Origin of the sequence: Enterobacter cloacae complex sp. I3, assembly GCF_014896175.1 — a bacterium.
In the GTDB taxonomy this organism is placed as follows: Bacteria; Pseudomonadota; Gammaproteobacteria; order Enterobacterales; family Enterobacteriaceae; genus Enterobacter; species Enterobacter bugandensis.
The window spans coordinates 57,149-104,415 of the sequence record NZ_JADBQZ010000021.1 but is presented as its reverse complement, the minus strand read 5'-3'; the positions used below and the strand labels follow the sequence as shown (position 1 = coordinate 104,415).

50 protein-coding genes and 1 tRNA gene (1 of these 51 cut by a window edge) are annotated in these 47,267 nt (G+C 56.5%); 24 read left to right on the top strand and 27 right to left on the bottom strand.

Features of this window, described 5'->3' with window-relative positions:
• Positions 1-361 precede the first annotated feature (361 nt).
• Positions 362-889 (top strand): helix-turn-helix domain-containing protein, encoded by a 528-nt coding sequence (locus IM271_RS17185; protein ID WP_045260784.1) that lies wholly within the window; start codon positions 362-364, stop codon positions 887-889.
• A 61-nt stretch (positions 890-950) separates the two neighbouring features.
• Here IM271_RS17185 and IM271_RS17180 read toward each other — a convergent pair whose 3' ends face one another.
• Positions 951-3,968, bottom strand: coding sequence for an autotransporter outer membrane beta-barrel domain-containing protein (locus tag IM271_RS17180; RefSeq protein ID WP_193052925.1), 3,018 nt, complete (start codon positions 3,966-3,968; stop codon positions 951-953).
• Between the two features lie 114 nt (positions 3,969-4,082).
• A complete protein-coding gene (locus IM271_RS17175) occupies positions 4,083-4,397 on the bottom strand; it encodes a lipoprotein (protein WP_028014394.1) in 315 nt (104 codons plus the stop codon).
• 175 nt (positions 4,398-4,572) lie between these two features.
• On the opposite strand from IM271_RS17175, the gene IM271_RS17170 reads away from it, so the two are divergent.
• The 3 genes from IM271_RS17170 (at position 4,573) to IM271_RS17160 (ending at position 7,720) form a co-directional block, all read left to right on the top strand.
• Complete coding sequence (locus IM271_RS17170) at positions 4,573-5,205, top strand: response regulator transcription factor (protein WP_049000687.1); 633 nt, start codon at positions 4,573-4,575, stop codon at positions 5,203-5,205.
• Positions 5,202-6,989 (top strand): hybrid sensor histidine kinase/response regulator, encoded by a 1,788-nt coding sequence (locus IM271_RS17165; protein ID WP_063155154.1) that lies wholly within the window; start codon positions 5,202-5,204, stop codon positions 6,987-6,989. Before IM271_RS17170 ends, IM271_RS17165 begins: the two co-directional genes overlap by 4 nt.
• A gap of 404 nt (positions 6,990-7,393) precedes the next feature.
• Complete coding sequence (locus IM271_RS17160; protein WP_045630641.1) at positions 7,394-7,720, top strand: hypothetical protein; 327 nt, start codon at positions 7,394-7,396, stop codon at positions 7,718-7,720.
• Here the strand turns inward: IM271_RS17160 and IM271_RS17155 are convergent.
• From IM271_RS17155 to IM271_RS17145, 3 genes are all read right to left on the bottom strand, one after another.
• Positions 7,698-8,516, bottom strand: a complete 819-nt coding sequence (locus IM271_RS17155; protein ID WP_193052924.1) for a DUF4225 domain-containing protein — start codon at positions 8,514-8,516, stop codon at positions 7,698-7,700. The two genes, IM271_RS17160 and IM271_RS17155, sit on opposite strands and share 23 nt — an antisense overlap.
• A 520-nt stretch (positions 8,517-9,036) precedes the next feature.
• A tRNA-Phe gene (locus IM271_RS17150) sits at positions 9,037-9,112 on the bottom strand.
• Between the two features lie 95 nt (positions 9,113-9,207).
• Entirely contained in the window at positions 9,208-9,921 is a 714-nt protein-coding gene (locus IM271_RS17145; RefSeq protein ID WP_063155152.1) for a DUF554 domain-containing protein, read from the bottom strand.
• 181 nt (positions 9,922-10,102) lie between these two features.
• On the opposite strand from IM271_RS17145, the gene IM271_RS17140 reads away from it, so the two are divergent.
• Positions 10,103-12,241: an ornithine decarboxylase gene (locus IM271_RS17140; protein WP_193052923.1), complete on the top strand. Its 2,139-nt coding sequence runs from the start codon at positions 10,103-10,105 to the stop codon at positions 12,239-12,241.
• A 44-nt stretch (positions 12,242-12,285) separates the two neighbouring features.
• On the opposite strand, the gene IM271_RS17135 is transcribed toward IM271_RS17140, so the two are convergent.
• Genes IM271_RS17135 through IM271_RS20360 form a run of 3 tightly spaced genes read right to left on the bottom strand, consistent with a single transcriptional unit; the run spans position 12,286 to position 14,645 of the window.
• Positions 12,286-12,978 carry a response regulator gene (locus IM271_RS17135; RefSeq protein ID WP_193052922.1) on the bottom strand — a complete coding sequence of 231 codons (693 nt, stop codon included), beginning with the start codon at positions 12,976-12,978 and terminating at the stop codon, positions 12,286-12,288.
• Positions 12,968-14,539: a sensor histidine kinase gene (locus IM271_RS17130; protein WP_248236876.1), complete on the bottom strand. Its 1,572-nt coding sequence runs from the start codon at positions 14,537-14,539 to the stop codon at positions 12,968-12,970. Before IM271_RS17130 ends, IM271_RS17135 begins: the two co-directional genes overlap by 11 nt.
• Positions 14,460-14,645 carry a hypothetical protein gene (locus tag IM271_RS20360; RefSeq protein ID WP_248236883.1) on the bottom strand — a complete coding sequence of 62 codons (186 nt, stop codon included), beginning with the start codon at positions 14,643-14,645 and terminating at the stop codon, positions 14,460-14,462. Before IM271_RS20360 ends, IM271_RS17130 begins: the two co-directional genes overlap by 80 nt.
• A 293-nt stretch (positions 14,646-14,938) precedes the next feature.
• Here IM271_RS20360 and IM271_RS17125 point away from each other — a divergent pair, with 293 nt between their 5' ends.
• The 8 genes from IM271_RS17125 to citG are packed head-to-tail and all read left to right on the top strand — an operon-like array spanning position 14,939 to position 22,247.
• A complete protein-coding gene (locus IM271_RS17125) occupies positions 14,939-16,300 on the top strand; it encodes a 2-hydroxycarboxylate transporter family protein (protein WP_045630637.1) in 1,362 nt (453 codons plus the stop codon).
• A 17-nt stretch (positions 16,301-16,317) separates the two neighbouring features.
• Positions 16,318-17,181, top strand: a complete 864-nt coding sequence (locus IM271_RS17120; RefSeq protein WP_193052920.1) for a fumarylacetoacetate hydrolase family protein — start codon at positions 16,318-16,320, stop codon at positions 17,179-17,181.
• 10 nt (positions 17,182-17,191) lie between these two features.
• A complete protein-coding gene (gene citC, locus IM271_RS17115) occupies positions 17,192-18,214 on the top strand; it encodes a [citrate (pro-3S)-lyase] ligase (RefSeq protein WP_028014385.1) in 1,023 nt (340 codons plus the stop codon).
• A 16-nt stretch (positions 18,215-18,230) separates the two neighbouring features.
• Positions 18,231-18,524, top strand: a complete 294-nt coding sequence (gene citD / locus IM271_RS17110) for a citrate lyase acyl carrier protein (protein WP_193052919.1) — start codon at positions 18,231-18,233, stop codon at positions 18,522-18,524.
• Positions 18,521-19,396: a citrate (pro-3S)-lyase subunit beta gene (citE, locus tag IM271_RS17105; RefSeq protein ID WP_028014383.1), complete on the top strand. Its 876-nt coding sequence runs from the start codon at positions 18,521-18,523 to the stop codon at positions 19,394-19,396. The genes citD and citE overlap by 4 nt, the downstream gene beginning before the upstream one ends.
• 10 nt (positions 19,397-19,406) lie before the next feature.
• Positions 19,407-20,930 carry a citrate lyase subunit alpha gene (citF, locus tag IM271_RS17100; protein ID WP_126344914.1) on the top strand — a complete coding sequence of 508 codons (1,524 nt, stop codon included), beginning with the start codon at positions 19,407-19,409 and terminating at the stop codon, positions 20,928-20,930.
• On the top strand, positions 20,927-21,466 hold the full coding sequence (citX, locus tag IM271_RS17095) for a citrate lyase holo-[acyl-carrier protein] synthase (RefSeq protein ID WP_063155147.1): 540 nt from the start codon (positions 20,927-20,929) through the stop codon (positions 21,464-21,466). Before citF ends, citX begins: the two co-directional genes overlap by 4 nt.
• Positions 21,444-22,247 carry a triphosphoribosyl-dephospho-CoA synthase CitG gene (gene citG / locus IM271_RS17090; protein WP_063155146.1) on the top strand — a complete coding sequence of 268 codons (804 nt, stop codon included), beginning with the start codon at positions 21,444-21,446 and terminating at the stop codon, positions 22,245-22,247. Before citX ends, citG begins: the two co-directional genes overlap by 23 nt.
• A gap of 79 nt (positions 22,248-22,326) precedes the next feature.
• On the opposite strand, the gene IM271_RS17085 is transcribed toward citG, so the two are convergent.
• The 4 genes from IM271_RS17085 to mutY form a co-directional block, all read right to left on the bottom strand.
• Positions 22,327-23,583 carry a nucleoside permease gene (locus tag IM271_RS17085; protein WP_041908317.1) on the bottom strand — a complete coding sequence of 419 codons (1,257 nt, stop codon included), beginning with the start codon at positions 23,581-23,583 and terminating at the stop codon, positions 22,327-22,329.
• Between the two features lie 268 nt (positions 23,584-23,851).
• Complete coding sequence (mltC, locus tag IM271_RS17080; RefSeq protein WP_045260773.1) at positions 23,852-24,928, bottom strand: membrane-bound lytic murein transglycosylase MltC; 1,077 nt, start codon at positions 24,926-24,928, stop codon at positions 23,852-23,854.
• Between the two features lie 56 nt (positions 24,929-24,984).
• On the bottom strand, positions 24,985-25,257 hold the full coding sequence (locus IM271_RS17075; RefSeq protein ID WP_023309138.1) for an oxidative damage protection protein: 273 nt from the start codon (positions 25,255-25,257) through the stop codon (positions 24,985-24,987).
• Positions 25,258-25,283: 26 nt separating this feature from the next.
• Positions 25,284-26,336, bottom strand: coding sequence for an A/G-specific adenine glycosylase (gene mutY, locus IM271_RS17070; RefSeq protein ID WP_169804859.1), 1,053 nt, complete (start codon positions 26,334-26,336; stop codon positions 25,284-25,286).
• 144 nt (positions 26,337-26,480) lie between these two features.
• Between mutY and trmB the strand changes: the two genes are divergently transcribed.
• From trmB to IM271_RS17055, 3 genes are read left to right on the top strand one after another with little or no spacing between them, the layout of a single operon-like run.
• Positions 26,481-27,200, top strand: coding sequence for a tRNA (guanosine(46)-N7)-methyltransferase TrmB (gene trmB, locus IM271_RS17065; protein ID WP_028014376.1), 720 nt, complete (start codon positions 26,481-26,483; stop codon positions 27,198-27,200).
• Positions 27,200-27,526 carry a YggL family protein gene (locus tag IM271_RS17060; RefSeq protein WP_028014375.1) on the top strand — a complete coding sequence of 109 codons (327 nt, stop codon included), beginning with the start codon at positions 27,200-27,202 and terminating at the stop codon, positions 27,524-27,526. Before trmB ends, IM271_RS17060 begins: the two co-directional genes overlap by 1 nt.
• A gap of 57 nt (positions 27,527-27,583) precedes the next feature.
• Positions 27,584-28,300: a DUF2884 domain-containing protein gene (locus IM271_RS17055; RefSeq protein ID WP_041908321.1), complete on the top strand. Its 717-nt coding sequence runs from the start codon at positions 27,584-27,586 to the stop codon at positions 28,298-28,300.
• An 82-nt stretch (positions 28,301-28,382) separates the two neighbouring features.
• On the opposite strand, the gene IM271_RS17050 is transcribed toward IM271_RS17055, so the two are convergent.
• The 6 genes from IM271_RS17050 to IM271_RS17025 form a co-directional block, all read right to left on the bottom strand.
• The gene (locus IM271_RS17050; RefSeq protein WP_047367545.1) at positions 28,383-28,721 is read right to left on the bottom strand and encodes an endonuclease domain-containing protein; all 339 of its coding nucleotides are present in this window, start codon (positions 28,719-28,721) and stop codon (positions 28,383-28,385) included.
• 63 nt (positions 28,722-28,784) lie between these two features.
• Positions 28,785-29,927 (bottom strand): radical SAM family heme chaperone HemW, encoded by a 1,143-nt coding sequence (gene hemW / locus IM271_RS17045; protein ID WP_193052918.1) that lies wholly within the window; start codon positions 29,925-29,927, stop codon positions 28,785-28,787.
• Positions 29,920-30,513 (bottom strand): XTP/dITP diphosphatase, encoded by a 594-nt coding sequence (locus tag IM271_RS17040; RefSeq protein WP_010435473.1) that lies wholly within the window; start codon positions 30,511-30,513, stop codon positions 29,920-29,922. Before IM271_RS17040 ends, hemW begins: the two co-directional genes overlap by 8 nt.
• A gap of 3 nt (positions 30,514-30,516) precedes the next feature.
• Positions 30,517-30,813 carry a DUF167 family protein YggU gene (gene yggU, locus IM271_RS17035; RefSeq protein ID WP_014885193.1) on the bottom strand — a complete coding sequence of 99 codons (297 nt, stop codon included), beginning with the start codon at positions 30,811-30,813 and terminating at the stop codon, positions 30,517-30,519.
• Positions 30,810-31,376 carry a YggT family protein gene (locus tag IM271_RS17030; protein ID WP_045260768.1) on the bottom strand — a complete coding sequence of 189 codons (567 nt, stop codon included), beginning with the start codon at positions 31,374-31,376 and terminating at the stop codon, positions 30,810-30,812. Before IM271_RS17030 ends, yggU begins: the two co-directional genes overlap by 4 nt.
• 21 nt (positions 31,377-31,397) lie before the next feature.
• The gene (locus IM271_RS17025; RefSeq protein ID WP_028014370.1) at positions 31,398-32,099 is read right to left on the bottom strand and encodes a YggS family pyridoxal phosphate-dependent enzyme; all 702 of its coding nucleotides are present in this window, start codon (positions 32,097-32,099) and stop codon (positions 31,398-31,400) included.
• A gap of 17 nt (positions 32,100-32,116) precedes the next feature.
• Between IM271_RS17025 and IM271_RS17020 the strand changes: the two genes are divergently transcribed.
• Positions 32,117-33,097: a type IV pilus twitching motility protein PilT gene (locus IM271_RS17020; RefSeq protein WP_041908325.1), complete on the top strand. Its 981-nt coding sequence runs from the start codon at positions 32,117-32,119 to the stop codon at positions 33,095-33,097.
• Positions 33,098-33,106: 9 nt separating this feature from the next.
• Here IM271_RS17020 and ruvX read toward each other — a convergent pair whose 3' ends face one another.
• The 8 genes from ruvX to metK form a co-directional block, all read right to left on the bottom strand.
• The gene (gene ruvX, locus IM271_RS17015; protein WP_021242076.1) at positions 33,107-33,523 is read right to left on the bottom strand and encodes a Holliday junction resolvase RuvX; all 417 of its coding nucleotides are present in this window, start codon (positions 33,521-33,523) and stop codon (positions 33,107-33,109) included.
• Entirely contained in the window at positions 33,523-34,083 is a 561-nt protein-coding gene (locus IM271_RS17010; protein ID WP_028014368.1) for a YqgE/AlgH family protein, read from the bottom strand. Before IM271_RS17010 ends, ruvX begins: the two co-directional genes overlap by 1 nt.
• Positions 34,084-34,157: 74 nt before the next feature.
• Complete coding sequence (gshB, locus tag IM271_RS17005; RefSeq protein WP_041908326.1) at positions 34,158-35,105, bottom strand: glutathione synthase; 948 nt, start codon at positions 35,103-35,105, stop codon at positions 34,158-34,160.
• Between the two features lie 19 nt (positions 35,106-35,124).
• The gene (rsmE, locus tag IM271_RS17000) at positions 35,125-35,856 is read right to left on the bottom strand and encodes a 16S rRNA (uracil(1498)-N(3))-methyltransferase (RefSeq protein WP_041908327.1); all 732 of its coding nucleotides are present in this window, start codon (positions 35,854-35,856) and stop codon (positions 35,125-35,127) included.
• A 51-nt stretch (positions 35,857-35,907) separates the two neighbouring features.
• The gene (gene endA / locus IM271_RS16995; RefSeq protein ID WP_193052917.1) at positions 35,908-36,615 is read right to left on the bottom strand and encodes a deoxyribonuclease I; all 708 of its coding nucleotides are present in this window, start codon (positions 36,613-36,615) and stop codon (positions 35,908-35,910) included.
• A gap of 94 nt (positions 36,616-36,709) precedes the next feature.
• Positions 36,710-37,207 (bottom strand): SprT family zinc-dependent metalloprotease, encoded by a 498-nt coding sequence (locus IM271_RS16990; protein WP_028014364.1) that lies wholly within the window; start codon positions 37,205-37,207, stop codon positions 36,710-36,712.
• A 58-nt stretch (positions 37,208-37,265) separates the two neighbouring features.
• Positions 37,266-38,663: a galactose/proton symporter gene (galP, locus tag IM271_RS16985; RefSeq protein WP_041908328.1), complete on the bottom strand. Its 1,398-nt coding sequence runs from the start codon at positions 38,661-38,663 to the stop codon at positions 37,266-37,268.
• A 359-nt stretch (positions 38,664-39,022) separates the two neighbouring features.
• Complete coding sequence (metK, locus tag IM271_RS16980; protein WP_041908329.1) at positions 39,023-40,177, bottom strand: methionine adenosyltransferase; 1,155 nt, start codon at positions 40,175-40,177, stop codon at positions 39,023-39,025.
• A gap of 138 nt (positions 40,178-40,315) precedes the next feature.
• Here metK and IM271_RS16975 point away from each other — a divergent pair, with 138 nt between their 5' ends.
• The 4 genes from IM271_RS16975 to speB all read left to right on the top strand — a co-directional run bounded on the left by IM271_RS16975 (position 40,316) and on the right by speB (position 44,088).
• On the top strand, positions 40,316-40,486 hold the full coding sequence (locus IM271_RS16975) for a hypothetical protein (protein ID WP_050590110.1): 171 nt from the start codon (positions 40,316-40,318) through the stop codon (positions 40,484-40,486).
• A 354-nt stretch (positions 40,487-40,840) separates the two neighbouring features.
• Entirely contained in the window at positions 40,841-40,972 is a 132-nt protein-coding gene (yqgB, locus tag IM271_RS16960; protein WP_127312443.1) for an acid stress response protein YqgB, read from the top strand.
• An 8-nt stretch (positions 40,973-40,980) separates the two neighbouring features.
• Positions 40,981-42,957, top strand: coding sequence for a biosynthetic arginine decarboxylase (gene speA / locus IM271_RS16955; protein ID WP_045629995.1), 1,977 nt, complete (start codon positions 40,981-40,983; stop codon positions 42,955-42,957).
• A 210-nt stretch (positions 42,958-43,167) separates the two neighbouring features.
• Positions 43,168-44,088, top strand: a complete 921-nt coding sequence (speB, locus tag IM271_RS16950) for an agmatinase (RefSeq protein ID WP_017382921.1) — start codon at positions 43,168-43,170, stop codon at positions 44,086-44,088.
• 3 nt (positions 44,089-44,091) lie between these two features.
• On the opposite strand, the gene IM271_RS16945 is transcribed toward speB, so the two are convergent.
• A complete protein-coding gene (locus IM271_RS16945; RefSeq protein ID WP_193052916.1) occupies positions 44,092-45,303 on the bottom strand; it encodes an MFS transporter in 1,212 nt (403 codons plus the stop codon).
• Positions 45,304-45,717: 414 nt separating this feature from the next.
• Between IM271_RS16945 and IM271_RS16940 the strand changes: the two genes are divergently transcribed.
• The 3 genes in view from IM271_RS16940 to IM271_RS16930 are tightly spaced (at most 10 nt apart) and all read left to right on the top strand, a layout consistent with a single transcriptional unit that may run on beyond the window.
• Entirely contained in the window at positions 45,718-46,041 is a 324-nt protein-coding gene (locus IM271_RS16940) for a non-heme iron oxygenase ferredoxin subunit (RefSeq protein WP_003860044.1), read from the top strand.
• Positions 46,038-46,346, top strand: coding sequence for a recombinase-like helix-turn-helix domain-containing protein (locus tag IM271_RS16935; RefSeq protein WP_028014353.1), 309 nt, complete (start codon positions 46,038-46,040; stop codon positions 46,344-46,346). Before IM271_RS16940 ends, IM271_RS16935 begins: the two co-directional genes overlap by 4 nt.
• 10 nt (positions 46,347-46,356) lie before the next feature.
• Positions 46,357-47,267, top strand: partial view of an aromatic ring-hydroxylating dioxygenase subunit alpha gene (locus IM271_RS16930; RefSeq protein WP_028014352.1) — the 5' portion only. It continues 112 nt past the right edge of the window; the window shows 911 of its 1,023 coding nt (coding positions 1-911); it begins with the start codon at positions 46,357-46,359; the stop codon falls past the right edge of the window.

The window sequence follows — 47,267 nt, the reverse complement described above, 5'->3', positions numbered from 1 at the left end:
CTTTTTGAGTTTGTTTATATTCCTGGCGAGGTTTTATTGTAGCAATTAAAGTACTTTCTGGTGCATGTTTGGGAAGTTTCATGACAAAAAGTCTTAATGTTCAGCGAAGTGACTTTTCTGCGATTGTTTTTTATTTATAATTAACGCCAGCCATTGAATGAAAGTCTACAGGAAGTCTTACTCATCAATGTCTGTATTGAGGGATGTTCAACGCCAGAATACATATTGTCGTTAATATTACAGCGCTATAAAACGAAGGCGGCCTTCTTTCTGAAGGTGCGTTCTTGCTTTAATCTAAAAGGGATGGTTAGTGGCAACTTCAATAGTGTTAGTGACCCAGGATCGCTATCTTGTCAGGGGGATGAGGCTATTTTTCCCGGATATTATCCTGCTCGACTCGATTGACAGAAACATATTTGATAACGGTGCAGATGAATATTCTGTGTTGATTGATAGCCGTTCTCCGCTCCGTTTATATGATTACCTGATACGCCATCCGGCCAGAACAAAAAAAACGATCTGCTGCGTTATGCTGGATATGCGACATCGCGAGGAGAATCTACTCAGTATGAAGTTGTTTATGAACACGTCGCTTACGGCGCCGGATATGGCATCGTTATTTAACCTGGTGCTCAATATGAAGGGCAGGCGTCTGACCACCAAATGGCTGCTTAACTTACGGCTTGGCACGCACGAAGCGATCATGCTGCGGTTGTTGAGGGCAGGGATGTCGATGGAAGCGATTGCCGATGAACTGAACACGTCGGTGAAGAGCCTCTATCGCAAACGGACGGCGCTGTCGGAACGCCTGGGGGCGGAGAACTTCAACGAGGCGTGTTTGTTTATCTTTAAAAACAAACTGCTGGATGCGGTTGGGAACGATCCCTGAATTCCTGAGAGCCTAAAAGCAAAAACCCGCCACAAGGGCGGGTTCTTTTACTGGAAATAATTCAGAACGACCAGCGCAGATTAGCGTTAACCGAGTTGACGCGGGTATCCGCACCATATTGCCCCTGATAACCCACATCCAGCGTCGCAGCACGCGACAGCTGTACGCTCACGCCGATATCACCCACCATCACGTCCTCATCCACGGCCTGCCCCTGAGTAATGAACGCGTCGCTGCCCGCAAACGCCATGCGCGAAGAGGTATTCTTATCGCCATAGGCGTGCTGCCAGCCTAACGAACCGTAGAGGTTCACGTTCTTCGGCAGCTCGGTCACACCGCGCACCCCGAGAGTGGAGTAGAAGGTGTTCATCGTTTCGTTACTTACGCTCAGCGCGGCGGCACCGCCGTCTTCCCTGAAGCTGTCGGTATGCAGTCGAATGTACGATAAATTGACGAACGGCTCGATATTCATATCAGGCTGGCCGAAGCGGTAACCCGCTTCGGTGAACGCCAGCAGCGAGTTGGCGTCGTAATCCGACTTCAGCCGATCCGAGAAGCCGCTGAAATCAACGCTGCGCTCGCCTTCGATCTTGTGCCAGGTGTAACCCAGCGCGCCGCGAAGGGAGAACGCATCCTGTTGACCCGCCGCATACAGGCCAAGGTGGTAGTTATCGGTATCCGTTGAGGAACGACGGCTGTCGACGTCGTAATCACCGCGGCTGTAGCCGAAGTAGCCACCGACACGCACGTTATGATCCGCCAGCTTGCGATCTGCCCCCAGCAGGAAGCCGGTGGTGTTGCCGTCCAGCTTGCCCACGTTACCGTCGCCGTCGTTTCGGCTCCAGGAGCTGAAGGTCTGGCCCCAGACGCCATTGTTTTGTGGCTCCGGCTGCTGGACCAGCGACATCGCTAACGGTGGTATCGGCAGGCTGTCGTTATCAAACGCGCGCTGCATACGCTGGTTTAAAACATTAAACACCTGCGTGCTGCCGGCGATCAGGTTGGACTGCATTGACGGATAAACTTCACCGGACAGCTGGTTGAACGCCTCGCGCGCTTCCGGCGCGCTGAGTACCAGCAGCGAGTTATATAGCGCCAGCGACGGGCCGCTTTGCGTCAGGGTGGAGAGCGCGCCAGCGGTATTCCACTGGTTGCTGCTTTTGGCGACGGTCTGGAAAATCCCCGGCTTGCCGCTGCCCGGATTCTCACCGCCAGGGTTTTCTCCCCCCGGGTTCTCACCGCCAGGGTTTCCTCCTCCTGGGTTTCCTCCTCCTGGATTTTCACCTCCCGGGTTTTCGCCTCCCGGATTCTCGCCGCCGGTCTCTTTCTGCGCGATAGTCAGATCGACGGCGTTGGTGCTCTGGTTGAGCGCCACGTCCAGGAAGGCGGATTTAGACACTGCCCCTGCGAACTGACCGTCAATTCCCCCGTCGGAGGTTAAAATGCGGTAGCTTTGGCCCGTTTTGTAGCTGGTTTGCGGATCCAGCGCAGTGACCTGTACCTGAGCCCGATCGCTGATGGTCGTTTTGCCTGCGACCAGCAGCTGGTCGCTGCGGCCATCACCGGCGATATCGACGTCATAGAAAGAGTCACCCACAAAATTCAGATAACGTTTCAGCGTCAGCGTGCCGATATCACCATCCCCTGGCGAGATATGCCCGCCGGAAAGGATCTCGGTCTGGCCCAGCGTGCCGTTCCCTCCCAGCGTTCCGCCGGCCTTGATTGACGCGGCGCTGCTGTAGCCCAGCCCGTCGCTAACGTCGGATCCCGCCGTCGCGTTGAGGATCAGCGTACCGCCGTTCTCGGCGCTAAGAGTCTGAATATCAAAAATATCGTCTTCTGGCTGGGTGTTGATGTTGCTGGCGATAATGACTTTGCCACCGCGCGCGGTCACGTTCGCCTGAAGGGCTGAAAGATCGCCATTCAGCGTTGTCTGCCCGGAAGTATTGATCACTTCACCTTCGCCACTCATCTTGTTGCTGAAGACGTAATTTTCATCGGTATGGTTGAAGTAGACATAGCTGCCGAACAGCCCGCCGCGCAGGCTGATTGCCGTATTCGCATCGAGAGTACCCGCGCCGCCCGCTGTGCCAAGCGTTGGCTCAGTTAAACCCGTTCCGGTGTCCATATTGCCGCGGCTGCCGATAATGAGCGCACCCCGGTTCGAGCCGGAACCCGAGGTCCCCACGATCAGCGTATTGCTGCCAGCGGAAAATGAACCGCCGTCAATCACCGACAGCACGCCATTGCCATAATCGCCCACGCTCACGCTGCTGCCGCTGGTAAAGCGCGAGTCTTTGCCCGCAATAACCAGCTCGGCGGTTTTACCTGCCCCGGAGACGCCCGCCACCTGCACGCCGCCAACGTTGACCGCACCGCCGTTCAGCACGTCCAGGTCGCCATAAAGCGTCAACGTACGGCCAACGTTCCACTGTGAGCCGTTCCCCGTGACGGTGGCTTTCGGGCTTAGCGTGTCGGTTTCACCCGGCCCGGTACCGTTGCCGATGCGCGCATCGTAGGCGGTGCTGAGCGCCGCGCCGTCTTCAATCGCCAGCGTGGAGCGTGCCCCCAGATCGGTACCTACGCTGAGAAAATTACTGGTCACGCGAGAGCCGGCGCCAGTGGCGATAAGGTGGCTGTCGTAGCCGCGGGTGGTGCCGACAACAATTTCTTTTGCGCTGGCCAGCGCGCCTTCTTCGACTCGCAGGGTGCCGAGGCCAAGATTCAGGTCGCCGCGCAGAACGTACTGATCGTTCACCGCGTTAAGCTCAGCGTTTGGCCCACGGACCGTGACCACGCTTTCATAAATTTGGCCGTCGAACAGCCGACCGATGTTGATGTTATAGGCGGTGATTTTGCCATTATCAATCAGCAGGTTTCCGGGTTGATTACGTCCAACGTAAACATCTCCGGTGTAACCCAGCGTTTCGGTTATACGCGCCTCGCCATCAAAAATGGCATCGGCTGCGCGCGCGAAATCGGCAGGTGAAAGCAGTAACAGTGGCGCGGAAAATAGAGCGAGGTAAAGTCTGGAAAGCGGCGTCTTAACCGCTAAAGCATGCGATGTAGAGTTATTCACGGGCTATCTCCGTACTCATTAGCGTGATGTCTGGAAAATCGTTTTTATGAAAACTCAGATACGTCAGAAAATATAAAAGGCGTTATTGATGTACGCCTTTTCATTTGCCGTTAATTATTTATGCGTGACAACAGGGGTACAGGTTGGTGCGCTGAGCGTCGGGGCGGATCCTAAAATCCCCGGCATCATCATTGATGAGCAATCGAAAATACGCCCTTTTTCCGTCGTAGCGCGATAAGACAGTTTTTGCCCTCCCAGTGCGTCCGGCTGGGCGCCATTAACATTGGTCACGGTTATTTCATCCGATGAGCCCAGCCCCAGCATTTTCGCGGTCTCCGCCTGCAGGAGTGGAATAGCCTGATCGGTTTTTAGCGTGGAACAACCGGCGAGCATCAACGTAACGCTTAAAAAGATGAGTGGTTTTTTCATAAATTATCCTTGATATCCAATCAGTTAATTTCACTGATTGTATTTATGTTTTCAATTACCCAAATCAGCGAATAATATATTTCCCTTTCCTAATCGAAAAAACCCTCCTAAAGTAGGGTGGGTAGATAATAATTCATCTGTACACTCAGATATGCGAAGGTAAAAGGAGGATCCTTTGGGGCAGAATTATGCGTTGGTCGTTGATGACCATCCATTGGTAGCAAGCGGCATCGCTAATTTTCTGATTTCACATTGCCAGTTTAAGCAGGCGAGCGTGGTGACGAATGAGGAAGATTGCTACCGTCAAATTAGGGATAATGGCCCGCCGCGCTTGCTGGTAATCGATTTTTGGCTTTCGTCCGGAACGGCACTGAAATTACTCAAAGAAATAAAACAACATTACCCACAGGTACGGTTCCTGGTGGTCAGCGGGGATGACAATAATGACATCTGGCAGAAAGTTCACGCCGCCGGGGGACACGGATTTGTATTGAAAAGCGAACCGCCTGAAATGTTCTCACGGGCCGTTTGTGCACTCCTTGATAATCTGACCTGGTTTCCTGAGAGAAACGATTTTCCCGTTGAATCGAATAATGAGAAGTTAAGTAAATTTAACTTAACGCCGCGACAAATAGACGTTTTAAATATGATTATGCGCGGCCTGCCAAATAAACGAATCGCCGCGCAGCTTTCAATTTCTGAGCCCACGGTCAAAGAACACATCAGCAATATATTGAAAAAGATAGGCGTTAACAGCCGGGTCGAAGCCATCACGCTTCTGCATGGCAAGCGGGAATCATCAGAATGAGGTTTTTCCAGAGCTTACAGAAGGATGGTATCTCATCTCCCGCGCAGATCCGTTTGCTAAACAACACTTTTTTGCGGCTGGTGTTCAGCTTTAGCGCGGTGCCATTTGTCGGTATTCCTTTTGCCATCTGGATCTATTTGCTGGGCGATGAACTTGGCCCAACCATTATCTGGATAATTATTTACCTGCTATGTGCCGTGGCAATCCGCATATTGCACCGACGCTACCAGCGCGAAGTGAAAGAGCATGATGAAGAGGACGTCCTGCGCCGCTGGCTTCCGCGCATAAATAAGATCGCTTTTATTCACGGGCTGGGGATTTCATCTCTCTATTTGATTACTCCGCAGACGCAGAACTTTGACTTTTTCCTGCTCCTTAATATCAGTATTGCCGCCATCGTCGCCGCCAATGCGACGCATCTGACGCCGGTCATCAGCACCTTTACGTGTTTTTTCTTCGCCTCCTGGGGAGTATTGAATATCGGCATCATCTGGCGGCTGGACGAGCTGATATTCATTGTGCTGATGCTGAACCTGCTGTACGGCTTCGCCATTTACCGCCATGCGTTAACGTCGCACGCGTACTTTATTCAGCAAGCGCTGCTTGAGGAAAAAAGCTCACGCCTGGCAGAACAGTTTCGCCAGGCCAAAGAGGAAGCGGAGCAGGCGCTGCTGGATAAAAATCAGTTCCTGACGACAGCCAGCCACGACCTGCGTCAGCCGGTACACGCCATGGGCTTTCTGATCGAAGCGATTATCCACCGAAACCGGGACGACAGCCTGACGCCCCAGCTGCTCGACCTGCAGCAGAGCGTTCGCTCGGTGCATTTGATGTTCAATTCTCTGCTTGACCTCAGCAAGATTGAATCCGGGAAAGTGCTCACTGCCCCTACCAAAGTGGACATCGGCGCTCTGCTCGACTCGGTGATCACGCTGTTTCGCGAAGAGGCTAATAGCCGTGCACTTAGGCTGTCCACCCGTCGACCCAAACGCCGCATCCACGTGATGGGCGACCCGCTGCTGGTGCGACAATCGCTGATTAACCTGATTCAAAACGCCCTTCGCTACACGCAGCAGGGCGGCGTGCTGGTTGCCATCCGACCGCGCGGTGACGAGTGCCTGGTGGAAGTGTGGGACACGGGTGTCGGTATCGCTGATGACGAGAAAGGTAAAATCTTCTCCCCTTACTACCGCCCCGAACTGGCCTGGAAGATCGACAGCGCCGGACACGGGCTGGGCCTCGCGGTGGTTGCCCGCTGTGCCAGGCTGATGAAGGTGAAGTACGGGATGCAATCCATAGAAGGTAAAGGCTCACGCTTCTGGATGCGCTTCACTCAATATGCTGGCGAAGAGATCGCGACGGACATCCCGCCCGCCGATAACAACGCCTCTGCGCCGGTACGCTATGCGCCGCTGCGCGGTTCTTGCCTGGTCGTCGATGACGACCCGCTGGTGACGTCAGCCTGGGAGAGCCTGATGAGCGTTTGGGGAATCAAGGTGCGCTGCGCGGCCTCCGCTGAAGAAGCGTTCGCCATCATCGACGATGGCTTCACCCCGTTCGCCGTGCTGTGCGACCAGCGCCTGCGATCCGGCGAAAGCGGCTTCGACATCCTGAAAGCGCTTTTTGAACGTCTGCCGGACATGAGCGGCGCGATGGTCAGCGGCGAATTTAATTCGCCGGTTCTGCTGGAGGCGGAGCAGGAAGGGTATCTGGTGCTGCGCAAACCTCTGGAGCCGGCTAAACTGCATGCGCTGCTGACGCAGTGGTCAGGGTGTCGTGGATAGGGGAATAGATAACAGCAGCAGCGTTGCGCTTCACTGTTGGGCCAGATAGTACGCGGTGTCCTGCTGTGATGCCAGTGTGTCGGTATGGTTGAGCCGCTGAGGGAGGATTTCGCGGGCCTGATTAATGATTTCATCGTGCATGATTCAGCCTCCTGTGGTGATCTGCATGTTGCTTCTACCGGGCAGGGCGGAAGATGTTGGAAACGGCCCCGAAGGAGTCATTAGAGTTGCTACCAGCGAAGTTCCGCAGTGGGCAATAATGTCAGTTTTCGAGCGTATACTCTAAGATATCTTCAACTCGTTGATATATATAAATTTGATGAATATCGCCAGGTAGCGATTTATCCGCCAAATTAAGTTAAACTTCGTCACAGGTTTCAGTGAGTTATGGGACGGATAACAGAATGACCAGCGAAGAGGCACTTTTAAAATCAGGTTTTAGCAAACGAGATATTCAAAAGCTAAAAAACAATATTGAAAATTACGGTGGTTCGTTTGATAGCGTAACTCATGATCTGGCCAATCGTTTTAAGGCTATGAAGTGGATAACTATTATTGCCTTCATCATACTGGCTTTAACTCTTTTACTTGCATCCAAGGATACAAGCCTGACACTTGCACTCACGTTATTGATTGTACTACCTTTCATCTGGTATATAACGCCAGCAAAACTTGGCTACAAATCCTGGCGTTATCGTAAAATGCTGACTAATTCTGGGACGGGTCGCTGACGGACAACAGATCAAAAATAATCTTAGCTTTCACGCCATAACCCGCTATTTTCATTGTAAGCTGCGGGCGGCTCAGTGTGCTCACCTTTCGGTAATAGTCAGCAGGGAGATAACGAAACAGTCGCCAGGTACCAGGTCGCCGTAACAAGCCAAAAATGGTGTACGCATTAGCGGCCAGTGAAATTGATTTGTAGACACCTAACCCATTCTCACGACTAAAGCCCATAAACTCAGCTGTAGACATCGCGGCATTCGCGACCAGCCCTTCACTGGTAGTGTTGTTAGTTGCGTAGCGAGCCACTTCTTTACTGATGCTGTTTGCCCCGTCAGTAACCAGAATCGCACCAGCAAGAACCCCGAGAGGGGTCATAGTGCCTATGAGGGTAAATCCTGCGGCTATTTCAGCACCGGCCAGGACAACACTAACAGCCGAGATCACATACCCAACAATTTTGTTATTCTCTCGGATAAACTCGACTTTAGCGTAAAGCTTCGCTGCCTTCGTTCTTAATAAACGCGCTTGTTCCAGCAGGTTACTGTTTTCTTCTCTGAGAATCTTAACGCATTCCATGCATTCTTCATCTGATTTAGCCTGACGAGCTAACGTAAATTGTTCTTCTATGAGGTCCCGAATTTCCTGAACAAACTTCATTCGAGTCAAACTATCGCTGAGATGAAAAGCCGACAGAGTGTTGGCTGTATTTACCAGTTTCCTGGCTTCCATATTCACCATCGTTTCCGCCCAGGCTTTATTTCTTCCACCTGAGCGCATCATGTTAAGTAATGCTGCATCCATTGTAGTTCCTCTCAATTGCTTTACCGGCCTCTGCTTAGACTGATAAACGCCCCCCTGACAGCCATGCGTGCCAACGCACACACAAAATAGTAGCAATGTGGTTACGGTGTCTGAAGTAGAAGTCGCTTTTTACAGCTTCGTTCCTCGGCCTACTTTACTGCGGTTAGCCTGGGACTGTTCCAGCAGTGTACGGAACGCCGACAGGTCACTTTTCAGGATGTCCCGGATGGATTTACCACCAATCAATCTAATAAAACAGTTAGCCGATGGGGTGTAATCACGGATACGTGATGCCGCTCTGTCGGGCTCTGTCCAGTTGATATGTGCATTTGTAATGCTCAAATAGATCGGTGAAGGTCAGGTTTTTCTGCTTCTGTGTGGCGGTAAAGGCGATAAACACGCCAGTTGTACCACCGGGAAGCGGGGTCGGAGGAGAGATAAGGAGGGTAACTACTGGTAAACCTACAAGTTGCTGACTCAGAAAGCAAAAACCCCCGCCGAAGCGAGGGTTATAAATAAGTGGTGCCCGGACTCGGAATCGAACCAAGGACACGGGGATTTTCAATCCCCTGCTCTACCGACTGAGCTATCCGGGCAACGGGGCGCATTAAACCCGATCTGCCCGTTGCCGTCAACGAAAAATGTTGTTTTCGTTACAGACTGCGCAATCTCTCGCCATTTCGCCGCACTCTTAAGCGAAAAAGTGCGTCCAGAGCGCAGAGAGCGGCATAGCGAGCAGTAATGCGGGCAGCATATTCACCACGGCAAACATTTTGATCCCGCAAATACGTAGGCCCGTCGCCAGCAGCAGCAGGCCGCCGACGGCGGTGAAGTCCGCCATCATCGCTGGCGTGGTCAGCGGGAGAATCAAGGTGGCGCAGGTGGCAAGCGCCAGCTGGATTAGCAGCATCGGCACGCAAATCGCCGCAACGGCAACGCCGAGCGTGGTGGCGAAAATGGTGGCGGTGAAGAAATCGAGAAACGCTTTTGCAACCAATATGCTTGGGTCGCCCGTCATCCCTTCCTGCATCGAGCCGAAAATCCCGGTGCCGCTTGCGCAAAACAGAATAATGATGGCGACGTAGTTCTGAATAAACGACTCGTGCGTGCCGTGTTTCGCCTTGCCCGGTCGGGCAATCAGGTTTTTGGCTTTGCCCACCGCGCTATTGATGCCTTTTTCCAGATAGCAAAACTCGCCAATCAGTGCTCCGAGCAGTGTAGCCAGCACCATGACGGGCAGGTTGGCGCATTTGATCACTAAAAGTATGCCGATACCTAAGGATGCCAGGCCGAATATAGAGGGCATGGATGAACGGATACGCTCCGGCAGCCGCTGACTCAACACTGCGCCCAGTACGCCGCCCAGCAATACGGCTCCGGCGTTGATAAATGGCCCGATAACCACGCTTAACTCCTGTTATTTAATCATTGATATTGCATTATTATGGCACGTCAGGGCTGCGTGAGCCTTAGCTTTGGGTGGTTTCGTGCATACTGATTCCTTCTTGCGCGTGAAAATAAAAAGTGACATGATTGCGCGAATTTTCTCCTCCCTGTCTCACCGCTCGGTGAGGGTATTTGCGCTTATGAAAACCATGAAAATTGCCGTCAGCCATGAACTGGTATCCAAAGTTTCTACGCACCGTGAAAAGGTGACGCTGGATAACACCGATTTCACCGATGTGGCGGCAGTCGTCATTACCGTTGTTGAAAGCTACAGCGGCATTCTCGCGTTGCTGAAGCGTACGGGCTTTCAGCTACCGGTGTTTATGTTCTCGCAAGAGCCTGGAGAGGTGCCTGATGGCGTCACGGCGATTATCTCGGGTAAAGCTCAGGAGTTTCTGGAACTGGAGAGCGCCGCCTGCCGTTACGAAGAGGAATTGCTGCCGCCTTTTTTCGATACCCTGAGCCAGTATGTAGAGATGGGCAACAGCACCTTCGCCTGTCCGGGCCACCAGCACGGGGCTTTTTTCAAAAAACACCCGGCAGGGCGACAGTTCTATGATTTCTTTGGTGAGAACGTGTTTCGCGCCGACATGTGCAACGCGGACGTTAAGCTGGGCGATCTGCTGATCCACGAAGGCTCCGCCAAGCACGCGCAAAAGTTCGCGGCGAAAGTATTCAACGCGGACAAAACCTACTTTGTGCTGAACGGCACGTCGGCGGCCAACAAGGTGGTGACCAACGCGCTCCTGACCCGCGGCGACCTGGTGCTGTTCGACCGCAACAACCATAAATCTAATCACCACGGCGCACTGATCCAGGCGGGCGCTACGCCGGTGTATCTTGAGGCGGCGCGCAATCCGTTTGGCTTTATCGGCGGGATCGACGAGCACTGCTTTGATGACGCGTATCTGCGGGATCTGATCCGCGAGGCGGCACCGGAAAAGGCCGACGAGGCCCGCCCGTTCCGCCTGGCGATCATTCAACTGGGCACCTACGACGGGACGATCTACAACGCCCGCCAGGTGATCGACAAGATCGGCCATCTGTGTGACTACATCCTTTTTGACTCCGCGTGGGTGGGCTACGAGCAGTTTATTCCGATGATGGCGGAAACGTCTCCGCTCTTGCTGGAGCTTAACGAGAACGATCCGGGTATTTTCGTGACCCAGTCGGTGCACAAGCAGCAGGCCGGGTTCTCGCAAACGTCGCAGATCCATAAAAAGGATAAACACATCCGCGGTCAGGCGCGCTTCTGTCCGCACAAGCGGCTGAACAACGCGTTTATGCTGCACGCCTCCACCAGCCCGTTTTATCCGCTGTTTGCGGCACTGGACGTGAACGCCAAAATTCACGAGGGCGAGAGCGGGCGCAGGCTGTGGGCGGAGTGCGTCGAGCTGGGCATTGAGGCGCGCAAGGCCATCATCGCCAACTGCCATATGATCAAACCGTTTATCCCGCCGGTGGTGGCGGGGCGGCCATGGCAGGATCACCCCACGCAGGTCATTGCGAGCGAGCGTCGCTTCTTTAGCTTCGAGCCGGGGGCCAAATGGCACGGATTTGAGGGCTATGCGAGCGAGCAGTATTTCGTCGACCCGTGCAAGCTGCTGCTGACCACGCCGGGCATTGATGCAGAAACAGGTCACTACACAGATTTCGGCATTCCGGCGACCATTCTCGCCCACTACCTGCGCGAAAACGGCATCGTGCCGGAGAAGTGCGACCTCAACTCGATCCTGTTCCTGCTGACGCCTGCCGAAAGCAGCGAGAAGCTGGCGCAGCTGGTGGCGATGCTGGGGCAGTTTGAGCAGCATATTGAAGACGACACGCCGCTCGCCGACGTGCTGCCGACCATCTACCAAAAATACCCGGTGCGTTACCGCGACTACACGATCCGTCAACTGTGCCAGGAGATGCACGATCTCTACGTCAGCTTTAACGTGAAGGATCTACAGAAGGCGATGTTCCGCCAGGAGAGCCTGCCCGCCGTAGTGATGAACCCGCAGGATGCCAACCAGGAGTATATTCGCGGGAACGTGGAGCTGGTGCGTATTCGTGACGCTGAAGGGCGCATTGCCGCCGAAGGCGCGCTGCCGTACCCGCCAGGCGTGCTGTGCGTGGTGCCGGGAGAAGTCTGGGGCGGGGCGGTACAGCGTTACTTCCTGGCGCTGGAAGAGGGCATTAATATGCTGCCGGGCTTCTCGCCGGAGTTGCAGGGCGTTTACAGCGAGAAGGATGCGGACGGGATTAAGCGGCTGTATGGGTACGTATTGAATGTCTGAACGTAGGCCCGGTGGCGCAAGCTTACCGGGCCTGGAATACTTCGTCAGGCTTCTGCGCGGCGGTACATCCTTCTCGGATGCCCAATCTTCCCGTACAGCATCTCCACCGTCAGAAAACCCACCTCCACGCAATGTTCCAGATAGCGTCGGGTGGTGGTTTTACTCAGTCCCGTCTCGCTCACCACCTCATCCACCGTAAAGCAGTGCGCCGCCTTGCTGTTAAACAGCGTTTGCACCCGCGCCAGCGTGTTCTCCTCTATTCCCTTACTGCCGTTGTCCAGACGATAGTTTTTCGCCTGTAACTGATAGAGTGAATCCACGTTCTGCTGGTCGACAATCTTCCAGACCCGCTGTTGTTCTGCAAACTGCACAAACCGCTCCAGCGACTGGCTGAGCCGCTTCCAGGAGACGGGTTTGAGGATGTAGTCGAACGCGCCGTTGCGGATGGCCTGGCTGCAGGTGTCCATATCGCTGGCGGCAGTAATAAAAATTACCGAGCAGTTGGCGCGGGCCAACATGGGGTTATTGATCAGCGAGATCCCTTTGCCGTCCGGCAGATAGTTATCCAGCAGCACCAGCTGCGGCTGTTTGTTTGCAAGCTCTGCCTGGGCCGCAGCCAGCGACGAGGCAATGCCTACCAGCCTCAGACGCGGATGCTTGCTTATCAGCTCCGCGTGCAGTTGCGCCAGTTCGTTCTCGTCTTCAACAATCAGTACGTCGATAAGTTCATGTTGCATAGTCGGTGTCTTCCAGTTGCCGGGCGGTTCCCGTGGCCGGGATAAACAGGGAGAAAATGGCGCCGCGGGGGATATTTTCGGCAACTTCTATCGCGCCGCCAGCCTGTGTGACATAGCTTTCGATCAGATACAGACCAATCCCATGATCGCCGCGCGTTTTGGTGGTGATGCCGCGTTCAAAGATCCGCTCACGGATCGCCGGCGTGATGCCAACGCCCTGGTCGGCCACTTCAATGATCAGCTCCTGTTCGCTGAGCTTTATCAGCACCTCCACCGGCGCGTGGGGAAGCGGCGACCGCTGCGTCGCTTCGATGGCGTTATCCAGCAGGTTACCAATAATCGAAATCAGCTCTTGCTCTCCCAGCGGCAGGAACGGTTTGTCCAGCCGACAGGCCGGGTCGAAGCACAGCTCGACGCCTTTCTCCCGCGCGCGGGCGGCTTTCCCCAGCAGCAGGCCGCACAGGGTCGGTGAGCTGAAGCGCGAAGAGATAAAGTCCAGCAGCTCCTGAGCGTGTTCAGACTGCGCCTGAATGTAGCCAATCGCCTCCTCATAGCGGCCCATGTGAAGCAGGCCGGAGAGGGTGGTCATCCGGTTCAGCTGCTCATGACGCATTATGCGGAGGTTATCGACGTAGCGTTTGACCTGGCTAAGCTGGGCGCTCAGCGAGTCGATCTCGTTGCGATCGCGGAAGGTGATCACCCAGCCCTGCAGCGACCCCTCAAGCATGATGTGTACCCGGCTGGCAATCACCGTGAGATCGTTAAAGCGGCAAATCTCGTCATGGGTATCTTTCGCCAGCATCGTCTGCGTGTCGAAGAACGGGACCGGATCGATCACCTGGCTTATCAGCTGCCCGCGCAGTTCCCGGGCCGGCTGGCTCAGGCCCAGCAGTTTGCGCGCCGCCTGGTTGATCACCTCTATGCGCCGTTCGTTATCAATGGCGATCACGCCTTCGTAGATGGACTCCATCATCGCCTTTTGCTGGCGCACCAGCAGGCCGATCTCTCGTGGCTCCAGGGAGAAGATCTGCTTCTTAATACTACGGGTAAAGAACCAGGAGAAGACAAAGAGGGCGATCAGCAGCAGCACGGCGGCAATCAGGATATTGACCACTTTACTGACGGTAATGGTGTCCAGGTAGCTGGTGAGATAGCCAACTGAAACAATGCCGACCACCTGCCCGGCGTCGTTGAAAATGGGCGCTTTACTGCGCAGTGAAATGCCCAACCCGCCTTTACGTATGGTTGTCGTGCTTTTCCCCTGCAATACGGCTTCATTGTCGCCGCCGACCAGCGTCGTGCCCACCCTGTCGGCAAAGACGGAGTGAAAAAGATGCCGTCCCGTATTATCGCCAATGACAATAAAGCTGGCGTCGCTGTGCGCGGCCATTTTCTGCATGAAATCATGAATGGCGTTGATATCTTTTTGTTCAACTTCAGTACGCAATGACGGAATAAGCGCAATCTCTTCCGCCTGTATTTTAGCGCGCGCACTCATTTCCTGATAAAGCTGTTTTCCGACATCGGCATAATAATATCCGCCCAGCAGCAAAAAAAGCACTGAGAAAAAGGCAACGAGCGAAATAAACAGCTTGATCTGGAAAGACACTTTCATAACTATCACGCAAAGTAGCGGCAAAGATCGTCAATATATCATCTTTTTTCATGCGGATGTCCGCTTTGCGGGAAACTTGTGATCCCTTGCACAGCAAGGGCTGTAAATGATTTATCCAGAAGGCTTAAGATCTTCATGCTGCTAAGTTAAATGTTATTTGGTCGTTCAATTCAGAAAAGAAACCATAAAAACCACGATAATAAATAAGGCATAAATCACATTAAATAAAAGAAACCATAAAAACCATAGCTGCCATTAAAACTTCGCTTTTAATATGCCATTCCTCACATAAAGTAGGCCTTTGTGACTCTAAGCTGAACGCACAAAATAACTAAGGGGCTTATTATGAGCACAACTGACGATTCTTTCTCTGTTACCCACGACCCGATTGAAATTCAGCGGCCATCCCTCAAGGAGCGGTGGTGGCATATTATGGATACCTGGAAAATCGGGATTATTCCTCTGCCGCTGTTCGTTCTGGCGGGTGCGCTGATCGCGATTGATTGCCTGGGCGGAAAACTGCCGAGCGATATCGTGGTGATGGTGGCGACGCTGGCCTTCTTCGGCTTTGCCTGCGGTGAGTTCGGCAAACGCCTGCCGATTGTCGGCAAGCTTGGTGCAGCGGCGATTTGCGCCACCTTTATCCCTTCCGCGCTGGTCTACTACGGTTTGCTGCCGGACGTGGTGGTGGAATCCACGACCAAATTCTACAAATCCACCAACATTCTCTACCTCTATATCTGCTGCATTATCGTCGGCAGCATCATGAGCATGAACCGCACGGTGCTGATTCAGGGCTTCCTGCGCATCTTCTTCCCGATGCTGTGCGGTGAAATCGTCGGCATGATTGTTGGCATGGGCGTGGGGCTGGCGCTGGGCCTGGAGCCGTTCCAGATCTTCTTCTTTATCATTCTGCCGATCATGGCGGGCGGCGTCGGGGAAGGGGCGATTCCGCTTTCCATCGGCTATGCCACCCTGCTGCATATGGACCAGGGCGTAGCGCTCGGCCGCGTGCTGCCGATGGTCATGCTCGGCGGGCTGACGGCAATCATCATCTCCGGCTGCCTGAACCAGCTCGGTAAACGTTACCCGCACCTGACCGGTGAAGGCCAGCTGATGCCTAACCGCGCCAATGCCGATGCCACCGTCTCTCAGCCTGCGTTCTCCGGCAAGGCGGACGTGACGACTATCGCCTCCGGCGCGCTGCTGGCGGTGCTGCTCTATATGCTCGGGATGCTCGGCCACAAGCTGATTGGCCTGCCTGCTCCGGTCGGCATGCTGTTTATGGCGGTGCTGGTGAAGCTCTGCAACGGCGCCTCTCCGCGCCTGTTGGAGGGCTCGCAGGTGGTGTACAAATTCTTCCAGACCTCCGTGACCTACCCGATCCTCTTCGCCGTTGGCGTGGCCATTACCCCGTGGCATGAACTGGTGGCCGCCTTCACGCTGACCAACCTGCTGGTGATTATCAGCACCGTCTCCGCGCTGGTGGCGACCGGGTTCTTCGTCGGTAAAAAGATCGGTATGCACCCGATTGATGTCGCCATCGTCTCCTGCTGTCAGAGCGGACAGGGCGGTACCGGCGACGTGGCGATACTGACCGCAGGCAACCGCATGAGCCTGATGCCGTTCGCCCAGATTGCTACCCGTATCGGCGGGGCGATTAACGTCTCTGTCTCACTGCTGATTCTGGGCAACTTCCTCGTCTAAGTATTCAGGAAAAAACAATGAAACTCGCAAGCTTTTTATACCAGGGAAAACGCAGCTACGGCATCGTTCAGGCCGAGGGCGTGATTGATTTAGGCCGCCGTCTGGGCGACCGCTATGGCGACCTTAAAGCGCTGCTGCAGGGCAACGGGCTGGCGTTGGCCACCCGTTACCTGAACGACGCGGTGGATGTACCGCTGAACGCCATCACTTTCTTGCCGGTGATCGTGCAGCCGGAAAAAATCCTCTGCGTGGGCATGAACTACGCCGACAAACGCAAGGAGTTTGACCAGCACAACCCGGCTCCGACGCTGTTTGTCCGCTTCCCGGACTCACAGACCGGCCACAACGAGCCGGTGCTGAAGCCGCGCCACTCCAGCGAATTCGACTACGAAGGCGAGCTGGCGGTGATCATCGGTAAGGGTGGGGAGAACATCAGCCGCGATGACGCCCTGCGCCACGTGGCGGGCTACAGCTGCTACATGGACGGCTCCGCCCGCGACTGGCAGCACACCTGGTTCACCGCCGGTAAAAACTGGCGTCAGACCGGGGCGTTTGGCCCCTGGATGGCGACGGCGGATGAGATCCCGGACCCGCACAGCCTGGCGATCCGCACCTGGCTTAACGGCCGCATGGTGCAGGAGGACAACACCAGCAGCATGATCCACAAGGTCGCGGAGCTCATCGAGTACATCAGCACCTTTACCCGCTTAAGCCCGGGCGACGTGATCATCACCGGCTCCCCGGGCGGTGTGGGTAAAAAGCGTAACCCGCCGCTGTTTATGAAAGAGGGGGATCGCATTGAGGTGGAGATCGAGCATATCGGTCATCTAAGCAACGTGATTGTTGAAGCGCCAGCCGTCAGGCTTGCGGCGGCACACTGAGAAAGGCGGCATGAACAGTCAACCCATCGATTTTCGCCAGACACTGGTGGCGAAACACCCGGAACGCTTAAGCCAGATCCGCTACCTGCTGGCAGACAGCGGCCTTGGCCTGGACAACGACATCACGCTGTTTGTCGAAGCCTGGTCCGGCGCGCAGCTGGTGGGTTGCGCAGGACTTGCCGGCAACGTCATCAAATGCGTGGCGGTCAACGAGCAGCTTCGTGGGGAAAACCTCAGCGCGCGGCTGCTGGCAGAGGTGGAAAATGCGGCGCTGGAGCGCGGCCATTTTCACCTCTTCCTCTGCACCCGTCCGTGCAACCGGGAGCGCTTTGCCCGCAGCGGCTTCTGGCCAATTGCCCAGAGCGGGAACAACGCAGTGCTGATGGAGAACACCCCGCAGGGGATCGCGCGCTACTGCCGTACCTTAAGCCGGATGCGAAAGGGCGGGGAGAAAACTGGCGCGATAGTGATGAACGCCAATCCGTTCACCCTCGGCCACCGCCATCTGGTGGAGCAGGCGGCGCAGCGGTGCGATGCCCTGCATCTGTTCGTGGTGCGTGAAGACGCCTCGTTCTTCCCGTTCAGCGCGCGTCTCGAGATGGTGCGCGCAGGCGTGGCCCATCTGCCGAACGTGGTGGTGCATGAAGGCTCGCAGTACATCATCTCCCGCGCCACCTTCCCGGCCTACTTCTTGAAGGAGACCGGCAAAGTGCAGCAGGCGTGGAGCGAGATCGACGTGCTGATCTTCCGGGACTTCATCGCCCCGGCGCTCGGCATCACGCACCGCTTCATCGGCTCGGAGCCGTTTTGCGACATCACCCGCCAGTACAACCAGACGCTGCACGATCTGCTGGCTTCGCATATCGAGGTGGTGGAGATGCCGCGCATCAAGGCCACCGGCAACGCCATTTCGGCGTCCGAAGTGCGCCGTTTACTCAAGACACAGCAGTTTTCCCGGATCCGGGAGATCGTCCCGGACTCCACCTTCGCGCATCTCGAAACACACTATCGTGCGAGTGCGGAAGTCGCATAACTATCAGGAATTTATCATGAATATTGTAAGGGAGGCGCTGGCCGGAACGCAGGAGTCCAGCGACCTGATGGTGAAAATCGCCCCCGCTCACGGAGAGCTGGAGATTGTCATCCACAGTGAAGTGATTAAGCAGTTTGGCGAGCACATTCGCCAGGTGGTCAACGACACGCTGCGCGCCATGAACGTGCGCCAGGGGCTCATCATTATTGAAGACAAAGGGGCGCTGGACTGTGTTATTCGCGCCCGCCTGCAAAGCGCGCTGATGCGTGCCGTCGATGAACGGGCCATCAACTGGGAGGCGCTGAAATGAGCAAACTCCGCCGCAGTATGCTGTTCCTGCCGGGCGCCAACGCCGCCATGCTTTCCACCGCGTTTATCTACCGCCCCGACTCCATCATGTTTGACCTTGAGGACGCCGTCGCCCTGCGTGAGAAGGACACCGCGCGCATGCTGGTTTTCCACGCGCTACAGCACCCTATGTATCAGGATATCGAAACCGTGGTGCGCATTAACCCGCTCAGCACGCCGTTTGGCCTGCTGGATCTGGAAGCCGCCGTGCGCGCGGGTGTTGACGTGATCCGCCTGCCAAAAACCGACACCCCGGACGACGTCTACGAGCTGGAAGGCCATCTTGAGCGCATCGAACGCGAGTGCGGCCGCGAGGTCGGCTCCACCCGCGTGATGGCGGCGATTGAGTCGGCCATTGGCGTCATCAATGCCGTGGCGATTGCCCGCAGCTCCCCGCGCCTCATCGGCATCGCGCTGGCCGCCTTTGACTACGTGATGGACATGCAGACCGAGCGCGGCGACGGCACCGAGCTGTTCTATGCCCGCTGCGCCGTGCTGCACGCCGCTCGCGCCGCGGGCATCGACGCCTTCGATGTGGTGTGGTCAGACGTTAACGACGAGGCCGGGTTCCTTCGCGAGGTCGATCTGATCCGCAAGATGGGCTTTAACGGCAAATCGCTGATTAACCCGCGCCAGATTGACCTGCTGCATAACGCCTACGCCCCGACGCAGGAAGAGGTGGATCATGCCAAAAGGGTGATTGAAGCGGCAGAAGAGGGCGAGCGTAACGGCCTGGGCGTGGTGTCGCTCAACGGCAAAATGGTGGATGCACCGATTATTAACCACGCGCAGGTGGTGCTGGAGCGCGCGGCGGCCTCCGGCGTGCGTCGGTAAGGATGACAAAATGAATCAAACAGAACTTCTCCACGTAAACTTCCCCCATCTGCGGGACCTGAAACCCTTTGATACTGCCCACAGCGCGACGCCCTGGCTGGCGGACAGTGACGCGAAGCACAACCGCAAGCTATGTGCCTCCCTTGAAGAAGCCGTAGCGCGCAGCGGCCTGCAGGACGGGATGACCATCTCCTTCCACCATGCCTTTCGCGAAGGCGACCGGGTGATCAATACCGTTGTGGCGCTGCTGGCGCGGATGGGATTTAAAAATTTGACTCTGGCCTCCAGCTCGCTGATGACCTGCAACGACGCGCTGATCGAGCATATTGAAAGCGGTGTCATCACCCGGATTTACACCTCGGGCATGCGCGGCAGGCTGGCGGACGCCATCTCTCACGGGCTGATGGACGAGCCGGTACACATTCACTCCCACGGCGGGCGCGTGAAGCTGCTCCAGGACGGCGAGCTGAATATCGACGTGGCGTTTCTCGGCGTGCCGTGCAGCGATGCGTTTGGCAATGCTAACGGCACGCACGGCAAATCATGCTGCGGCTCGCTGGGCTACGCCATGGTGGACGCGCACTTTGCCCGCAAGGTGGTGCTGCTGACTGAAGAACTGGTGCCATTTCCCAATATGCCCGCCAGCCTGGTGCAGGACCAGGTGGACTACATCGTGCAGGTGGAGAGTGTGGGCGACCCGGCGAAAATCAGCGTCGGCGCGGCGCGCGTCACCAGCAACCCGCGCGAGCTGATGATCGCCCGCTATGCGGCGGACGTGATCGAGCATTCCGGCTACTTCAAGCCGGGCTTCTCGATGCAGACCGGCTCCGGCGCGGCGGCCACCGCCTGCACCCGCTTTATGGAAGAGAAGATGGAGCGCAGCGGCGTAAAGGCGCGCTTTGCGCTCGGCGGCATCACCGGCAGCCTGGTGGATCTGCACGAGAAGGGGCTCATCGAAAAGCTGCTCGACACCCAGTGCTTTGACGGTCAGGCGGCGGCCTCGCTGGCGCGCAACCCGAACCACGTAGAGATCTCCACCAACGTCTACGCCAACCCCGGCAGCAAGGCGGCAAGCTGCGACCAGCTCGACGTGGTGATCCTCAGCGCCCTGGAAATTGACGTTGATTTCAACGTCAACGTTATCACCGGCTCCGACGGCGTGATGCGTGGCGCATCCGGCGGGCACTGCGACGTGGCGGCGGCAGCCAACCTGACCATCGTCGTCGCGCCGCTGCTGCGCAGCCGCATTCCGACGGTCGTGAAGCGCGTCACCACGCGCCTCACGCCGGGCGAAAGCATCGACGTGCTGGTCACCGACCACGGTATTGCAGTCAACCCGGCGCGCCCGGAGATCCGCGAGCGGCTGCTGGCGGCCGGGCTGAAGGTAGTGGACATCAGCGCGCTCTATGAGCGGGCGATTTCCCTGACCGGCATACCGAAACCGATTGAATTTACCGACAAAATCGTCGGGGTGATCCGCTACCGCGACGGCAGCGTGATCGACACCGTACGACAGGTGAAGGAGTCAGTATGATTTTAGCGACACCCGTGCGGGCGGGTGTCAGCCTCGAGGAACTGCTGGCGGCGAAAGAGCGTCGCGCAGCCCGTCAGGCTGACATGCTTGAGCACTATAAACAGCCGGTGATCTCCCTCACGCTGGTCACGCCAGGGGAAATCAAGGACAGCCTGCGCTATCGCAACACCATGGGCGTGGCGCTCCAGATGTGCGACCAGCTGCTGTGGGAGAACCGCTGGCAGGTGCTGGACCGGCAGGTGCTGTGGCTGCCCACCGGACCGGAAGCCTTGTGGTGCGTCGCCCATGCGGCGGCGGAAATCAAAGCGCACTGCGCGGAACTGGAGCAGACGCACCCGCTCGGCAGGCTGTGGGATCTGGACGTGATCTGCCCTCAGCACGGCCACGTCGGGCGTCAGTCGCTGGGGGCAAACCTCAGGCGCTGTCTGATCTGCGACGAGCCCGCGCATGCCTGCTCCCGTTCGCGCAATCACCCCGTTGAGCAGGTTGTTTCCCGCGTGGAGAAGACGATCGATGACTGGTTTGCTCGCGACTAAACCGCGCCCGATTGATGTGCCCGCGCTTGCCGAAGCGGCGCTGTGGCAGGAACTGGAGCTGACGCCCAAACCGGGGCTGGTGGACAAGCTCAACAACGGTTCCCATCGCGATATGGACCACGCGCTGTTTGTCCGCAGCATCGCGGCAATCACGCCGTGGTTTTCGCGCTTTGCTGAACTCGGTAACGTGCATGCGGATAAACCCGCTGACGCACAGCTGCGGCTTCTCCGCCCGATGGGGCTGGCCTGCGAGCAGGCGATGTATGCCGCGACGAACGGCGTGAACACGCATAAGGGCGGGATTTTTGCTCTCGGCCTGCTGTGCTTCGCTGCCGGGCGTGTGAAAAATGTCTCTGCGGACAGCCTCTGTTGTGAGGTGAGTAACATCTGCCGCGGGCTGGTGTCGCGGGAGCTGGCAGCGCGCAGCGGGCAGGCGACGGCGGGCGAGCGGCAGTTTCAGCAGTATGGCTTAACCGGGGCGCGAGGCGAGGCGGAGAGCGGCTTTGCGACGGTGCGTAAGGCGCTAGGGCAGTGGAACGGACAGTCGCTTCACGGCCTGCTGTTGGGCCTGATGGCGGTCAATCAGGACAGTAATCTCGTGTCACGCGGCGGCATTCAGGGGCTGCGCTACGTTCAGGGCTATGCGCGGGAACTGCTGGCTAACGGCTGGGATCGCGAGGCGTTGCTTAAGATGGATAAGGCACTGATTGAACGAAACCTGAGTCCGGGCGGCAGCGCGGATTTGCTGTCGGTGGGGTGGGTGCTCTCTGCAATAAAATAGCCGGGTGGCGGCTACGCCTTACCCGGCCTACGGTCTGGTTTTGTAGGCCCGGTAAGCGAAGCGCCACCGGGCACAACAATTAATGCGCAATCGGCTGTGTACCGTGCGCTGTGCGAACGTGCTTGTACTTGAACAGCGCGAGGAACGCGAAGAACAGCACCAGCGAATACGCCGCGAAGATCAGCCACACGGGCTGCCAGTCGGTGATACCGTTGGTGGTGTACATCTCAACCACTTTACCGCTCACCACGCCGCCCAGAATACAGCCGAAGCCGTTAGTCATCATCAGGAACATGCCCTGCGCGCTGGCGCGGATTTCAGGCTTCACCTCTTTTTCCACAAACACCGAACCGGAAATGTTGAAGAAGTCGAAGGCGCAGCCGTAAACAATCATCGACAGCACCAGCAGCACGGTGCCGAACGCGCTCGGGTCGCCGTAGGCGAACAGGCCGAAGCGCAGCATCCACGCGGCGATACTGATCAGCATGACGTTTTTGATGCCGTAGCGGCTCAGGAAGAACGGGATGGTCAGGATGAACAGCGTCTCGGAGATCTGCGAGATGGACATCATCACTGACGCGTGCTCAACGATAAAGCTCCCGGCAAACAGCGGATCGTTATCGAAGCTGTGCAGGAAGGTGTTGCCGAACATGTTGGTGATTTGCAGCTCCGCGCCCAGCAGCATGGAGAAGATAAAGAAGATCGCCATGCGCTTGTTTTTGAACAGCGCGAAGGCATCCAGGCCAAGCATGGTGCTCCAGCTCTGGTTTTTCTGCTGGTTAGATACCGGAATGGTTGGCAGCGTCAGGGTGAACAGCGCCAGCAGTACGGAGAGCGCAGCACCAATATACAGCTGCATGTGGCTCAGCTCGAAGCCCGCGAAGCTCACGCCCCACATCGCCATGATAAAGCCGATGGTGCCCCAGATACGGATTGGCGGGAAGTCGGTGACGATATCCAGGCCGGCAGATTTCAGGCGGTAGTAGGAGATGGAGTTGATCAGCCCAAGCGTTGGCATATACGCCAGCGAGTTAAGCAGGATCACCATAAACATCGCCCCCGGCGTGGTCACTTCGGCCGCCATAAACAGCGTCCCCGCACCCACCAGATGGCAAAGCATATACAGCCATTTCGCACTTAACCATTTATCCGCCACGATACCGAGCAGCGTTGGCATGAAAACAGCCGCAATACCCAGCGAGCTGTAGACGGCACCGATTGACGCACCATCAAACTTGAGCGTCACAAACATATAGGAGCCGAGTGTAGTCAGCCAGCTACCCCACAGGCAGAACTGCAGAAACGACAAGATTTTAAGCTGCAGCTTAAGGTTCATGTTACTTTCCTCACAAGTGAGCGGGAGATATGTTGTTATAGGAACATTCAGGGTTGTTATTTGATGCAATTCTATCAGTTGGCAACGATATGTTTTGTTACCTCCCGCAAAAAAATGCAATCCACATTAATTTGCAGTTTGGATTGTGATGCAAATAACATTTTCGTATGGGTGGAGGATAGGTGCGGCCTGATGCCCTCACCCTGACCCTCTCCCACAGGGAGAGGGTAAGCAGAACGCCTTCTCCTTGCTGGAGAAGGTGTGTTGATTATCGACGACGATAGTTTTTCTGCGCCGTATTCACCTTATACAGGTACCGGCGGGATTCCGCAGACGGGTGGCGGGTGGTGAGGGTAGAGTAAACATCCCCCGGCGCCATGCTGTTGATGATGTTCGCAGCCTGCACTTTGTCATTCGAGAAGACGCGCAGCACGCTGCCCGCGCCGCCGTTATAGGCGGTGATTACCGCGTAGCGACGCGACGTCGGGTTATCAATTCCGCCGAGATAGACATTGTTCAGCATCGCCAGATAGGCCGTGCCGGTATCAATGTTGCTTTGCGGATCGAACAGGTAGCTGCGGCTCGGCGTGCCGGATTTCCCCTGCGAGCGGAAGACGTCTTTACCGGCGCTGTGCTGGACAACCTGCATCAGCCCCAGCGCGTCGGAACGGCTCACCGCGTACGGGTTGAACGAGGATTCGGTCTGCATAATCGCCAGGATCAGAGACTCGTCCACGCCATACTTACGCGATGCCTGACGCACCATGCCCAGATACTTATGCGCACGCTTGTCGAGGTGGTTCGGGACAAGGTTAATGGTAACGCTGTAGATAATCTTCAGGCCGTTAGAGCGGCTCTTCAGGCGCGTCTGCAGCAGGTAGTCGGCAAATTTCGTGGCGCGACCTTCCCAGCGGATCGGCTGTCCGGTCTGGTCGACAACCTGACCGTACAGGAACGGCTCTTTCGAAATGGTGATGTCGTCCGCATCGGAGTAGAGATCGATAGATCCCGGATCGTCACCCATCAGCAGGGTTTTGACGATCGCCTGACGCAGCCGTGCCGCAGGGTCGGTGCCTGCGATGGTCTCAATGGTGATCGTACCCTCATCAAAGTTGATGTGGCTACGGGTCAGATAGGCGTCGGTGTACTTAACGTAGTCCTTCGGTCCGGCAATAAGAACTTCGTTAAATCCCCATATGTTCTCGATGTTATGGGCAAACTGCCCCATCAAAATGTCAAAACCGTTGGTGTCCTTGACCCAGGCTTCGTTGTAATCATCGCCTTTTTTGGACGAGCACGAGACCAGCAACGGCGCAACAAGGGCTAGCGCTAAAAGTTTTTTCATCATTCCGGGAGTGCGTGTTGTGTTTGCTTTTACGGCGGGGTTTCACCCGCACGCTGTTATTTTTCCGGCGGCGTATAGCCTTCGATGTGGACGTCTTTGCCCTCGAACAGGAAGCTCACCATCTCCTGCTCCAGCAGCTTGCGGTGCTCCGGGTTCATCATGCTGAGCTTTTTCTCGTTGATCAGCATAGTCTGTTTTTTCTGCCACTGTCCCCAGGCTTCTTTGGAGATCTCGTTATAGATGCGCTTGCCCAGGTCGCCCGGGTAGAGCTGGAAATCCTGGCCTTCAGCGTCGCGCTGCAGGAAAGTACAAAAAATGGTTCTGGCCATACGTATTCCTCTTTGTGTTGCCGATGCTAAACCATTGCACCGGCACGTAATTGCTGTAACAGGCGCTCCACGGGAGCCGCCAGCCCGACTGATGGCGGTTGCGCTAAGTTATACCAGAGAGCGGTGCCTTCATCCATGCAGGAGGTGAATGAGGACACGGGAAGCCACATCGGTACTATATCCAGATGGAAATGGCTGAAGGTGTGGCGAAACGCGGTCAGCTGCGTCAGGGTATCTGCCGCAATGCCGCGCTGTTTAAGCCATTCACGCAGCAAGTCTTCATCTTCAAACTGTGGGAAGCAGTATAGACCACCCCACAGACCGCTCGGCGGACGCTGGGCGAGGAAGACCTCGTCACCGTGCTGCATCAGCAGCATATAGCCGGTGCGCTCCGGCAGCGTCTGTTTAGGTTTCTTACCCGGATACTGCGCCCATGACTGGTTGGCATACGCCACGCAGAGGTTGTTCACCGGGCAGAGTTCGCACTTTGGTTTTGAGCGCGTGCAGACCATCGCGCCGAGATCCATCATCGCCTGGTTAAAACGCTCTACGCCCTTCGCCGGGGTCACCGCTTCAGCGATCTCCCACAGGCGTTTTTCAACGTCTTTCTTACCCGGCCAGCCGTCAACGGCGTAGCAGCGTGCGAGCACGCGCTTCACGTTGCCGTCGAGGATCGGGAAATGCTTGCCTAATGAAAGGGAGAGGATCGCGCCTGCGGTTGAACGTCCGACACCGGGTAAATCGGCCACCTCGTCGAAGGTTTCCGGGAATTTACCGTTGTGGCGGGTGGCGACCTGCTGCGCGGCCTTGTGCAGGTTGCGCGCGCGGGCGTAATAGCCCAGCCCGGTCCACAGGTGCAGCACTTCGTCCAACGGCGCGTTTGCCAGGTCGGTGACCGTCGGGAAGCGTGCCATAAAACGCTCGAAGTAAGGGATTACGGTGGCGACCTGCGTTTGTTGCAACATCACCTCGGAGAGCCATACTTTGTAGGGCGTTTTTTCAATTTGCCAGGGCAGGGTTTTACGCCCGTATTTGTCGTACCAGTCCAGCACCTGGGCTGAAAATTGAGAGGCTTGCATGGTCATCGATTCGCATAATCAGGGACGCAGATTGCAGCACAGCGTCCATCTGCTGTAAACCGGATCTTTCCCATGCTTGCATAGAAGCCTTAACTTTGGATAATGCCCGTTTCCCGAACATTCTCACAAGCAGACAACTCTTTTATGAAAAACGACGTCATTTCACCGGAATTTGATGAAAACGGTCGCCCGCTGCGCCGTATTCGCAGCTTTGTCCGCCGTCAGGGCCGCCTGACCAAAGGGCAGCAACACGCGCTGGACAACTACTGGCCGGTGATGGGCGTTGAGTTCAGCGAGCAGCCGCTCGACTTTACCGAGCTGTTTGGCCGCGACGCGCCCGTCACGCTGGAGATCGGGTTTGGTATGGGCACCTCGCTGGTCACCATGGCGAAAGCGCGCCCGGAGCAGAACTTCCTCGGCATTGAAGTACACTCCCCGGGCGTCGGCGCGTGCCTGGCAACGGCCCACGAAGAGGGCGTTGAGAACCTGCGCGTGATGTGTCACGACGCGGTGGAAGTGCTGCACAAAATGATTCCTGACAATTCTTTGAATATGGTTCAGCTCTTTTTCCCTGACCCATGGCACAAAGCGCGTCATAATAAACGCCGTATCGTTCAGGCACCGTTTGCCGAGCTGGTGAAAAGCAAGCTCAAGCTGGGCGGCGTTTTCCACATGGCGACCGACTGGGAACCTTATGCGGAACACATGCTGGAAGTGATGTCGTCGCTGGACGGGTACAAAAATCAGTCCGAGAGCAACGACTACGTACCGCGTCCGGAATCGCGTCCGGTGACAAAATTTGAACAGCGTGGCCATCGTCTTGGTCACGGCGTATGGGACTTAATGTTCGAGAGGGTGAAATAATGGCAAAGAATCGTAGCCGTCGTCTGCGTAAAAAGATGCACATCGAAGAATTCCAGGAAGTGGGCTTCTCCGTTGCCTGGCGTTTCCCGGAAGGCACCAGCGTTGAGCAGATCGACCAGGACGTTGATGCGTTCATCAACGAGGTAATCGAGCCAAACAAGCTGGCCTTCGACGGTAGCGGCTACCTGGCGTGGGAAGGTCTGATCTGCACCCAGGAAGTGGGCAAATGCACCGAAGAACATCAGGCCCTGGTTCGCAAATGGCTTGAAGAGCACAAGCTGGAAGATGTCCGCGTGAGCGAACTTTTCGACGTTTGGTGGGACTAATAAAGCAGTAAGCGGGCCAGCATTAGCTGGCCCATTTTGTCTGAGGGAGTGTTTAAGATGCGCAAAACGTTGCTGGCTGTTGCTTTGATGGCAACCGGATTCACCGCCCATGCGGATTATCAATGTAGCGTCACCCCGCGTGATGACGTGGTGTTAAGCCCGCAAACCGTGCAGGTCAAAGGCGAGAACGGCAATCTGGTGATTACGCCGGAAGGGAACGTCACCTTTAACGGCAAACAGTACAACCTGACTGCCGCACAGCGTGAGCAGGCGAAAGATTATCAGGCCGATTTGCGTACCGCGCTGCCATGGATTAATGAAGGCGCCCTGACGCGCGTCGAAAAGAGCCGCGTCGCGCTGGACAAAATCATCACTAAAGAGGTGGGGGAGAGCAGTAATATGCGCTCCCGCCTTACGAAGCTCGACAAGCAGCTCAAAGAGCAGATGAACCGCATTATCGAGACGCGCTCTGATGGCCTGACGTTCCACTATAAGGCGATCGATCAGGTCCGTGCTGACGGCCAGCAGCTGGTGAACCAGGCGATGGGCGGCATCCTGCAGGACAGCATTAACGAGATGGGCGCCAAAGCCGTGCTGAAAGGCGGCGGTAACCCGCTGCAGGGTGTGCTGGGCAGCCTTGGCGGCTTGCAGACTTCCATTCAGAACGAGTGGAAGAACCAGGAAGATGATTTCCAGCAGTTCGGCAAAGACGTGTGTAAACGCGTGGTGTCGCTGGAAGACAGCCGGAAGGCGCTGGTGGGGACGCTGAAGTAAGTTCTCTGCGCGCTGGGCCCCTCACCCCAGCCCTCTCCCCTGGGGAGAGGGTGTAATTGTTCCCTCTCCCTGTGGGAGAGGGTTAGGGTGAGGGCATCAGGCAGCGCAGTCGTTGCCTGATAGCCATTAACACCTCCTCCTCGTTTGTCCTGAATTCGTTATTCCAGAACCGTAGTATTTCCCAGCCGTTCGCATTAAAAAATTCAGTACGACGTGAATCATAGGTTTCGTTATTCTGATGTTGGCCACCGTCCAGCTCGATAATCAGCTTTGCCTTAAAACAGGCAAAATCCACGATATATGCACCAATCGGCATCTGGCGGCGAAACTTATAACCAAAGAAGCGGCGTCCCCTGAGTAAATACCAGAGGCGTAACTCTTCGGGCGTCATTTGTTTACGGAGTTGTTTTGATTTTTCCATCCCCACACTCTGCCAGCCTTTCCCTTAGCCGGCAGAACGGGATGCGAAATCCTGAATCAGCCTTCAGGAATCTTCGGCGAGGAACAGCTCAAGAAGGGAGTTTAAGAACAGCTTGCCGTGCTCGGTGATCTGCCAGCATTCCTCACTCTCGGTGAGATACCCCTTTGCCAGCGCTTCGTCAATCTGCGGACGAATCACCGATTCCGTCAGGCCGGTGTACAGCGAAAACTCCGCGCGCGGCGCGGCTTCCAGCAGGCGGAAACGGTTCATAAAGAACTCAAACGGCTTATCCGCCGCCTCAACGTCGTGCTGACGCTCCAGGTAGCGGCCTTCCATATACCCGCGCGGGTGGCGGGTTTTGGCGGTGCGAAGGATGCGACCGTCCGGGAAGGTCACCTTGCCGTGGGCGCCGCAGCCAATCCCCAGATAATCACCAAAACGCCAGTAGTTCAGGTTGTGCTGACACTGGAAGCCCGGCTTCGCGTAGGCGGACGTTTCATACTGCTGATACCCGGCAGCGGTCAAAAGCGTGTGGCCCTGCTCGAAGATATCCCACAGCGCGTCGTCATCCGGCAGCACCGGCGGGCGGGAGCCGAAAAGCGTGTTTGGCTCGATGGTGAGCTGATACCACGACAAATGCGGCGGGTTCAGTTCAATTGCCTGGCGCAGATCGTCCAGCGCCTCTTCCAGCGACTGATCCGGCAGGCCATGCATCAAATCGAGGTTAAAGCTGCGCAGCCCAAGCCCCGTTGCCAGGTTCGCCGCGCGCTTCGCCTCTTCCGGGCCGTGAATGCGACCCAGACGCTTCAGCTTCGGCTCGCTAAAGCTCTGCACGCCGATGGAGATGCGGTTCACGCCCGCGCGCTGATAGTCGACAAAACGGTCGGCCTCAACGGTGCCGGGGTTGGCTTCCATCGTAATTTCCGCATCCGCCGCCAGGTTCAGGCGCGCACGCACGCCGTCCAGCAGCGTCTGCATTGCCGGGCCTGACAGCAGGCTCGGCGTACCGCCACCAATGAAAATGGTCTTAACTTCACGTCCCTGTGCGTACGGCACATCGGCGTCCAGGTCGGCCAGCAGATGTGCGACGTAGTCATCGTGCGGCACTTCGCCCTTCAGCGCGTGCGAATTGAAATCGCAGTACGGGCATTTCTGCACGCACCACGGGATATGAATATAAAGACTCAGAGGCGGCAAATTAGCCATTACGCAGTGCTTCCAGTAACAGTTTCAGCGCGCGTCCACGGTGGGAAATCGCACTTTTCTCTTCGCGGGTCAGTTCCGCAGCGGTTTTGCCCTCGGTCGGGACAAAGAAAATCGGGTCGTAGCCAAAGCCGCCGTTGCCCGCCGCTTCACGGGTAATCACGCCCGGCCAGCTGCCGTGACAGACAATCGGCGTCGGGTCTTCCGCATGACGCATGTAGACCAGCACGCAGTGGAACTGCGCGGTACGCTGTTCGTCGGGAACGTCCTTCAGGGCCACGAGCAGCTTTTCCAGATTCTGCTGGTCGGTGGCGTCCACCCCGGAATAGCGCGCGGAGTAAATCCCCGGCGCACCGCCGAGAAAATCCACGGCCAGACCGGAGTCGTCGGCAATCGCGGGCAGGCCGGTTACCTGCGCCGCATGGCGCGCTTTCAGAATGGCGTTTTCGATAAACGTCAGGCCCGTCTCTTCGGCGGACTCCACGCCCAGCTCGGTCTGAGCCACCACGTCCAGCCCAAAATCATTTAATAGCGAGGCCAGCTCGCGCACTTTACCGGCGTTACCGGTCGCGAGAACAACTTTCTGCATGGTTTAGTCCTGTTCTGTCAGAGCCGCGACTTCCGTCGGGATAGATTGCGGATTAAGGATTTTTACCTGTTTATGCCGCCCAAGTTCACCTTTTTCAATGATGACCTGGCTTTTGGCGACGCGAAACTGTTTTGCCAGATATTTGGTCAGATGCGCATTCGCCTGGCCATCGACCGGTGGGGCGGTGATGGCGACCTTTAGCTCGTCGCCATGCAGCCCAACAATACTGTCACGGCTGGCTTTCGGCTGAATATACAGCCGTAAAACCAGCCCGTCGGCGCAGGTGCTTACTGCACTCATAGCGCCATCCACAGCCCCGGCAGCAGCATATCGCCCGTAGACTGGAGCAGTTCGGCGATCCCCATGTTGATCACATAGAGCAGCAGCACCAGGATCATCGGGGAGAAGTCGATGCCGCCCATGGACGGAAGCAGGTTACGGATCGGACGCAGCAGCGGCTCGGCCAGCTGAATCAAGGCGTACTCTACCGGGCTACGCCCCTGGCTTACCCAGCTCATGATCGCCATCACCAGCAGTACCCAGAAGATCAGCAAACCGACGGTTTTGATCAGAATCAGAACGGCGGCAATCCAGATAATCGGCTGGAAGGTGATGACCATAAACAGCACGATGGCTTTGAGCACGCTCAGAATAAACGCCACCAGCAGCGAAGCGCTGTCGATGGGGCCCATGGCCGGGATAATACGGCGCAGCGGTCCGACAACAGGTTGCGTGATTTTCACGACAAACTGGGAGAACGGATTGTAAAAGTCACAGCGGGCCCACTGCATCCAGACGCGCAGCAAAAGCGCCATCGTGTACAGCTCAATGACCGTTGAGAGCAGGAAAGTCAACGTCTTCATGGCGTTCCTCAGGTTTCCTTATTATTTGGTGTAGTCGCGCGCACCGAAAATGGCTGTGCCGATGCGCACCATAGTGCTGCCTGCCGCGATGGCGGCTTCCATATCATCCGACATGCCCAGTGAAAGCGTGTCTACCGTTTCATAGCGCGCTTTAAGCGCCTCAAATGCTACAGCCATTTGCTGTGCCACGGCAAACTGCCTTTCATAACTTGACTCAGGTGCCGGAATGGCCATCAGTCCGCGCAGGGTTAAGCGCGGCAGGGCGGCCACCTCTGCGGCCAGCGCATCCAGCTCGCTCAGCGCAATGCCGGACTTGCTGTTTTCATCACTGATGTTGATTTGAATCAGCACGTTAAGCGCAGGCATCTCCGCCGGGCGCTGGTCGCTCAGACGGGAAGCAATACGCAGACGGTCGATGGTATGGCACCAGTCAAAGTGCTCTGCTACCAGACGGCTTTTGTTCGACTGCAGGGGACCAATAAAGTGCCATTGCAGATCGGACGTCTCCTGCTCCTGGAAGTAGCGAATTTTATCCACACCTTCCTGCACGTAGTTTTCGCCAAACGCCCGGTGACCTGCAGCAATCGCTTCTGCGATGGCGCTCGCAGGCTTGGTTTTGCTGACTGCAAGCAACGTAATTTCTTCTGAAGCACGGCCGCAACGCGTTGCAGCGGCTGAGATTTTGTCCCGGACCTGTGCCAGGTTATGCGCAATGTCGTTCATTTTCCGAGGAGTAGTCTATGGATGTGGAAGAAATTGTGGCCCTTAGTGTAAAGCATAACGTCTCCGATCTACACCTGTGCAGTGATTCACCACCGCGCTGGCGCAGATTGGGCCGCCTTGAGCCGGCCCCGTTTCCGCCGCCGGATGTCGGGGCGTTGCTAAAGGCGTGGCTCAACGACGAACAGCAGGGCGCATGGTGGGCAAACGGGCAGGTCGATTTTGCCGTGACGGTCGCAGGAGACCAGCGTCTGCGCGGCAGTGCGTTTAAGCAGATGAAGGGCATCTCCGTTACCTTGCGGCTGTTGCCGCGTTCCTGTCCGCAGCTCCCTTCGCTTGGGGTGCCGCGCGCTATTCCCGAACTGTTGTCCAGCGACAACGGGTTGATTCTGGTAACGGGAGCGACCGGCAGCGGTAAATCCACCACGCTGGCCGCAATGGTCGACTTCCTCAACCGCCATACTGACGGCCATATCCTCACGCTTGAAGATCCGGTGGAGTTTATGTACCAGAGTGAACGTTGCCTGATTCAGCAGCGGGAGATAGGCCAGCACAGCCCGTCATTTGCAGAGGCGCTGCGCAGTGCGTTACGCGAGGACCCGGACGTTATTTTGCTGGGGGAGCTGCGCGACAGCGAAACGATCCGCCTGGCGCTGACGGCGGCGGAGACCGGGCATCTGGTGCTGGCGACGCTGCACACGCGCGGGGCAGCACAGGCGATTGAACGGCTGGTCGATACGTTCCCGGCGCAGGAGAAAGATCCGGTGCGTAACCAGCTGGCTGGCAGCCTGCGGGCAGTGCTGGCGCAAAAGCTGCTTCCCGATCTTCAGGGCGGGCGCGTCGCGCTGTACGAGCTGCTGGTAAACACCGCGGCGGCGGCGAATCTGATTCGTGAGGGGAAGACGTGGCAGCTGCCCGGCATCATTCAAACCGGCCAGCAGGCCGGAATGCAGAACTTTGACCAGAGCCTGGCGGAGAGACGGGCACAGGGGCGGCTGTAGGCCCCTGCGTTAAAAGCCCTGTTCGAAGTAGCTTTCGAGGATGATAACGGCTGAAGCGGAGTCTACGCTGCCTTTGTTGAGCGCCCGGAAGCCACCGTGTTCAAACAGGCCTGCACGCGCTTCGACGGTGCTGAGACGCTCGTCGTGAAGCTTCACGGAGACGCCAAAGCGGCCATGGATTTTATTGGCGAATTTACGCGCGCGGGCGGTAAGCGGTTGCTCGGTGCCGTCCATGTTCAGCGGCAGGCCGACAATCACGTCGTCCGGCTGCCACTCTTTGAGCAGGCGCTCAATTAGGTTCCAGTCCGGCGTGCCGTCGTTAGCTTTCAGCGCCGTGAGCGGGCGGGCGGTGCCGGTGATCCGTTGACCCACGGCGACGCCGATGCTTTTGGTGCCGAAGTCGAAGGCGAGAAGGGTGCCGCTCATTACGCGTGCCCCGCTACGCCAGGCATGGTCAGGATATCGATGCCAATCAGCTTTGCCGCGTCACGCCAGCGATCGGCAATAGGGGTTTTAAACAGAATATTCATGTCCGCAGGTGCGGTAAGCCAGGCGTTATCGAGGATCTCTTGCTCAAGCTGGCCTTTCTCCCACGACGAATAGCCCAGCGCCACCAGCACTTCGGAAGGCTGCTCAGCGGTGCCCAGCGTTTCAAGCACGTCGCGCGAGGTGGTGATCACGGTGTTATCGGAGATGCGAATGCTGGAAGAGAATACCGGCGGGGTATGCAGGATAAAGCCGCGATCTTCGGCAAGAGGTCCACCCAGCATCACCGGTTTATCAAGCCGGATTTCCGGCAGGCGCGCTTCAGCCGAGATTTTCAGCTTGTCCAGAATCCCTTCAACCTGCAGGTTTTCCAGCGGTTTGTTGATGATAATACCCATCGCGCCGTCTTCATTGTATTCACAAATATAAACCACGGCGCGGCGAAAAATCGGATCCTGGAGAGCAGGCATGGCAATAAGAAAGTGATGCTGTAAATTCATTGTCAGAGGTACTGTTTCCTGGTTTAAAAAGCGACAGCGCCCAGTATGGGGATAAACCCAGGCGCTGTCACAGTTTATTTCTGTAAACGTTTTTCGATAGCGTCCATCAGCATTCCGGTGATCGAGATCGGGAACTCCGCTTCGATTTCGCGAATGCAGGTTGGGCTGGTGACGTTAACTTCAGTCAGGCGATCGCCGATGATATCCAGGCCAACAAAGATCAGGCCTTTGGCTTTCAGCGTTGGGCCAACGCGGCGGGCAATTTCCCAGTCGCTTTCGGTTAGCGGGCGCGGCTCGCCGCGGCCACCTGCCGCCAGGTTACCGCGGGTTTCGCCACCCTGTGGGATACGCGCCAGGCAGTAAGGCACCGGCTCACCGTCCACGACCAGCACGCGCTTATCGCCATCTTTGATCGCTGGAATATAGTTTTGCGCCATGCAGTAACGCGTGCCCAGCTCGGTCAGCGTTTCGGCAATCACACCAATGTTCGGGTCGCCTTCCTTCACGCGGAAAATAGACGCGCCGCCCATGCCGTCCAGCGGCTTCATGATGATGTCGCCGTGCTTCTGCCAGAATTCTTTCAGCTGCGTTTTGCTGCGGGTGACCAGCGTTTCCGGCGTCAGGTCAGAGAACCAGGCGGTGTAAAGCTTCTCGTTGCAGTCGCGCAGGCTCTGCGGCTTGTTGACGATCAGCGTCCCTTTCTCTTCGGCACGCTCAAGGATGTAGGTGCTATAGATGTATTCGGTGTCAAACGGCGGATCTTTACGCATCAGGATAACGTTGAGGTCGGCCAGGGCAATGTCCTGCTCGGTGCCGAATTCGTACCATTTGTCGTAGTTCTGCTCGACGTTAACGATGCGGGTGCGTGCGCGGGCTTCACCGTTGATCAGATAAAGATCGTTCATCTCCATATAGTGGAGCTCATAGCCACGACGCTGCGCTTCCAGCAGCATGGCGAAGCTGGAGTCTTTCTTGATGTTAATGTTTGCGATGGGATCCATCACGATGCCGAGCTTTATCATGTTCTTCTCCGTTAATACTTCAACCCAGATCGCCAAACCGTACCTGTAGCGCGGTTATGGCCGTGAGTGCCGTTGTCTCAGTGCGCAGAACGCGAGGTCCCAACAGAATATCAGTAAACTGGTAGCGCGCCGTCATCGCAATTTCGTCCGCCGACAGGCCGCCTTCCGGGCCAATCAGCAGGCGTACGCGCTCAACGGGCAGCGGCAGCGTATTGATGCTGGCGCTGGCGCGCGGATGAAGATTGAGCTTCAGCCCGCTATCCTCTTCTGCACACCAGTCCTCCAGATCCATCGCCGGGCGGATCTCCGGAATACGGTTGCGGCCGCTCTGTTCGCAGGCCGCAATGGCGATTTTCTGCCACTGCTGGATCTTTTTGTTCAGACGTTCCGCATCCAGTTTAACGCCACAGCGCTCGGAAAAAAGTGGCGTAATGAGGCTTACACCCAGCTCAATGGATTTTTGAATGGTGAATTCCATCTTTTCTCCGCGCGACATCACCTGCCCAAGGTGGATGTGCAGCGGCGATTCACGGTCGTCCACTTCGCCGCGCAAGACATTCACATGCACGCTTTTTTTATCCGCCCGCGTGATTTCCGCGTCGAAAACCTGATTAGAGCCGTCGAACAGCTGTATTGCCTGGCCAGCCCCCATGCGCAGCACGCGGCCAACGTGGTTGGCGGCGTCGTCAGACAGGGCGATTTCGCGGCCTGCGGTAATCAGTTCAGGGTGGTAAATGCGGGGAATGCGCATAGTCAAAAATTCCATATGTCATGCGGTATAAGCGAATTGCCGTAGTGTAGGTTAGCTCTTTTGCGCCTGGCAAGCCCGCTGGACGTACGGGTTATGATTCCCCTGGACTCTGGCGATACGTTCGTCGCGCTGGCATTCCCATTCCGTCACCGGATACTGCTTATCCCAGGCATTGAACAGCTGCGTCTGCTGGCGTGAAAGGTTGAGGTCATAACGGTCACGCATGTAGAAGTAGGTGCGGGCGATGCTGCCGCGCGCGCGGGCAGGGGGCTCGGCGACTTTCTCTTTGAAATCTACCTTCATACCGCACTGGCCGTACTGGCCTTCGCCACCGTTCCACTGGCTGTACATGAAATTGCCGCGGTCGCCGTTCACTTCACCAAGCGCAGGCTGCAGGTTATGCATGTCGCTTTCCATCTGGCGATAAACCGGATCTTTGGCGCAGTTTTTACGTCCGCCGTCCTGCCAGCACTGGCGCTGGTGACCAAACTGCCAGGCCGGAACGACATGCTCCCACTCGATGCGGCTGGCGCGGTTTTCGTTTTTACGCACCTTATAGCCGCAGGATTCGAGGTCAACGACCCCTTTTTTGCCCTGCCAGTTAATTTTGCAGCCGCAGTAGAAATCGCCCGGCACATCGGCGTTCACCTTCACGCCTGCTGCCTTGGCCTGGGAAAAACTGTTGATACCGTCGGCCAGGGCCTGACCGGAAAGCGCCGTCGCCAGAAAAGCGACCGCGAGAGAAACATTACGGGACATCTTACACTCCGTGTCAAAACGAGCCCGCAACGTAACGAATGTTGTTCCTGTATGCAATCAGTCAGATCAGGAAAGTTCCTGAAAGTTCAGGTGATTACTCCGCAATCAGCGGTTCGCCGCATTTGACGCAGCGGTAGGTCGCCTCGCCGCGCACCACGCGGTTATGGCGGCGGACGGTAAGCTGGTGCTGCTGGCACTGGCAGCGGTAGGGGAAGGTATTGCGGCGCACCGATTCCAGCTCGAACTGATGGGTACGGCGCGCCGGAACGCCGAGCACCGCTTCCATCATCCACTTCCACTCTTTGCCGTGCGGTGCGACGCGGCCAAAATGCTTCCATACCAGAAGGTGCGCCAGCTCGTGCGGCACCACTTCTTCAATAAACGCCTGCTGGTTTTCCATCATCAGCACCGGGTTCAGGCGGATCTCGTACGATTCCAGCCAGGCGGTGCCGGCTGCGGTGCCGCGCTGCTGATAGACCAGCTTCGGTTCAGGGTAATTGCGGCCGAGTTTCAGATTCGCCTGGGCAAGTTTTTCCCGCAGGCTGCGCATAACGGCTTGCTGAATGGCGATGGGGAGACGGGGAGCTTTCATAGGGGCAGAGCATAAAGCGGGAAGCGGGGAGGCGCAAGAGGCGCCTCCCGCAAGAGGATTAGTCGTGGGCGCCGATTTCGCGCAGCGGACGACCTTTCATCAGGTTACGTTCAATATGTTCCAGAGAAACATGTTTGGTTTCTGGAACCAGCCAGACGGTCAGCACAATAAAGAAGATATTCAGACCGGCGTAGACCCAGAAGGTGTTGGCATTGCCCAGGGTGTTGAGCATGGTCAGGAACGTTGCACCGACGATCATGTTGGCAATCCAGTTGGTTGCGGTAGAGCAGGTGATACCAAAATCACGCCCTTTCAGCGGCTGGATTTCAGAGCACAGTACCCAAATCAGCGGACCGGCGCTCATCGCAAACCCGACGATAAACATCAGCAACATACCCACCGCGAAGTACTGGGCGGTTGGGGAGTGGATGCCCACATGCATCATCGTACCGAGAACGCCCATACCCGTCGCCATCACCAGGAAGCCCAGGGTCAGGGTTGGCTTACGACCCCAGCGGTCCACCAGGCCGATGGCGATAAAGGTCGCCAGCACGTTGGTCAGGCCCACGATGACGGTGCCCCACATCTGCTCGGTGGTGTTGGTGTAACCCGCCAGTTCAAAGATTTTTGGCGCGTAGTACATGATGACGTTCATCCCGGTGAACTGCTGCATCACCTGCAGCAGCACGCCGAGGAACACCGCCCGACGGAAGTTGCTGTTCTCTTTAAACAGCGCCCAGCCGGACTGTTTTACCTTCAGGCTTTCGCGGATCTCTTCCAGCTCGTTTTTCGCTTCCGCGCTGGTATCGCGCAGGCGGAGCAGCACGCGTTCGGCATCAACGAAGCGGCGTTTGGCGGCAAACCAGCGCGGGCTGTCCGGCAGGAAGAAGACGCCAATCAGCAGCAGAATGGCCGGGATGATGATCACGCCGAGCATCCAGCGCCATGCGCCGCTGTAGCTGAACGCGGTATCGGACAGGTAAGCGCCGAGAATACCGATGGTGATCATCAGCTGGTACATGGAAATCATGCTGCCGCGGATTTTCTCCGGCGCAATTTCGGAGAGGTAGAGCGGGGCGGTGTAAGACGCCACGCCCACCGCAAGGCCCAGCAGCACGCGGGAAAGAATAAGCACTTCAACGTTAGGGGCGGCAGCGGAGAAGAGCGAACCGGCGACGAAGAGGATCGCACCGATCATCAGGCTCTTTTTGCGTCCGAGCTTGAAGGAGAGCCAGCCGCTGCCGACGGCCCCAACGGCCGCACCGAACATCATGGAGCTAACCACCCATTCCTGGGTATGCGCGTTAATCTGGAATTCGTCTGCGATGAAGGGAAGAGCGCCGGCAATGACGCCGATATCCAGGCCAAAGAGTAATCCTGCCAGGGCGGCGAGGAAGCAGACGAAGAAAGTCATCGCCTTGTTGGACGTACGCCCCTGTTTTTTATTGTCAGGCATTATGCCCTCCAGTTGGGTTATCAGTTTTATTGATGATAAGGGTAGGTGAGCGACCCGTAAAAATATGTGAGATTAATCACAATGGTGTAATCGGTTACACTAACGTGCAACCGTAAAAATTATTAAAGCTTTGAAAATATAGAGGTAAACGAGGTGATGCGCATCGCGTTTGTTTGAATTTCAGACTTAACTGAAAGGAAATGTAACAGCAGAAGAAAGGCGAACATGCAAAGAGATTATTCTGAAAGCGGAGTGGTGCCGGTGCGGTGTAATCGCTTTCAGTTGTGCGGCTTTAGCCGCCCCCCGACATAAAAAAAGCCAGCACAAAGGCTGGCCTGTTTAATACTCTCGGCTGTCGATTACTTCAGACCGGCAGCTTCACGCAGCAGAGCGGCTTTGTCGGTTTTTTCCCATGGGAAATGTTCACGACCAAAGTGACCGTATGCAGCGGTTTCCTGGTAGATTGGGTGCAGCAGATCCAGCATCTGAATCAGGCCGTATGGACGCAGGTCGAAGAACTCGCGCACCAGCAGGGTCAGCTGTTCTGAAGGCACTTTTTCAGTTCCGAAGGTTTCCACCATGATGGAGGTTGGCTCAGCCACGCCGATTGCGTAGGAAACCTGAATTTCACAGCGGTCAGCCAGGCCGGCAGCAACGATGTTTTTCGCCACATAACGTGCAGCATACGCGGCAGAACGGTCAACTTTAGACGGATCTTTACCGGAGAACGCGCCGCCACCGTGACGCGCCATGCCGCCGTAGGTATCAACGATGATTTTACGACCGGTCAGGCCGCAGTCGCCCATTGGGCCGCCGATAACAAAGCGTCCGGTTGGGTTGATGAAGAATTTGGTTGCTGAGCTCAGCCATTCGGTTGGCAGAACTGGCTTGATGATCTCTTCCATCACTGCTTCCTGCAGGGATTTCTGATCGATCTCTTCGGCATGCTGGGTAGACAGCACCACCGCGTCAATACCGACGATTTTGCCGTCGTCGTACTGGAAGGTGACCTGGCTTTTCGCATCCGGGCGCAGCCACGGCAGGGTGCCGTTTTTACGCACTTCAGCCTGACGCTGCACCAGACGGTGTGCGTAGGTCACAGGTGCTGGCATCAGCACGTCGGTTTCGTTGGTTGCATAACCGAACATCAGGCCCTGGTCGCCCGCGCCCTGTTCCAGCGGATCGGCACGGTCAACGCCCTGGTTGATGTCCGGAGACTGTTTACCAATCGCGCTCAGTACCGCGCAGGAGTTGGCATCAAAGCCCATATCAGAATGCACATAGCCGATCTCACGCACCGTGTTACGGGTGATCTCTTCGATATCAACCCATGCGCTGGTGGTGATCTCACCGCCAACCAGAACCATGCCGGTTTTGACATAGGTTTCACACGCTACGCGCGCTTTAGGATCCTGCGCCAGGATCGCATCCAGCACCGCATCGGAGATTTGGTCAGCAATTTTATCAGGATGTCCTTCTGATACGGACTCGGACGTAAACAGGTGTTTTGCCATGTTTTATTTCACCTAAGAGGAATTTGGTTAGCTCAAGCTGCTGTGTGGAATAGCCAAAGGAGATAATTCTACCAAGGCCTGAAGGTTTTTGACACTGGCAGTATGAGTGTTAATCAGTATAGATGGATTAACATCTGGATGGCTATTTTAGGTCACTTCTTCGCCCGATTTCCAGTTTTTTTTGATTCATCTCTCACTGCGTTGAAATGGCTGCTGGAAATTTTTCCTGACGCTGCTGGCAACACGCGTATTTTTGTTTTGCTTTTTAGCCCCCTTCTCGGTATAAAACGCGGCGCGCGGCTCATATAAAATCAGCGCTCGATGAATACATCGTGTCGCCACTTCCAGCCGGGTTAAGCAGTGAACTTTTAGCTATGGCTTGGGGTCCGTTTCATCAGAGGCGGCCGTGGAGGTGATACGAGATAATGAACCATCGTTTTCCGCTAATTCAGCGCTGCCGTTCTGGCGCGCCATTGATTCCCGCAACCCGCATTTCTAGTCTGCAAACCTGCCGATGTTATACCCATCTCGGCGCTTCTCAGGATTCAAGGGCCGGTTACGCTCTGTGAAAACTGAACAAGGGCGCTCTTGTTAATACAAGAGTTTTCTCGTGGTTTCGCCGAACCTTGTCATACAGAGTTCGGATACGTGTTTTACAATGATATGAATAAGAAACCGGTCGCACGGTCTGGATTTCAGCATACTCTGCTGGGAAACGGAGCCGTTTATGGGTTGTTATCGCCGTATAACGCTGCGATAGTAGTCAACTGTTTTACACTTAATACAAAGAGTTGAGGTTCGCTATGTCTGACGACATGTCTTCTTTTTCGCCTTCGTCAGCGGGCGAACAGGGTGTACTACGTTCTATGCAGGAGGTTGCGATGAGCTCCCAGGAAGCCAGCAAGATGCTGCGCACTTACAATATTGCCTGGTGGGGCAATAACTACTACGACGTCAACGAGCTGGGCCACATCAGCGTCTGCCCGGACCCGGACGTCCCTGAAGCGCGCGTGGATCTCGCTAAGCTGGTGAAAGCCCGTGAAGCGCAGGGCCAGCGTTTGCCTGCACTGTTCTGCTTCCCGCAGATCCTGCAACATCGCCTGCGTTCCATTAACGCCGCGTTCAAGCGCGCGCGTGAATCCTACGGCTATAACGGCGACTACTTCCTGGTTTACCCGATCAAGGTGAACCAGCACCGCCGCGTAATCGAATCCCTGATCCACTCCGGCGAACCGCTGGGACTGGAAGCAGGCTCCAAAGCGGAGCTGATGGCGGTTCTGGCGCACGCGGGCATGACCCGGTCGGTGATCGTCTGTAACGGCTATAAAGACCGCGAATACATTCGTCTGGCGCTGATTGGCGAGAAGATGGGCCACAAGGTCTATCTGGTTATCGAGAAGATGACCGAAATTGCCATCGTGCTGGAAGAGGCCGAGCGTCTGAACGTTATTCCACGCCTTGGCGTACGTGCGCGACTGGCGTCGCAGGGGTCCGGTAAATGGCAGTCTTCCGGCGGTGAAAAATCCAAGTTCGGCCTCGCGGCGAACCAGGTACTGCAGCTGGTGGAGATCCTGCGCGAGCGCGGTCGTCTGGACAGCATTCAGCTGCTGCACTTCCACCTTGGCTCGCAGATGGCCAATATTCGCGACATCGCCACCGGCGTGCGTGAGTCCGCGCGTTTCTACGTTGAGCTGCACAAGCTTGGCGTGAATATTCAGTGCTTCGACGTGGGCGGTGGCCTGGGCGTGGACTACGAAGGAACCCGCTCGCAGTCCGACTGCTCGGTGAACTACGGCCTGAACGAATACGCCAACAACATCATCTGGGCGATTGGCGATGCCTGCGAAGAGCACGGCCTGCCGCACCCGACAGTGATCACCGAATCTGGCCGCGCGGTTACCGCGCACCATACGGTGCTGGTGTCTAACATCATCGGCGTCGAGCGCAGCGAAATCACCGAAGCTACGCCTCCGGCAGACGATGCCCCACGTTCCCTGCAAAGCATGTGGGAAACCTGGCAGGAGATGCACGAGCCGGGCACGCGCCGTTCCCTGCGCGAATGGCTGCACGACAGCCAGATGGATCTGCACGATATTCACGTCGGCTACTCTTCGGGCACCTTCAGCCTGCAGGAGCGCGCGTGGGCGGAGCAGCTCTATCTGAACATGTGCCATGAAGTGCAGAAGCAGCTCGACCCGAGCAACCGCGCGCATCGTCCGATTATCGACGAGTTGCAGGAGCGTATGGCGGACAAAATGTACGTCAACTTCTCCCTGTTCCAGTCGATGCCGGATGCCTGGGGGATCGACCAGCTGTTCCCGGTTCTGCCGCTGGAAGGGCTGAACCACGCTCCGGAACGTCGCGCGGTGCTGCTGGACATCACCTGTGACTCTGACGGCGCGATTGATCACTACGTTGACGGTGACGGTATCGCAACGACGATGCCAATGCCGGAATACGACCCGGAGAACCCGCCAATGCTGGGCTTCTTTATGGTCGGGGCGTATCAGGAGATCCTCGGCAACATGCACAACCTGTTCGGCGATACCGAAGCGGTTGACGTGTTTGTCTTCCCTGACGGCAGCGTCGAGGTTGAACTGTCCGATGAAGGGGACACCGTGGCGGATATGCTGGAATACGTGCAGCTGGATCCGAAAAAACTGCTCACCCAGTTCCGCGACCAGGTGAAAAACACCGGTCTGGACGACGCGCTGCAGCAGCAGTTCCTGGAAGAGTTTGAAGCGGGTCTGTACGGGTACACCTACCTGGAAGACGAGTAGTAAAACCTCCCTCTCCCGGTGGGAGAGGGTTGGGGTGAGGGCATCAGACCGCACAATGCCCTATACTCACTTGAACCCGTATGAATTACCGGCGATAATTCGCCCCAATATGCGATTTACGAATCAATCCCTTCCTCGTCGGGTTTAACGACGCGGAGGGGATTTTTTTTCATCTGTTTTTAATGTATCGACGTCAAAAGAGGTCAGGACATGAGCACTTTAGGTCATCAGTACGATAACTCTCTGGTATCTAACGCGTTTGGTTTTTTACGCCTTCCAATGAACTTCCAGCCGTACGACAGCGACGCTGACTGGGTGATCACCGGCGTACCGTTCGACATGGCAACCTCCGGTCGTGCGGGTGGTCGTCACGGCCCGGCGGCAATCCGTCAGGTTTCCACCAACCTGGCCTGGGAGCACAACCGCTTCCCGTGGAACTTCGACATGCGCGAGCGCCTGAACGTGGTGGACTGCGGTGACCTGGTGTACGCCTTCGGCGACGCGCGCGAAATGAGCGAAAAATTGCAGGCGCACGCAGAGAAACTGCTGGCGGCCGGTAAGCGCATGCTTTCCTTCGGCGGTGACCACTTTGTCACTCTGCCGCTGCTGCGCGCCCACGCGAAGCACTTCGGTAAAATGGCGCTGGTGCACTTCGATGCGCATACCGACACTTACGCGAACGGCTGCGAGTTCGACCACGGCACCATGTTCTACACCGCGCCGAAAGAAGGCCTGATCGATCCGAACCACTCTGTGCAGATCGGCATCCGTACCGAGTTCGACAAAGACAACGGTTTCACCGTGCTGGACGCTGGCCAGGTGAACGATCGCGGCGTGGACGATATTCTGGCTCAGGTTAAGCAGATCGTCGGCGATATGCCTGTATACCTGACCTTCGATATCGACTGCCTGGATCCGGCGTTTGCACCGGGTACCGGTACGCCGGTTATTGGCGGCCTGACGTCAGACCGCGCCATCAAGCTGGTGCGTGGCCTGAAGGATCTGAACATCGTTGGGATGGACGTGGTGGAAGTGGCGCCAGCCTATGACCAGTCCGAGATCACCGCGCTTGCCGCGGCGACCCTGGCGCTGGAAATGCTCTACATCCAGGCCGCGAAAAAAGGCGAATAAGCCTTACGCGCTGATTGCTGCTGCGCGACGCATGCGCAGCAGCAACATTCCCCCGGCAAGCAGGGTGATTACCTGCGAGACGACCAGCACCGAAAAGCCTGAGCTGACTGACCCTACCGACCTCATCACCATCCCCATCAGCAGCGGAATAAACGCCGCGCAGATATTGCCGATCCCGTTGATAATGCCGTAAGCGCTGCCCACCGCTTCCCGCGCGGCGTGATGCTGGATCACCGCCGGAATAGCCGCCCCCTGTAGCCCCCAGAAGATATTCGCCGAGAGCATAAACAGCGCCAGCAAGGCAGGCTGATGGCTGAGCATCAGCGCGACCACGGACAGCGCCGTCAGCGCGCCGCCCACCACAAACAGCATTGGCGCCTGTTCCGGGCGCATTTTGTCGAGCAGCACCCCGCCGAGGAACTTCGAGCCCAGACTCAGCAGGAAGGGAATGGCCGCAAGCATGCCCGTGGCGTGCAGCGAGAAATGATGCTCGTCGCGCAGCCACGCGGGCAGCCAGGCGCTGCTACCCCAGAGATAGCTCAGAGTGGCAATCTCCACCAGCAGGATCCACCCGAGCAGCGGCGTCTGCCAGGCCAGCGAAAACGTCTCTGCGAAGTCCGGTTTTTTGATTTTCTCCGCACCCCGCGGCGCGGGCAGGAAGCGCAAGACAAGGCCGCCGCCCAGCACCAGATTCAGTGCCGCCAGGGCATAAAACGACCCGGCCCAGCCGAGATGCGCCATCAGCCACGTTACCAGCGGAAAGCCCACGGCCAGCCCGAGCGAGACGCCCAGCGCGGTCACGGCGTTGGGTTTGCCGATCTCCTGCGCGCTAAAGTGATCGCTGATGAAGCGCGTTTTCAGCGAAAAGAGCGGCCCCTCAGCGATCCCCAGGATCGTGCGCGCGACGAGCATGCCCATCAGCGATCCGAGCAGCGGTGAAATGGCGCATACCGCTGCCCACATCGCTATGCTGCTCAATAATCCCTGTCGATAATGGAGTTTGCTTTCAATAACCGGAGTTAATAATAAAGCTGAAAATCCATAACCCAGCAGAAAACAGGTCATAAGCATTCCCTGTAACATTCTGTTTTCATTTAGCTGAAAATGCTGAGCAAATTCCGGGTCTAAAATCATGACAGAAATATTCACCCGGTCAACGTAGGAAATAATAATCAGTAATAACAGTGCCACTGTGCCCTGCCATCTTGCCGTCATAACGCCTGCCTTATGTTTTCGCTTATTTCTATTTTTATGCGCGTGATTGTCACGTAGGTAAAATGGTTCACCTGTGAAACTCATTGTTTATTAAAGAAGAAATAAAATTAAGTTTCACAGGTGAAACACCATAATTTTCCCTTCTTTTATTTTTAAGGAACAAAAAGAAAAGAAGTCAATCACTGTTTATTAAAATTTAAGGCCATCGATAAATCGTATTCTTTCACACCGAAATAATGAAAATTTCATATCGCTGCATTTTTTCGTGATCCTTTGCACACTTAGTTAATTAATTGCTGTTTGATTAACAAATTCGTCACATTGCGGCTTGACGAAACATTCATCGCTTTTATATTGACCGTATTAAATAAGAAACAGAGTTTCATATATGAAACAAAAGCCTGGAGGATCGTGATGAGCTGGATAGGCGTATGTGACGCAGAACAAGTACAGGAAGATTTCCCTTTTAGCGGCAACGTCGACGGTAAAGAGATCGGCGTGTATTTGATTGACGGTGAATATTACGCGCTGGAAGACGTATGCCCCCACGCCTATGCCCTGCTGAGCCAGGGCTTCGTGGAAGACGGCAAGGTGGAATGCCCGCTGCACGAGGCGGTATTCGACGTCAAAACCGGTCAGTGCCTGCACGGTCCCGGCGGGCGCAACCTCAACCGCTACCCGGTTCGGGTTTTTGAAAACCAGATTCAGATTACCTTCGTCGAGGAGACCGTGGCATGAGCGACACCCTGAACTACAACCCGGCGCTGCCGGAAAGCCGTCAGTTTGCCCCACCGGCTGAGGGCGGTAACGGTGCGATCCATAAGCCGGGTGATTACCAGAACCTGATCTGGCAGACCCGCAGCCGCGAGCCGGAAAGCTGGGAAGTGAACCTTATCGCCACGCTGGAAGATCTCTTCGAGCAGGGAGTTGAAACTTTACCGGAGCTGGTGAACGGGCTGAACGCGGTGCGCATGCACGATCAGCAGGGCGAGCCGTGGAGCGAGGCCAGCTTCCAGGCATTCTTACAGGTTAACGGCTACTGAGGGCAACGCGATGACGACTACCGTACAACACTATCTCGATAAAGGTCTGCGCGGCCTCTGGTATCCGGTGCTGGCGAGCTGGGAGGTGCAGTCTGCACCGGTGGGCATTACCCGCCTGGGCGAACAGATTGTGGTCTGGCGCAACAAAGACGGCCAGGTGCAGGCGCTGGAGGACCGCTGTCCGCACCGCGGCGCACGCCTGTCGATGGGCTGGAACCTTGGCGACCGCATTGCCTGCTGGTATCACGGCGTGGAGGTCGCGGGCAACGGCGAGGTGAAAGACGTGCCCGCCGTGGACAAATGCCCGCTGGTCGGCCAGCAGTGCGTGCGCAGCTACAACGTGCAGGAGGCGCACGGCGCAATCTTTCTGTGGTTTGGCGTCACCGCAGACCAGCAGCCGGACGAGCTGACCTTCCCGGACGAGCTCGCCGATACGGACAGCTTCAGCAACTTCCTCTGCACCGCCGCGTGGAAATGCAATTACCAGTACGCGCTGGAAAACGTGATGGACCCGATGCACGGCACCTATCTGCACTCCTCGTCGCACTCGATGGCGGAAGGGGATCGCAAGGCCGACATGGTGCTCCAGCCGACCAAAACCGGCTTCATCTTTGAGAAAAAGGGGCAGAGCGGCGTCAATTTCGACTGGGTGGAGCTGGGCAACAGCGGCACCTGCTGGATGCGCCTCTCCATTCCGTACAAGAAGCGTTTCGGGCCGGGCGGCCACTTCTTTATCGTCGGCATGGTGGTGCCGGAAGATAACGACAACTGCCGCGTCTTCTTCTGGCGCATTCGCCGGGTGCAGGGCTGGCAGCGCGACATGTGGCGCTTCATGTACCGCAACCGTCTGGAAAAACTGCACTGGGAAGTGCTGGAGCAGGACCGCGTGGTGCTGGAAAGCCTGGCGCCAAACGCCCGCGA

Bases quoted from the DNA above. Each gene is read 5' to 3' on its own strand.
- IM271_RS16975 (WP_050590110.1), top strand. From the start codon at position 40,316: ATGGCTATTTTAGGTCACTTCTTCGCCCGATTTCCAGTTTTTTTTGAT.
- galP (WP_041908328.1), bottom strand. From the start codon at position 38,663: ATGCCTGACAATAAAAAACAGGGGCGTACGTCCAACAAGGCGATGACT.
- citD (WP_193052919.1), top strand. From the start codon at position 18,231: ATGAATATTGTAAGGGAGGCGCTGGCCGGAACGCAGGAGTCCAGCGAC.
- IM271_RS17050 (WP_047367545.1), bottom strand. From the start codon at position 28,721: ATGGAAAAATCAAAACAACTCCGTAAACAAATGACGCCCGAAGAGTTA.
- rsmE (WP_041908327.1), bottom strand. From the start codon at position 35,856: ATGCGCATTCCCCGCATTTACCACCCTGAACTGATTACCGCAGGCCGC.
- citF (WP_126344914.1), top strand. From the start codon at position 19,407: ATGAATCAAACAGAACTTCTCCACGTAAACTTCCCCCATCTGCGGGAC.
- IM271_RS17085 (WP_041908317.1), bottom strand. From the start codon at position 23,583: ATGAACCTTAAGCTGCAGCTTAAAATCTTGTCGTTTCTGCAGTTCTGC.
- IM271_RS17040 (WP_010435473.1), bottom strand. From the start codon at position 30,513: ATGCAGAAAGTTGTTCTCGCGACCGGTAACGCCGGTAAAGTGCGCGAG.
- gshB (WP_041908326.1), bottom strand. From the start codon at position 35,105: ATGATAAAGCTCGGCATCGTGATGGATCCCATCGCAAACATTAACATC.
- IM271_RS17025 (WP_028014370.1), bottom strand. From the start codon at position 32,099: ATGAACGACATTGCGCATAACCTGGCACAGGTCCGGGACAAAATCTCA.
- IM271_RS17020 (WP_041908325.1), top strand. From the start codon at position 32,117: ATGGATGTGGAAGAAATTGTGGCCCTTAGTGTAAAGCATAACGTCTCC.
- IM271_RS17185 (WP_045260784.1), top strand. From the start codon at position 362: ATGAGGCTATTTTTCCCGGATATTATCCTGCTCGACTCGATTGACAGA.
- hemW (WP_193052918.1), bottom strand. From the start codon at position 29,927: ATGGCTAATTTGCCGCCTCTGAGTCTTTATATTCATATCCCGTGGTGC.
- IM271_RS17165 (WP_063155154.1), top strand. From the start codon at position 5,202: ATGAGGTTTTTCCAGAGCTTACAGAAGGATGGTATCTCATCTCCCGCG.
- mutY (WP_169804859.1), bottom strand. From the start codon at position 26,336: ATGCAAGCCTCTCAATTTTCAGCCCAGGTGCTGGACTGGTACGACAAA.
- trmB (WP_028014376.1), top strand. From the start codon at position 26,481: ATGAAAAACGACGTCATTTCACCGGAATTTGATGAAAACGGTCGCCCG.
- IM271_RS17160 (WP_045630641.1), top strand. From the start codon at position 7,394: ATGACCAGCGAAGAGGCACTTTTAAAATCAGGTTTTAGCAAACGAGAT.
- IM271_RS17010 (WP_028014368.1), bottom strand. From the start codon at position 34,083: ATGAATTTACAGCATCACTTTCTTATTGCCATGCCTGCTCTCCAGGAT.
- IM271_RS17030 (WP_045260768.1), bottom strand. From the start codon at position 31,376: ATGAAGACGTTGACTTTCCTGCTCTCAACGGTCATTGAGCTGTACACG.
- IM271_RS20360 (WP_248236883.1), bottom strand. From the start codon at position 14,645: ATGAAAAAAGATGATATATTGACGATCTTTGCCGCTACTTTGCGTGAT.
- IM271_RS16990 (WP_028014364.1), bottom strand. From the start codon at position 37,207: ATGAAAGCTCCCCGTCTCCCCATCGCCATTCAGCAAGCCGTTATGCGC.
- IM271_RS17175 (WP_028014394.1), bottom strand. From the start codon at position 4,397: ATGAAAAAACCACTCATCTTTTTAAGCGTTACGTTGATGCTCGCCGGT.
- IM271_RS17135 (WP_193052922.1), bottom strand. From the start codon at position 12,978: ATGCAACATGAACTTATCGACGTACTGATTGTTGAAGACGAGAACGAA.
- IM271_RS17120 (WP_193052920.1), top strand. From the start codon at position 16,318: ATGAAACTCGCAAGCTTTTTATACCAGGGAAAACGCAGCTACGGCATC.
- citE (WP_028014383.1), top strand. From the start codon at position 18,521: ATGAGCAAACTCCGCCGCAGTATGCTGTTCCTGCCGGGCGCCAACGCC.
- IM271_RS16945 (WP_193052916.1), bottom strand. From the start codon at position 45,303: ATGACGGCAAGATGGCAGGGCACAGTGGCACTGTTATTACTGATTATT.
- mltC (WP_045260773.1), bottom strand. From the start codon at position 24,928: ATGAAAAAACTTTTAGCGCTAGCCCTTGTTGCGCCGTTGCTGGTCTCG.
- IM271_RS17125 (WP_045630637.1), top strand. From the start codon at position 14,939: ATGAGCACAACTGACGATTCTTTCTCTGTTACCCACGACCCGATTGAA.
- IM271_RS16940 (WP_003860044.1), top strand. From the start codon at position 45,718: ATGAGCTGGATAGGCGTATGTGACGCAGAACAAGTACAGGAAGATTTC.
- IM271_RS17060 (WP_028014375.1), top strand. From the start codon at position 27,200: ATGGCAAAGAATCGTAGCCGTCGTCTGCGTAAAAAGATGCACATCGAA.
- ruvX (WP_021242076.1), bottom strand. From the start codon at position 33,523: ATGAGCGGCACCCTTCTCGCCTTCGACTTCGGCACCAAAAGCATCGGC.
- yqgB (WP_127312443.1), top strand. From the start codon at position 40,841: ATGAATAAGAAACCGGTCGCACGGTCTGGATTTCAGCATACTCTGCTG.
- IM271_RS17055 (WP_041908321.1), top strand. From the start codon at position 27,584: ATGCGCAAAACGTTGCTGGCTGTTGCTTTGATGGCAACCGGATTCACC.
- IM271_RS17155 (WP_193052924.1), bottom strand. From the start codon at position 8,516: ATGGATGCAGCATTACTTAACATGATGCGCTCAGGTGGAAGAAATAAA.
- IM271_RS17075 (WP_023309138.1), bottom strand. From the start codon at position 25,257: ATGGCCAGAACCATTTTTTGTACTTTCCTGCAGCGCGACGCTGAAGGC.
- speB (WP_017382921.1), top strand. From the start codon at position 43,168: ATGAGCACTTTAGGTCATCAGTACGATAACTCTCTGGTATCTAACGCG.
- IM271_RS17140 (WP_193052923.1), top strand. From the start codon at position 10,103: ATGAAAACCATGAAAATTGCCGTCAGCCATGAACTGGTATCCAAAGTT.
- citX (WP_063155147.1), top strand. From the start codon at position 20,927: ATGATTTTAGCGACACCCGTGCGGGCGGGTGTCAGCCTCGAGGAACTG.
- citC (WP_028014385.1), top strand. From the start codon at position 17,192: ATGAACAGTCAACCCATCGATTTTCGCCAGACACTGGTGGCGAAACAC.
- metK (WP_041908329.1), bottom strand. From the start codon at position 40,177: ATGGCAAAACACCTGTTTACGTCCGAGTCCGTATCAGAAGGACATCCT.
- endA (WP_193052917.1), bottom strand. From the start codon at position 36,615: ATGTCCCGTAATGTTTCTCTCGCGGTCGCTTTTCTGGCGACGGCGCTT.
- IM271_RS16935 (WP_028014353.1), top strand. From the start codon at position 46,038: ATGAGCGACACCCTGAACTACAACCCGGCGCTGCCGGAAAGCCGTCAG.
- yggU (WP_014885193.1), bottom strand. From the start codon at position 30,813: ATGAGTGCAGTAAGCACCTGCGCCGACGGGCTGGTTTTACGGCTGTAT.
- speA (WP_045629995.1), top strand. From the start codon at position 40,981: ATGTCTGACGACATGTCTTCTTTTTCGCCTTCGTCAGCGGGCGAACAG.
- citG (WP_063155146.1), top strand. From the start codon at position 21,444: ATGACTGGTTTGCTCGCGACTAAACCGCGCCCGATTGATGTGCCCGCG.